Source organism: Agrobacterium sp. CNPSo 2736 (assembly GCF_004005385.1).
In the GTDB taxonomy this organism is placed as follows: Bacteria; Pseudomonadota; Alphaproteobacteria; order Rhizobiales; family Rhizobiaceae; genus Agrobacterium; species Agrobacterium leguminum.
On the sequence record NZ_RZTX01000001.1, the window covers coordinates 631,644 to 689,314 of the forward strand.

48 protein-coding genes and 1 riboswitch (2 of these 49 cut by a window edge) are annotated in these 57,671 nt (G+C 60.8%); of the genes, 43 read left to right on the forward strand and 5 right to left on the reverse strand.

All coding sequences use genetic code 11. The annotated features are described in order from the left end of the window. Positions 1-125: riboswitch (cobalamin riboswitch) on the forward strand; it begins 111 nt to the left of the window's first position. Positions 126-282: 157 nt separating this feature from the next. From EM858_RS02915 to EM858_RS02930, 4 genes are read left to right on the forward strand one after another with little or no spacing between them, the layout of a single operon-like run. Next, entirely contained in the window at positions 283-1,314 is a 1,032-nt protein-coding gene (locus tag EM858_RS02915; protein ID WP_127755753.1) for an ABC transporter substrate-binding protein, read from the forward strand. Further along, positions 1,311-2,339 (forward strand): iron ABC transporter permease, encoded by a 1,029-nt coding sequence (locus EM858_RS02920; protein WP_065657203.1) that lies wholly within the window; start codon positions 1,311-1,313, stop codon positions 2,337-2,339. The genes EM858_RS02915 and EM858_RS02920 overlap by 4 nt, the downstream gene beginning before the upstream one ends. Then, positions 2,336-3,136, forward strand: a complete 801-nt coding sequence (locus EM858_RS02925; RefSeq protein ID WP_127755754.1) for an ABC transporter ATP-binding protein — start codon at positions 2,336-2,338, stop codon at positions 3,134-3,136. The genes EM858_RS02920 and EM858_RS02925 overlap by 4 nt, the downstream gene beginning before the upstream one ends. Further along, positions 3,133-3,612: a pseudoazurin gene (locus EM858_RS02930; RefSeq protein ID WP_127755755.1), complete on the forward strand. Its 480-nt coding sequence runs from the start codon at positions 3,133-3,135 to the stop codon at positions 3,610-3,612. The genes EM858_RS02925 and EM858_RS02930 overlap by 4 nt, the downstream gene beginning before the upstream one ends. A 117-nt stretch (positions 3,613-3,729) precedes the next feature. Here the strand turns inward: EM858_RS02930 and EM858_RS02935 are convergent, their stop codons facing one another. Continuing rightward, positions 3,730-4,560, reverse strand: a complete 831-nt coding sequence (locus EM858_RS02935; RefSeq protein ID WP_080819197.1) for a class I SAM-dependent methyltransferase — start codon at positions 4,558-4,560, stop codon at positions 3,730-3,732. Positions 4,561-4,673: 113 nt separating this feature from the next. On the opposite strand from EM858_RS02935, the gene EM858_RS02940 reads away from it, so the two are divergent. From EM858_RS02940 to EM858_RS02985, 10 genes are all read left to right on the forward strand, one after another. Continuing rightward, on the forward strand, positions 4,674-5,807 hold the full coding sequence (locus EM858_RS02940) for an ABC transporter substrate-binding protein (RefSeq protein WP_127755756.1): 1,134 nt from the start codon (positions 4,674-4,676) through the stop codon (positions 5,805-5,807). A 95-nt stretch (positions 5,808-5,902) separates the two neighbouring features. Then, complete coding sequence (locus EM858_RS02945; protein WP_080854511.1) at positions 5,903-7,042, forward strand: ABC transporter substrate-binding protein; 1,140 nt, start codon at positions 5,903-5,905, stop codon at positions 7,040-7,042. Continuing rightward, positions 7,039-8,106 (forward strand): iron ABC transporter permease, encoded by a 1,068-nt coding sequence (locus tag EM858_RS02950; protein ID WP_020813248.1) that lies wholly within the window; start codon positions 7,039-7,041, stop codon positions 8,104-8,106. Before EM858_RS02945 ends, EM858_RS02950 begins: the two co-directional genes overlap by 4 nt. Then, complete coding sequence (locus EM858_RS02955) at positions 8,100-8,852, forward strand: ABC transporter ATP-binding protein (RefSeq protein WP_003524635.1); 753 nt, start codon at positions 8,100-8,102, stop codon at positions 8,850-8,852. Before EM858_RS02950 ends, EM858_RS02955 begins: the two co-directional genes overlap by 7 nt. A gap of 188 nt (positions 8,853-9,040) precedes the next feature. After that, positions 9,041-9,541, forward strand: coding sequence for an RNA polymerase sigma factor (locus tag EM858_RS02960; RefSeq protein WP_127755757.1), 501 nt, complete (start codon positions 9,041-9,043; stop codon positions 9,539-9,541). A 111-nt stretch (positions 9,542-9,652) separates the two neighbouring features. Further along, on the forward strand, positions 9,653-10,648 hold the full coding sequence (locus tag EM858_RS02965) for a FecR family protein (protein WP_127755758.1): 996 nt from the start codon (positions 9,653-9,655) through the stop codon (positions 10,646-10,648). 149 nt (positions 10,649-10,797) lie between these two features. After that, positions 10,798-13,590, forward strand: coding sequence for a TonB-dependent receptor (locus EM858_RS02970; RefSeq protein WP_127755759.1), 2,793 nt, complete (start codon positions 10,798-10,800; stop codon positions 13,588-13,590). 104 nt (positions 13,591-13,694) lie between these two features. Next, complete coding sequence (locus tag EM858_RS02975; protein WP_006698641.1) at positions 13,695-14,450, forward strand: hypothetical protein; 756 nt, start codon at positions 13,695-13,697, stop codon at positions 14,448-14,450. 14 nt (positions 14,451-14,464) lie between these two features. Then, entirely contained in the window at positions 14,465-16,312 is a 1,848-nt protein-coding gene (locus EM858_RS02980) for a type I secretion system permease/ATPase (protein WP_127755760.1), read from the forward strand. Continuing rightward, positions 16,299-17,612, forward strand: coding sequence for an HlyD family type I secretion periplasmic adaptor subunit (locus EM858_RS02985; RefSeq protein WP_127755761.1), 1,314 nt, complete (start codon positions 16,299-16,301; stop codon positions 17,610-17,612). Before EM858_RS02980 ends, EM858_RS02985 begins: the two co-directional genes overlap by 14 nt. A gap of 24 nt (positions 17,613-17,636) precedes the next feature. Here the strand turns inward: EM858_RS02985 and EM858_RS02990 are convergent, their stop codons facing one another. Next, positions 17,637-18,557: an SMP-30/gluconolactonase/LRE family protein gene (locus EM858_RS02990; RefSeq protein WP_164865281.1), complete on the reverse strand. Its 921-nt coding sequence runs from the start codon at positions 18,555-18,557 to the stop codon at positions 17,637-17,639. A 33-nt stretch (positions 18,558-18,590) separates the two neighbouring features. Beyond that, positions 18,591-19,304: a GntR family transcriptional regulator gene (locus EM858_RS02995; RefSeq protein ID WP_127755762.1), complete on the reverse strand. Its 714-nt coding sequence runs from the start codon at positions 19,302-19,304 to the stop codon at positions 18,591-18,593. A 103-nt stretch (positions 19,305-19,407) separates the two neighbouring features. On the opposite strand from EM858_RS02995, the gene EM858_RS03000 reads away from it, so the two are divergent. Genes EM858_RS03000 through EM858_RS03045 form a run of 10 tightly spaced genes read left to right on the forward strand, consistent with a single transcriptional unit; the run spans position 19,408 to position 30,310 of the window. Then, complete coding sequence (locus tag EM858_RS03000) at positions 19,408-20,460, forward strand: Gfo/Idh/MocA family oxidoreductase (protein WP_127755763.1); 1,053 nt, start codon at positions 19,408-19,410, stop codon at positions 20,458-20,460. Then, positions 20,453-21,469 carry a Gfo/Idh/MocA family oxidoreductase gene (locus EM858_RS03005; RefSeq protein WP_127755764.1) on the forward strand — a complete coding sequence of 339 codons (1,017 nt, stop codon included), beginning with the start codon at positions 20,453-20,455 and terminating at the stop codon, positions 21,467-21,469. The genes EM858_RS03000 and EM858_RS03005 overlap by 8 nt, the downstream gene beginning before the upstream one ends. Continuing rightward, entirely contained in the window at positions 21,466-22,539 is a 1,074-nt protein-coding gene (locus tag EM858_RS03010; protein ID WP_127755765.1) for a Gfo/Idh/MocA family oxidoreductase, read from the forward strand. Before EM858_RS03005 ends, EM858_RS03010 begins: the two co-directional genes overlap by 4 nt. Positions 22,540-22,560: 21 nt before the next feature. After that, positions 22,561-23,832: an ABC transporter substrate-binding protein gene (locus EM858_RS03015; RefSeq protein WP_052818960.1), complete on the forward strand. Its 1,272-nt coding sequence runs from the start codon at positions 22,561-22,563 to the stop codon at positions 23,830-23,832. Positions 23,833-23,889: 57 nt separating this feature from the next. Next, a complete protein-coding gene (locus EM858_RS03020; protein ID WP_127755766.1) occupies positions 23,890-24,858 on the forward strand; it encodes a sugar ABC transporter permease in 969 nt (322 codons plus the stop codon). Then, positions 24,851-25,894 (forward strand): carbohydrate ABC transporter permease, encoded by a 1,044-nt coding sequence (locus EM858_RS03025; protein WP_127755767.1) that lies wholly within the window; start codon positions 24,851-24,853, stop codon positions 25,892-25,894. Before EM858_RS03020 ends, EM858_RS03025 begins: the two co-directional genes overlap by 8 nt. A 22-nt stretch (positions 25,895-25,916) precedes the next feature. Further along, the gene (gene ugpC / locus EM858_RS03030; RefSeq protein ID WP_080819187.1) at positions 25,917-26,996 is read left to right on the forward strand and encodes a sn-glycerol-3-phosphate ABC transporter ATP-binding protein UgpC; all 1,080 of its coding nucleotides are present in this window, start codon (positions 25,917-25,919) and stop codon (positions 26,994-26,996) included. Between the two features lie 37 nt (positions 26,997-27,033). Further along, the gene (gene araD / locus EM858_RS03035) at positions 27,034-28,758 is read left to right on the forward strand and encodes an L-arabinonate dehydratase (RefSeq protein ID WP_127755768.1); all 1,725 of its coding nucleotides are present in this window, start codon (positions 27,034-27,036) and stop codon (positions 28,756-28,758) included. A 10-nt stretch (positions 28,759-28,768) separates the two neighbouring features. Continuing rightward, positions 28,769-29,566 (forward strand): NAD(P)-dependent oxidoreductase, encoded by a 798-nt coding sequence (locus EM858_RS03040; RefSeq protein ID WP_127755769.1) that lies wholly within the window; start codon positions 28,769-28,771, stop codon positions 29,564-29,566. 33 nt (positions 29,567-29,599) lie between these two features. Further along, complete coding sequence (locus EM858_RS03045) at positions 29,600-30,310, forward strand: ribonuclease activity regulator RraA (protein ID WP_127755770.1); 711 nt, start codon at positions 29,600-29,602, stop codon at positions 30,308-30,310. 3 nt (positions 30,311-30,313) lie between these two features. On the opposite strand, the gene EM858_RS03050 is transcribed toward EM858_RS03045, so the two are convergent. After that, on the reverse strand, positions 30,314-32,665 hold the full coding sequence (locus EM858_RS03050) for a LuxR C-terminal-related transcriptional regulator (RefSeq protein ID WP_164865282.1): 2,352 nt from the start codon (positions 32,663-32,665) through the stop codon (positions 30,314-30,316). Positions 32,666-32,801: 136 nt separating this feature from the next. Here EM858_RS03050 and EM858_RS03055 point away from each other — a divergent pair, with 136 nt between their 5' ends. The 19 genes from EM858_RS03055 to EM858_RS03150 all read left to right on the forward strand — a co-directional run bounded on the left by EM858_RS03055 (position 32,802) and on the right by EM858_RS03150 (position 57,395). Beyond that, the gene (locus tag EM858_RS03055) at positions 32,802-33,830 is read left to right on the forward strand and encodes an ABC transporter permease (protein WP_059753288.1); all 1,029 of its coding nucleotides are present in this window, start codon (positions 32,802-32,804) and stop codon (positions 33,828-33,830) included. Further along, positions 33,830-34,711 carry an ABC transporter permease gene (locus EM858_RS03060; protein WP_127755771.1) on the forward strand — a complete coding sequence of 294 codons (882 nt, stop codon included), beginning with the start codon at positions 33,830-33,832 and terminating at the stop codon, positions 34,709-34,711. The genes EM858_RS03055 and EM858_RS03060 overlap by 1 nt, the downstream gene beginning before the upstream one ends. 4 nt (positions 34,712-34,715) lie before the next feature. Next, complete coding sequence (locus tag EM858_RS03065) at positions 34,716-36,362, forward strand: ABC transporter ATP-binding protein (RefSeq protein ID WP_127755772.1); 1,647 nt, start codon at positions 34,716-34,718, stop codon at positions 36,360-36,362. A 17-nt stretch (positions 36,363-36,379) separates the two neighbouring features. Beyond that, the gene (locus EM858_RS03070) at positions 36,380-37,936 is read left to right on the forward strand and encodes a hydantoinase/oxoprolinase family protein (protein WP_127755773.1); all 1,557 of its coding nucleotides are present in this window, start codon (positions 36,380-36,382) and stop codon (positions 37,934-37,936) included. Continuing rightward, a complete protein-coding gene (locus EM858_RS03075; protein ID WP_059753279.1) occupies positions 37,929-39,062 on the forward strand; it encodes a DUF917 domain-containing protein in 1,134 nt (377 codons plus the stop codon). The genes EM858_RS03070 and EM858_RS03075 overlap by 8 nt, the downstream gene beginning before the upstream one ends. A gap of 43 nt (positions 39,063-39,105) precedes the next feature. After that, entirely contained in the window at positions 39,106-40,701 is a 1,596-nt protein-coding gene (locus tag EM858_RS03080) for an ABC transporter substrate-binding protein (RefSeq protein WP_164865283.1), read from the forward strand. 117 nt (positions 40,702-40,818) lie between these two features. Then, the gene (locus tag EM858_RS03085; protein ID WP_127755774.1) at positions 40,819-41,895 is read left to right on the forward strand and encodes a DUF917 domain-containing protein; all 1,077 of its coding nucleotides are present in this window, start codon (positions 40,819-40,821) and stop codon (positions 41,893-41,895) included. Further along, a complete protein-coding gene (locus EM858_RS03090) occupies positions 41,892-43,430 on the forward strand; it encodes a hydantoinase/oxoprolinase family protein (protein WP_127755775.1) in 1,539 nt (512 codons plus the stop codon). Before EM858_RS03085 ends, EM858_RS03090 begins: the two co-directional genes overlap by 4 nt. Positions 43,431-43,474: 44 nt before the next feature. Beyond that, positions 43,475-44,419: an isoaspartyl peptidase/L-asparaginase family protein gene (locus tag EM858_RS03095; protein WP_127755776.1), complete on the forward strand. Its 945-nt coding sequence runs from the start codon at positions 43,475-43,477 to the stop codon at positions 44,417-44,419. Between the two features lie 103 nt (positions 44,420-44,522). Further along, a complete protein-coding gene (locus tag EM858_RS03100) occupies positions 44,523-45,428 on the forward strand; it encodes a LysR family transcriptional regulator (RefSeq protein ID WP_127755777.1) in 906 nt (301 codons plus the stop codon). Positions 45,429-45,608: 180 nt separating this feature from the next. Next, positions 45,609-46,553: an ABC transporter permease gene (locus EM858_RS03105; RefSeq protein WP_127755778.1), complete on the forward strand. Its 945-nt coding sequence runs from the start codon at positions 45,609-45,611 to the stop codon at positions 46,551-46,553. After that, the gene (locus tag EM858_RS03110) at positions 46,550-47,368 is read left to right on the forward strand and encodes an ABC transporter permease (protein WP_003524591.1); all 819 of its coding nucleotides are present in this window, start codon (positions 46,550-46,552) and stop codon (positions 47,366-47,368) included. The genes EM858_RS03105 and EM858_RS03110 overlap by 4 nt, the downstream gene beginning before the upstream one ends. Next, positions 47,365-48,999, forward strand: coding sequence for an ABC transporter ATP-binding protein (locus EM858_RS03115; protein WP_127755779.1), 1,635 nt, complete (start codon positions 47,365-47,367; stop codon positions 48,997-48,999). The genes EM858_RS03110 and EM858_RS03115 overlap by 4 nt, the downstream gene beginning before the upstream one ends. Positions 49,000-49,012: 13 nt before the next feature. After that, positions 49,013-49,849 carry a serine hydrolase gene (locus EM858_RS03120; protein ID WP_035221036.1) on the forward strand — a complete coding sequence of 279 codons (837 nt, stop codon included), beginning with the start codon at positions 49,013-49,015 and terminating at the stop codon, positions 49,847-49,849. A 139-nt stretch (positions 49,850-49,988) separates the two neighbouring features. Next, positions 49,989-51,533 (forward strand): ABC transporter substrate-binding protein, encoded by a 1,545-nt coding sequence (locus EM858_RS03125; RefSeq protein ID WP_127755780.1) that lies wholly within the window; start codon positions 49,989-49,991, stop codon positions 51,531-51,533. A 127-nt stretch (positions 51,534-51,660) separates the two neighbouring features. Next, positions 51,661-53,103, forward strand: a complete 1,443-nt coding sequence (locus tag EM858_RS03130; RefSeq protein WP_127755781.1) for a M20 family metallopeptidase — start codon at positions 51,661-51,663, stop codon at positions 53,101-53,103. 517 nt (positions 53,104-53,620) lie between these two features. Further along, a complete protein-coding gene (locus EM858_RS03140; protein ID WP_127755782.1) occupies positions 53,621-54,550 on the forward strand; it encodes a sugar ABC transporter substrate-binding protein in 930 nt (309 codons plus the stop codon). Positions 54,551-54,789: 239 nt separating this feature from the next. After that, positions 54,790-56,331, forward strand: a complete 1,542-nt coding sequence (locus EM858_RS03145; protein WP_127755783.1) for a sugar ABC transporter ATP-binding protein — start codon at positions 54,790-54,792, stop codon at positions 56,329-56,331. Positions 56,332-56,363: 32 nt separating this feature from the next. After that, the gene (locus EM858_RS03150) at positions 56,364-57,395 is read left to right on the forward strand and encodes an ABC transporter permease (RefSeq protein WP_127755784.1); all 1,032 of its coding nucleotides are present in this window, start codon (positions 56,364-56,366) and stop codon (positions 57,393-57,395) included. Between the two features lie 82 nt (positions 57,396-57,477). On the opposite strand, the gene EM858_RS03155 is transcribed toward EM858_RS03150, so the two are convergent. Next, positions 57,478-57,671 carry the end of a gamma-glutamyl-gamma-aminobutyrate hydrolase family protein gene (locus EM858_RS03155; protein WP_127755785.1) on the reverse strand. It continues 562 nt past the right edge of the window, so 194 of the gene's 756 nt are visible here — the last part of the coding sequence; its start codon lies beyond the right edge, outside the window; it ends in the stop codon at positions 57,478-57,480.

The following is a 57,671-nucleotide window of genomic DNA, read 5'->3' on the forward strand; positions in this document are numbered from 1 at the left end:
CGGATTGTCGTTCATCCCCGTGGCGCTTCAAGGCGTCATGCCACTGTATTCTCCGGAATGCGGGAAGGCAGATGAGTGACGCAAATCCGTGAGCCAGGAGACCTGCCGTCGAAATATAAACCATCGTTACGGGCGGGGAAGCCCGGAAGAGGAGATTGTAATGTTATTTCATAACATTTCGTTTGCGTCCTATTGCCGTTCTCCGTACAAGACGTCCCGCTGTTGCTGCGCGTTCTGACGCCTGCTGCTCTGGAATAAGATTTACTTTCGACTGGAGAACACATGTTTCATTCTAGACGCCTGCCGGTCCATGCCGGTTTTCTGGCCGTTGCGCTTGCGGTTTTGCCTGTCGCCGCCGCCAATGCTGCCGAAACCACCTATCCCCTGACGATCAACAGCTGCGGTCAGGAGATCACCTTCAAGCAGGCACCCGCCCGCACCGTGTCCGTCGGCCAGAGCACGACCGAGGTTCTTTATCTTCTTGGCCTCGCCGACAAAGTGGTTGGCACGGCGCTGTGGATCGGTCCGGTTCTGAAGGGCTACGAGGAGGCCAATGCCAGGGTCGAGCGGCTGGCTGACAATGATCCGAGCTTCGAGGCGGTCATCGGCAAGAAGCCGGACCTCGTGACGACGCAGTTCCAGTGGCAGATCGGCCCGGAAGGCGTTGTCGGAACACCGGCGCAATTCGCCGAGCTTGGCGTTCCCGTTTATACCTCGCCCGCCGATTGCATGGGCAAGGACAATTCCGGCGGCGGCGACGGCGTGCGCAACACCGTCTTCACCATGGATCTGATCTACCAGGAAATCCGCGATCTCGCCAAAATCTTCAACGTGCAGGATCGCGGTGAAGAGGTCGTTGCCGACCTGAAGAAGCGTGAGGAAGCCGCCCGCGCCAAGATCGCCTCGGCAAATGGCAAGCTTTCTGCCGTCTTCTGGTTCTCCAGCGCCGAGCTGGATATCGATCCTTATGTGGCCGGCCGCAATGGCGCCCCCGGCTACATCATGTCCGCGCTGGGCTTAAAGAACGTCATCGAAAGCGATGAAGAATGGCCGACGGTCGGCTGGGAAACCATCGCCAAGGCAAATCCGTCAATCATCGTCGCCGGCAAGATGGATCGCCGCCGTTTCCCGGCTGACGATGTGGCCGTTAAATTGAAGTTCCTCGCCACCGATCCCGTGGCCAGCATCATGCCCGCCGTCAAGGAAGGACATGTGTTCGAGATGGATGCGCAGGCGATGAACCCGACCATTCGCACCATTGAAGGCATCGAAACGCTGGCCGAGGCGATTTCGGCTGCCGGCCTCGCCAAGTGAACGGCCTTTCCATCCATCTTGGCAGGGCAGGGCTGGCTTTTGCCGCGCTCGCCCTGCTGCTCGTCGCGCTGATGGCCGGGGCGGCCATCGGCGAGACCGCCATTCCTTTTGACGTCGTGGCGAAAACAATCGCCAACCGCGTCTTCCATGCGGCCTATCCGCTGGAACCGCTGGATGAGGGCATCGTCTGGAGTTACCGTCTCAGCCGCGCGGTCGTCGCCGCCTGTTGTGGCGCTTCTTTGGCGCTGGCCGGGGCGGTGCTGCAATCGCTTTTGCGCAATCCGCTTGCCGATCCTTATATTCTCGGCATTTCCGCCGGCGCCTCCACCGGTGCCGTCGCTGTCGCGCTGCTTGGCTTCGGAGCGGGGTTCCTGACGATGCCGGCCGGTGCGCTTATCGGTGCTTTCGTCGCGTTTTCGCTGGTCAGCCTTCTGGCGGTGCGGGCGGGACACGGCAACAGCGCCATCATTCTGGCGGGGGTGGCCGGGTCGCAGCTGTTTAATGCCATGACCTCTTTCATCGTCACCAAATCCGCCAATGCGGAACAGGCGCGCGGCATCATGTTCTGGCTGCTGGGCAACCTCTCGGGGGTGCGCTGGCCGGATGTCTGGCTGGCGCTTCCGGTCAGCCTTGCGGGACTTGCGGTGTGTCTCTGGTATGCCCGGGCGCTCGATGCCTTCGCCTTTGGCGGTCAGGCTGCTGCCTCGCTCGGCATTCCGGTGCGCTGGGTCTATGCGGTGCTGATCTCCGTTTCGGCGATCATGACGGCTGCGATGGTGTCGCTGGTCGGCTCCATCGGCTTCGTGGGCCTCGTCATTCCGCATGCCGCGCGCATCTTCGTCGGGGTTCGCCATGGCATATTGCTGCCGGTAACGGCGCTGACCGGCGCGGTTTTCATGATCGTCGCGGATATTCTCTCGCGCATTGTCATTCCCGGGCAGGTGCTGCCCATCGGTGTCATCACCGCGCTCGTCGGCGCGCCCGCCTTTGCTTTCATCCTCGGGCAGAAGAGGGGGCGTTCATGAAATTATCCGCCCACGACCTGCATTTTCACGCCGGCAATATCGACATCGTGCGCGGCGTTTCACTCGATGTCGGTTCCGGTGAGTTTCTTGGCGTCATCGGACCGAACGGTTCCGGCAAAAGCACGCTGCTTTCCATGCTGGCAGGCATTCGCAAACCACGGCGAGGCCACGTTGCGCTCGGGGATGAGCCGCTTGCCTCATTGGGACGGCGAGACCTTGCCCGTCGACTCGCTTTCGTGGAACAGCAGGCCGAAACCACCGAACGCATCACCGCACGACAGGCGGTGGAGCTTGGGCGCACACCCTATCTCGGGCCGCTTTCCGCCTGGTCGCAGCAGGACGACGCCATTGTTGATGCAGCACTTGCCAATGTCGACATGGCCGACAAGTCGGAGCGCAACTGGCACCATCTTTCCGGCGGCGAACGCCAGCGCCTGCATATCGCCCGCGCATTGACGCAGGAGCCGCATATCCTGCTTCTGGACGAACCAACCAATCACCTCGACATCGGCCACCAGATCGGCCTGCTCGATCTGGTGCGCCGGCAGGGCCTAACCGTCGTGGCGGCGCTGCACGATCTCAATCACGCCGCCATGTTCTGCGACCGCGTCGCCATCATGCACCGGGGCGAGATGATCGCGGTCGGTCCGCCACGGGAGGTTCTGACACCGGCGAGAATAGCCGCCGTCTTCGGGGTGGAATGTGTCGTCACCACGGATGAGGGCGGCTTTTCCCATATTCGTTTTCTGCCGGCCCACGGGCGGGCCGAGCATCCAAGGAAAGTACTGGCACGATGATGAAACTGCTGACACTCGCAAACGCCCCTGCAAAGTCCGGACTGTTTTGCGCCGCTGCCGTAATTGCCGTGGCGTTCACGGGCTTTCCGCTTCAGGCTTCAGCCGAGACCTTCGAGGTGAAAATGCTGAACCGGGGCGAAAAAGGCCCGATGGTATTCGACCCGGATTTTCTCGAAATAGCGCCCGGCGACCACGTACGCTTCGTGCCCACCCACAAGAGCCACAATGCCGCGACCATCGATGGCATGATCCCGGAAGGTGTCGAAGGTTTCAAAAGCCGGATCAATGACGAATTCGAGACCGGCTTTGAAAAGCCGGGCTTTTACGGCATCAAATGCTCGCCGCATTACGGCATGGGCATGGTCATGCTGATCAAGGTCGGCGAGGCGACCCTGCCGCAGAGCTACCGGACGGTGGACGTGCCCGGCCGGGCAAAGCCAAGGTTCGAGGACCTCTTCGAGCAGGCGGAAAAATGAAGCTGCACCGAGCTCTCATCCGTCATGCCGGACTTGATCCGGCATCCAGCCACGGCGCGTCTCCGCCGCGGGAAGAGTCTTTTGCGATCAAGGACTTGATCGCACTGGACCCCGGATCTAGTCCGGGGTTACGGAGTTGTCTCCCGGCTTCACCGCGCACACGGCATAACGATGCTGCAGCCCGCGCAGAATACCTTTCAGCAGGCTGAAGTTTTTCGCCTGGGCACGGTGAATGGCCTGAAGCTCCTGATCGATTGCGACAGGTTCGAAGCCGGTCGCACGCAACAGCGCCGCGACATCGCCGGCCCTTGCGCCCTTCGAAAAATAAACGCGGGAAAGAATGCTGTTGAAGGTGTTTTCCGGGTCCGCCGGCTTGTGCGGCTGGTCCGGCTTGACGAGGCCGATGCTTTCGAGGCCGGCCGCCAGTTTCTTCACCAGCTTTTCGCGCCAGCCGGTATTCACGAAATCGCCGTCGACGATCAGAAGCCGTCCGCCGGGTTTCAGAACGCGGAACCATTCGGCAAAGCTTGCCTGCGGGTCCACCAGCGTCCAGACCAGATGACGGGTGATGATGACGTCGGCGCTTTCATCCGGCTCCATCGTGTTTTCGGCATCGCCGACGAAAAAGCGGATGCTGCGGCCACGGCTTTTCGCTTTTTCACGGGCAAGCGCCAGCATGGTTTCCGACCAGTCCATGCCGGTGACCTGAAAACCGAGATCGTCCATCAGGTGCGAGATGACACCGGTGCCGCTGGCAAGATCGAGCGCCTTGCGGCCCTCTCCGTGGCCGAGATGTTTCAGGATAAGCGCGTGCCAGGCCTCGCGCTCGTCTTCGGAGAAAATTTCATGTCCGGGAGAAAGGTCGAAAGTCGCGGCGCGGCCGGACCAATAGGATTTGATTTCGTCTCTCAGACTGTCGTTTTTGCCATATTGGATTGTGTCGATCATCGGTCTTCAACTCATGTACCGGTCAGTTAAGAATGGCTCTAAAACATAAATGTTGACTAGTACAGTCAGAAAATAATACAGCCGCGCCAGTCAACACTGGAGAGCAATATCCGATGCGCATCTCAGCCAAATCTGCGGCACTTGCCCTTGGCCTTCTCGTATCCGCCGCATGGCCGGCATTCGCCGAAAAGGTCACCGTCAAGGATGTGACGGGCCGCGATGTCGAGGTGAATGTGCCGGTATCGCACGTCATCCTCGGTGAAGGTCGCCAGATTTATTTCCTGGCTGCACTCGACAAGGAAAACCCTTTCCAGCACGTGGTTGGCTGGCGCGACGATCTGGCGAAGGCCGACCCGGAAACCTATGCGGCCTATCTCGCCAAGTATCCGGAGATCGCCAAGCTGCCGACTTTCGGTGGCATGAAGGACGGCACTTTCGACATAGAGCAGGCTGTCGCCCTGAAGCCTGACGTGATCCTGATGAATATCGACGCCAAGACGGCGACCGAAGAAGCGGGTTATATCGAAAAGCTCGCCAAGGTCGGCATTCCGCTGGTCTACGTCGATTTCCGTGAAAAGCCGATGGAAAACACCGAGCCGAGCATGCGCCTCATGGGCCAGCTGACGGGCAAGGAAAAGATCGCCGAGGACTTCATCAAGTTCCGCGCCGACTCCATTGCCAAGGTCACCGATACGCTCGAAAAGGCCAATCCGAAGAAGCCTGTCGTGTTCATGGAGCGCGCCGGCGGTTACTCCGACGATTGCTGCATGTCCTTCGGCAACGAGAATTTCGGCAAGATGGTGGAGCTTGCCGGCGGCGTCAACATGGCCAAGGACATCATTCCCGGCACTTTCGGCACCGTCAATCCGGAACAGATCATTGCCTCCAACCCGGAGCAGATCATCATCACCGGCGGCAACTGGAACGGTTATGTTCCGGGCGGTAACTGGGTCGGCGTCGGTTATGGCGCGGATCTGAAGGAAGCCCATCGCAAGCTTGAAAACCTGACCAAGCGCCCGGCTTTCACCGGCGTACAGGCGGTGAAGGACGGTAATGTCCACGCCATCTGGCATCAGTTTTATAACAATCCCTATCAGTTCGTGGCCGTTCAGGAAATCGCCAAGTGGCTGCATCCGGACCTCTTCAAGGACCTCGACCCGGAGGCGACCTTCAAGGAACTGCATGCCCGCTTCCTGCCGCTCGATTACAAGCCCGGCTACTTCGTTTCGCTGAAGGACGCCAGGTAATAAAGGGACGGTGAAGGGAGCGCCGTCCGACCGATGGATAAAGCCGCAGCCATGCGGCTTTATCGCTTTGTTTTGGAACTCAATGAGGACTTCTCATGCGGCTCAACGCTCTCAGGCATCTTGCGGTGCTGGCTTTCTCCCTTCTCGCCGTGCCGGTTCTGGCGGCCGAGATTACCGATGTCACCGGTCGCAAAGTCGAGCTGGACCTCCCGGCCAGACGCGTCATCGTCGGTGAGGCGCGCCAGGTGCATGTCATTGCCGCGCTCAAGGGCGACAAGACCTTCGACACCATCGTCGGCTGGCGTGACGATCTTCTCAAGAAGGATCCCGACAGCTACGCCGCCTATGTCGAGCGTTTTCCGCAGATCGAGAAACTGCCGCGCTTCGGTTATGTGCCGCAGGGCGATTTCAGCCTGGAAACGGCCATCACCCTTTCGCCCGATGTGATCACCCTCAATCTGGAAGCGGAGAAATCCGCCAAGGAGAGCGGTTTCGAAGAAAAGGCCGCCGCCGCCGGCATCAAGATCATCTATCTCGATTTCCGCATCGATCCTGAAAAGAACAGCGAAGCCTCGGTCGAAATTCTCGGCAAACTCTTCGGCGCCGAAGAGCGGGCGAAGGAATTCATCGCCTATCGCCGTGCCGAAATCGCCCGCGTGACCGACCGGCTCGCCAGCGTCAAGGACCTGAAGCGCCCGAACGTCTTCATTGAACGCGCCCCCGGCATTTCCGGCGAAAACAATTGCTGCCGCACTTTCGGACCGGTCAATTTCGGCGCGATGGTCGATCTTGCCGGTGGCCACAACATTGCCGACGGCATCATCAAGACGACCTTCGGCGACCTCAATCCCGAACAGCTCGTCGTTGCCGATCCGGACCACGTCATCGTCACCGGCTCCAACTGGGCCGCCGAATCCGACATCAACCAGTTCGTTCCTGTCGGACGCGGGGCGGATATGGCTCTCTCCCGTGAGCGACTGGCTAACCTGATGAAGCGCACGCCGTTTCCGGAACTGAAGGCCGTGAAGCAAGGCAATGTCCATGCCGTCTGGCACCAGTTCTATGGCGCGCCCTACGAATTCTTCCCGATCCAGCAATTCGCCAAGTGGTTCCATCCCGATCTCTTCGCCGATCTCGATCCGGAAAAGAATTTTGAGGAGTTTCACCGCAAATTCCTGCCCGTCACCTATAAGCCGGGCTATTTCGCCTCGCTCGAAAAAGGTTTGAACCAATGAGTTCGCTGAATGAAAGCGCGGTTGGCATCAGTGGGCGTGATCAATATCGCGCCCTTGCCGCGCGCAGGATAATCATCCTCTTCGGGCTTTTTATCGCGCTGTGTTTCAGCATGGCCGCCGACATGGCGCTCGGTCCGGCACGCTATACGCTCTCCGAGGTTCTGGCGACGATTGCCGATCCGGCCGCCGTCGGAAACCAGCTTCGGGTGGTGATCTGGGATATTCGCATGCCGATCGCGCTGATGGCGGTGACCGTCGGAGCGTCGCTTTCGGTCGCGGGTGCGCAGATGCAGACCATCCTGTCGAACCCGCTCGCCAGCCCCTTTACGCTCGGCATTTCGGCGGCGGCAAGTTTCGGTGCGGCGCTGGCGCTGGTTGGCGGCGTGGCGATCTTTCCGGGCGCCGTGCATTACATGGTGCCGATCAACGCCTTCATCATGGCCATGGTCGCGGCTCTCTTCATCCATTTCGCCTCGACGCTTCGCGGGGTGACGGTCGAAACCATCGTGCTGCTCGGCATCGCGCTGGTGTTCACCTTCAATGCGGCGCTGTCGCTGCTCGAATATCTGGCCTCCGAACAGGCGCTTGCCGCCGTGGTTTTTTGGACCATGGGCAGCCTGACGAAGGCGACCTGGGACAAGGTCTATATCACCGCCGCCATCCTCCTCGTCACCGTGCCGCTGTTCATGCGCAATGCCTGGGCGCTGACGGCGCTGAGGCTCGGCGATGACAAGGCGGCCAGCATGGGCATCAATGTCCGGCGGCTGCGGTTGACGACCATGCTGACGGTCAGCCTGCTGGCGGCCATTCCGGTTTCCTTTGTCGGCACAATCGGTTTCGTCGGGCTGGTCGGTCCGCACATCGCCCGCATGGTGGTGGGTGAGGACCAGCGTTTCTTCCTGCCCGGCTCGGTGATCTGCGGTGCGCTGCTTCTGTCGGCAACCTCGGTCATCAGCAAGATTCTCATTCCCGGCGCTATTCTGCCGATCGGCGTCATCACGGCGCTCGTCGGCGTTCCGTTCTTCTTCGCGCTTATTTTCGGCAACAGGAGGCGCGCATGGTAGCGCTCGCACTGAAAGATGTCGGCGCCGCCTATGGGCGCATCACGGTTCTCTCCAAGGTCGGCATCGATACGCTGGAAAGCGGCAGTGTGACGGCCGTGATCGGCCCGAATGCCGCCGGCAAGTCCACGCTTTTCAAGCGCATCGCCAGCCTGATTTCCGGTCCCGGACTGGTCGAGCTCTCCGATACGGCCCGCGGTAACCGCGCCATCTGCTACATGCCGCAGGATACCGGCGCCAACGCCGTGCTGACCGTCTATGAATCCGTGCTTCTTTCCGCCAAGCAGGGCGGCGGCTGGCGGGTCCATGACGATGAGCTTTTCGAGATCGACGCCATTCTCAAGGCGCTGAAAATCCATGACCTTGCTTTCCGCGGGCTTGGCGAATTGTCTGGCGGTCAGCGGCAGCTTGTTTCGCTGGCGCAGGCGCTGGCGCGCAAGCCGGAAGTGCTGCTGATGGACGAGCCGACGTCTGCGCTCGATCTTCATCGGCAGATCGAGGTTCTGGGTTTCGTCACGGATCTGGCGCAGAAGACCGGCATGATCGTGCTGATCGCCCTGCATGACCTCAACCATGCGCTTCGTTATTGCGCAAATACGATGGTTATCGCGCGTGGTGAAATGGTGGTGAGCGGTAGCACGGAGGCGGTTATAACCCCGGAGATGCTGCGCGATATCTATCGCATCGATGCCCGTATCGAGCCCTGCTCGCAGGGTAGACCCATGGTCATCGTCGACGGGGCCATCTGACAGGTCAAGACCCGGCCGCCTTCGCTGCCGGGTCCGCTCGATGCGGCCCGCACAAATTCTTGATGACAATAGTCATGAAATATCTGTTCGATTCGCGGTTTGGATGCTAGAGCTTTGAGCGGCAGAACTGCGCGGCCATTCGGGGGCGGCAGGTTTCGTCGATCCTTGAAATTTCTCTCGGTTGAGACATGGGCATACGGGAAGATGACAAGCGTTATAACGCTTACGTCGCGCATAGGGTCGACCTGATCAAATACGCCACCCTCATTCTGGGGTCGCGGGCGGATGCGGAGGACGTGGTTCAGGAAGCATTCCTGAAATTCGTTCCCGAAGCCTCCGGCAATCCTTCCAATCTCAAATCCTATCTCTTCCGCATCGTTCGCAATCTTGCGCTAGACAATCGCCGGCGCAGCCGCCAGGACCTTCGGGAACGGCCGGACGATACGCCGTTCTGGGGCATGCCGCAGGACAATGGTACGCCGGAGGAGCATGCCCTTTTCTGTGACGAAGTCCGGCAGATGCGGACTATTTTGGCCGGCCTGCCGGTTCAGGCGCGGGTGGCATTGGAAATGCACAGATTCGGTGGTTACAATATGGAGGAGATTGCGCGTCACCTCGGCGTGTCCGTGGCCAGCGCACATCGTCTGATCAAGGGCAGCATTGCCGCGATTACCAAAGAAATGAAGTAAAATAGTCCCGATTGTCCCGCCCCGTGAAAAAAATCTCTTCCTCAAACGTCTTTATAGCAATGCAGAAGACGACGCTTCTGCTGCGCCCCGCAAAGGAACTGGCCCGGTTCAATGACCATTGATCCAGAGAAAAAAATTGAATTGCCGGCCGGTAAGGCGGAAGAGGCGGCCGACTGGCTGCTGCGTTTGCAGTCTGGCTCGGCGGAACCGCGGCTGAAGGCGGAATTCGAGCAATGGCTGGCGGCAGCGCCGGCAAACCGTCTCGCCTGGGAACGAACATGCAGGACATGGCGGAACCTCGGCCTCGTGGAGCCGGAATTTAAGAACCTCTGGGAAGATGCGCCGCATCTGCCCGGCAAGGCCGTGACAAAGCCGCAACGGCGGCGCTGGTCTGTGCGGCATTATGCCGGCGCGGCCGTGGCGGCGGCGTCCCTCTGTCTTGCGGTGCTGTTCGTTCCGGCATTTTTCGTTCGCCTGGAGGCGGACTATCAGACCACCACCGCCGAAAGCCGCACGATCACCCTCGAAGACGGCAGCAAAGTGCAGCTTGCCGCCGCGAGTGCGCTTTCAACGGATTTCACGAATGACCGTCGCAATGTGACGGTGCTGAAGGGGGAAGCCTTTTTCGACGTCGTGCCGGACAAAACGCGTCCCTTCGTCGTGGAGGCAAAAAACGTGACCGTTCAGGTGCTGGGCACGGCTTTCGACGTGGACCTGACGGATGGCGTAACCCAGGTGGCGCTGGCGCATGGTTCCGTGGAAGCGTCCTTCCGCAATGCGCCGCCAACGCGGCTGGTGCCGGGCGAGATGCTGATTGTCGACGCTTCCGGCGCGATCCGCAAAGAGACTGTTTCCGTCGAGGATATTGGCGGCTGGCGAAACGGCGAACTCTATGTGGTCGATGCGACGATAGGCTCGGTCGTGGAGCAGATCCAGCGCTACCACCCGGCATGGCTGACCATGGCCGACAAGCGGCTTGCGGAGCAGAGGGTGACAGGGTTTTACGATCTGCGCGACCCGGATCGCGCGCTGGAAGCCCTGGTGGAACCCTATAAGGGCAAGGTGCATGCGATTGGCGGCAGCGCCCGCATCATCACCCGCTTCTGAAATATTCCGAAACAAAAAATCATATTTATTTTCAGTAATTTATAAAATTTCTTCCGAAAGCCTGAAAAAAATCGACGAGGCAATCGTCTTTTTGTTGAGTAATCCGGTCAAGATATATCCGGAGCGAAAGACAGGAAGACAAAAGCAATATGCGCCTCCAGACATGCAAGACCGGTTCAGGGGAAAAAGCAGCAAAGCAGGCTCGCAGGGCCGTGCTGCTGGCGACAACGGCGGTCGTCGTTTCATTCGCGACGCCCGTTCTGGCCCAGACCGGAGCAGATACCGCCAATTCCCAGCGTCCCGGCGGCGAGCAGGGGGTGACGCGGCCGTTCAATATTCCCGCCCAGTCGCTGTCATCGGTCGTGGGTGCTTTCGGGCGGCAATCCGGCCTTCAGGTCACGCTGGCCACGCCGGCGGCGGGCAATGTGCGCACCAATGCCGTTACCGGCAGTTTCACGGTGCGGGAGGCGCTGTCACGGTTGCTGGCGGGAACGGGCGTCAATTTCCGTATCGCCGGCAATGGCAGAACCGTCGTCATCGGCACGGGGCAATCGACCGTCGATCTTTCCGCGGCGGAGGGTACGACGGTTCTGGAAACCATTACCCTGACCGGCAAGACCGGGCGCAACTCCATTGCCGGTTCCGGTTATCAGGGGACACCCGACTGGGTTTATGAAACGCCCGCCAGTGTCAGCGTGGTCGGCCGTGAGGCGATCCAGTCGGCCGGCGTGCGCAACACGCGCGATGTTTTCAACCGGGTTTCCGGGGTTTATGCCGGCGAAGGCAACGGCAGCTTCCCAACCGTTTCGCCCAATGTGCGCGGTTTGCAGGAAAGCGGCCGCGTGGTCGTCTCAATCGACGGGGCGCGGCAGAATGCGCAGCGTGGTGCGACTTTTGGCGGCACCGCAAGCTATACTGCGAGTGCCGGGCAGGGCTATGTGGATGTCGCTTTCATCCGTGCCGTCGAGATCGAAAAAATAACCAATGCGCGGTCGGGTAATGCCGGCTCTCTGGGCGGCAAGGTCGAGTTCCGAACCGTCAGCGCCGACGATCTGATTGCCGAGGGTGAAAACAAGGGCGGGGAAGTGAATGTTTCCCGCGGCACCAATGGTTATGATTTTCAGGGCTCTGTTCTGGCTGCTGTTCGCTCTCCAGATACCCCTGTCTCCTTCGTCGCAGGCTACAGCCGCACCATCATGGATGAATACAAGATTGGAACGAAGGGCGAGGCCCGGAGCACAGCGTTGACGATGAAGGACCTGCTTGGCAGGGATGGCTGGTCGACCTTTGTCAAGGGGGAAGGCGACTTTGGCGATGTGCAAACGTCGTTGTCGTGGATGCACCAGCAGAATGATTTCGTCCACGGCTCGTACAACGTTATGGACAGGGAAAGTGTGCGAAACGACAGCGTCGTGGCAAAGCTGGACTGGGATCCGGAAAGCGAACTCATCGACTTCAAGTCGTCGCTTTGGCTGAACGATAATATGACGCATGAACTGCGGGCGGCGCGCGACAAACCTGATGGAAGCCCTGGGTACGCTGCGGAAACCAACCTTGACATGGGCCTGCGCAGTTTCGGCGGGAGCCTGGAAAATACCAGTCGTTTCGACACCAAGGCGGGTGCACTCAGCTTAAATTATGGAGCGGAAGCCTTCCGGGATATTGCTACCTCTGTGGCCACGAGTGCCACAATTGCGCAAAATCCTACTTATGCCAGCAGCTACACGGCTTTCAGCCCCGCAGGAAGGCGTGATGTCGCAAGCCTGTTTTTAAACGGGGAACTGGAGCCCGCGGATTGGATCACGCTCAGCGGCGGTGTGCGTTATGATTGGTCGCGCCTGAAAGGGTCAGCCACTTATTACAGCACCCATAGTTATCTCGTAGACACGTCTGTTCCATGCGATCCCGTTCGCAACCACTATACGGCGCTGGACTATTTCAATCAGGTATTCCTCCCCGCCAACCCGAGTTGGGCTACGCGCTACGCGCTCTATCTGGCGCGTGCTTGGCCTAATGCTTCGGCGGGCTGCATGCCTGGAACCGGTACAACCACACCGCCGATACCGGTCACTGAATACCCTGAGCACAATGTCGATATCGATCGCACCTACAGCGCCTGGCTGCCCTCCGCCACCATCGAACTGAAACCCGTCGACTGGTTCCGCCCCTATGTGAGCTATTCCCAGAGCCTGCGTCCGCCGACAATTCTCGAGGCGTTTTTCGCCGGTGCGCGTCCGGGCGACAGCCCCGGATACGAATATGCTCCGAACCAGGCCCTGCGTGCGGAAAAAGCGACGACCTACGAAGTCGGCGCGAATATGAGCTTCGACGGCGTGCTGCTGGACGACGATTCCATTCGCATCAAAATGGCCGCCTTTCGCCGCGAGGTGAAGGACTATATCGCGCTCGGTTATCTCGTTACGGATCAGGTCCTCGACCGCACCTATACCAGCTTCGTCAATCTGGACGGCACGACCTATATGCGCGGGCTTGAATTCGAGGGCAATTACGATGCCCGCAGTTTCTGGATCGGCGGTTCGGCAACCTTTCTGAAAACAGAATGGCCTGAAAAGACGCAGGTTTTTTCCAACGGCACGACCACCACAACGGGCGAAATCGTTGCCTGGCCGGGCGACGTCGCGCCCAAGGTGAAGCTGACGCTCGATGGCGGCATGCGTTTCTTCGATGAAAAATTCTCGCTGGGCGCAAGGCTCAACCACGTTACGCCGACACAGTCGCGCACGCTGGATACGGAAGGCAATCTGCGCGAGGTGACCGATCCCTACACGACGGTGGATCTCTACGGTTCCTATGCCTTCAACGACAAGGCCACGCTTCGCTTTGCCGTCAACAACCTGACGGACCGCAAATACATCCCGGCAGCCAGCGCTTACACGGCGCCGGGCCGCACCTTTATCGCGACGATGAACGTGAAGTTCTGAACCGTGGAAGAAATTCTCCGGGCTGGGTTGCAGCCCGTCCCGGAGATGAAACGCCTTCGCCACAGGACGAAGGTATCGATATTGGCCAGCAAAGGAGTACACCTATGGCTACCACAATTCAACTGACGCAGTCTTCCTCCGATCTGATCGGCTACCTCAACGGTTGGACGAGCGGTTTCGGTTCGACCTATGGTGCGTTCTACGACGCTCAGACCAGCTCTCTCGCCACCACCACCATCGATCCGAACACGACCTATGAGGCGTGGGGCGATGGCAGCTCCGGCGGCAAGGGCATCGTCATGAGCGGCGCTCTGCAGTACTCCCAGGGCAACCTGACGGGTTCGGTCGACAGCATCGTTCTGGGCACCGGCTACAGCCAGTCCACCAGCGGCATCGCCGTCAGCCAGCAGGAACTGCTGATCGATCCCGACAGCGCCTATTCGCTCGCCGGTGCCCGCGATCTTCTCGATCTCGCCGTCTACCAGCTTGCCCGCTTCGGCTCGCTGGCGGGCTTCTATGATTACTTTGCCGCCACCGGCACGGTGATCGAGGATACGGCTGCCTCCAACACCCTGACCGGTTTTGCCGGCGCAGACACCTTCGTATTCTCCGGCGGCAACGATGTCGTGCAGGCCGGCCCGACCGGAACCTATGGCTATCAGGACGGCACGGATACGCTCGATGTCTCCGCGTGGGGCGCAACTTCGGTGGACGATTTGTTGTGGTATAATGATAACGGAAATGCCGTTATCCTTTCTGCCACAGACACGTCCGTCTCCGTCACACTGAATGGCGTCGATGCAAATGTGCTCGACGCATCGGACTTCATTTTCGCCAGCGCATCGGCGCTTGCCGCGTAAAGGAAAATAAGGCTGTGGGCTTTCAAAACCACCAGCAGACGCCGCCGCAGTCCCTCACTGCGGCGGTTGTTTCGCCCCTTAAAAGCACGTTTCTAGGCGTTGCGCTCGTCAGCGGTGTGGTCAATATACTCGCGCTCACGTCGCCGCTCTTCATGTTGCAGGTTTATGACCGGGTTCTGGCAAGCGGCAGCCTGCCGACGCTGGTCGGGATCGCCATTCTCGCGCTTGGCCTTTACGGCTTCCAGTGCCTGCTCGATATCATCCGCGCTCGCGTTCTGATCCGCATCGGTGAAGATTTCGACATGCGTTATTCCGGCAGGGTGCATGATGCGGTGGTGCGCCTGCCGCTCGTCAACCGCATGCCGGGCGACGGTCTCCAGCCGCTGCGCGATCTCGACAATGTGCGCGGTTTTCTCTCCGGCACGGGGCCGACGGCCTTTTTCGATCTGCCGTGGATGCCGCTTTATCTCGGCATATGTTTTCTGTTTCATTTCTGGATCGGCGTGACGGCGCTTGCCGGCGCTATATTGCTTGTCTCCCTCACGATCCTCACCAATATCTTTTCGCAGAAGCCGATCCGCGACACCATGGTCGAGAATATGGCCCGCAACCGGCAGCTGGAGGCCTCGCGCCGCAATGCCGAAGTCGTGCAGGCCATGGGGCTTGGCGGCCGGCTCGGAAAACGCTGGCAAATTTCCAACGAGGCCTATCTCGCTGCCAATCGCAAGGCCGGAGATGTGGCGGGCGGTCTCGGCAATATCGCGAAGTCTTTGCGGGTCGTGCTGCAATCGGCCATTCTGGCGGTCGGCGCTTGGCTGGTCATCAATCAGGAGGCCTCCGGCGGCGTGATGATCGCCAGTTCGATCATGATGGGCCGGGCGCTGGCGCCCGTTGATCTCGCCATTTCCAACTGGAAGTCCTTCGTGGCTGCCCGGCAGAGCTGGGCGCGGCTGAGGGAGCTTTTTGCACAGATGCCGGCCAATGCCGCCGCCATGGCCCTGCCGAAGCCTGAAAAGGAACTGCGGGTCGAAAACGTCACCATCGTCCCGCCGGGGGAAAGAAAACCGACCGCCACCGGGCTTGGCTTCATCGTGACCGCCGGAAACGCGCTCGGCGTCATCGGCCCCTCCGGCTCGGGCAAATCCACGCTCGCGCGCATTCTCACCGGCGCGTGGATGCCGGCGGCCGGCAAGGTGCGGCTCGACGGTGCAAGTTTCGAGCAGTGGGACCGTGAGGCGCTCGGCCGCCATATCGGCTATCTGCCGCAGGGCGTGGAGCTGTTCGATGGCACGATCGGTGAAAATATCTCCCGTTTCGAGGATAATCCCGATCCTGACGCCATCATCGCGGCGGCCAGGGCTGCGGGTGCGCATGAACTGATCCTGCGTTTCGAAAAGGGTTATGACAGCGATATCGGCGAGGCGGGTTCGGCGCTTTCCGCCGGGCAGCGCCAGCGCATCGGCCTTGCCCGCGCGCTATACCGCAAGCCCTTCATCGTGGTGCTAGATGAACCCAACGCCAATCTCGATGCGGAAGGCGAAGCCGCCGTGGTCAAGGCGATTTCCTCGGTCAAGGCGCGGGGCGGTATTGCCGTCGTCGTCGCCCACCGGCCGAGCGCCATCGGTGCTGTCGATTTCATTTTGATGATGGAAGAGGGGCGGATGAAGGCCTTCGGCCCGCGTGACGAGGTTCTGTCGAAGGTACTGCGCGTTCCGCAGGCGCAGGCGGCCAAGGGATTTACTGCATCCGCCCAGACGATCTCGCCGCTGCGTGTCGTCGCCAATACCCAGCCGCAGGCGTTGGTGCTGGAAGACGTCCGTGAAGAGAACAGCCAGGAAGGAGATGCGGATGTCAAACATTGACCAGCGCAGCCATGTGTCCCGCTCCATCCGCAAACATCTTGTTGCCGGCCTTGCCGCGGGTGTAGCGCTGCTGGCCGGTGTCGGCGGATGGGCTGCGACGACCAATCTTGCCGGCGCGGTTGTCGCCTCCGGCCATCTGGTAGTGGATTCCTATAGCAAGAAGGTGCAGCACCCGAGCGGCGGTGTCGTTGGCGAAATTCTCGTGAATGAGGGCGACAGGGTGAAGGCCGGCGATGTGGTCATGCGCCTTGATGCGACCCAGACCCGCGCCAATCTCGCCATCGTGACCAAGCGTCTGGATGAGCTGAATGCGCGCATGGCAAGACTGGAGGCCGAGCGCGACGATCTGCCGGAGCTCGTTTTTCCGCAGGCGCTGATGGCGCGAAAAGACGATGCCGATGTCGCCTCCGCCATGCGCAGCGAGACCAAGCTGTTCGAATTCCGCAAATCCTATCGCGAAGGGCGCAAAGCACAGCTTTCCGAACGCATCACCCAGTTCGAACATGAGATTGAGGGGCTGAAGGCGCAGGAAGTCGCCTATGATAACGGCCTTGCCGTGCTGGAGGCTGAAATCACCTCGCAGAAATCCCTGCGCGAACAGGGTATCGTTTCGGTGCAGAGGCTGAACAGCCTGCAGACGCAGGCCGCGACATTCGGCGGCGAGCGCGGCGAAAAAATCGCCTATCAGGCGCAGACGGCAGGGCGCATCACCGAAACCAGGCTGCAAATCCTGCAGATCGATCAGGAATTGCGCACCGAGGTCGGGCGGGAACTGCGGGAGATACAGGCGCAGATGGGCGAATTCGTCGAGCGCAAGGTTGCCGCCGAAGACGAGCTGAAGCGCATCGATATCGTCGCGCCGCAATCCGGCATGGTGCATGAAATGGCCGTGCACACCGTGGGCGGCGTGGTGACGCCGGCGGATCCGATCATGCTCATCGTGCCTGACGGAGACGAGCTGGCGCTGGAGGTGCAGATCGTGCCGAAGGATATCGATCAGCTTAAGGTGGGGCAAAAGGCCATGCTGCGCATGACCGCCTTCAACCAGCGCGTCACGCCGGAACTGGAAGGCCATGTCAGCCGCATCGCGGCGGATATCACCACCGATCAGCGCAGCGGTCTCTCCTATTATCTGGCGCGGATTTCCGTGCCGGTTTCTGAGCGGCAGAAGTTGAACAATGCGCCGCTGGTGCCGGGCATGCCGGCCGAGGCGTTCATTCAGACCAGCGAAAGGACGGCGCTGTCCTATATCGCCAAGCCGCTGACCGACCAGATCAGCCGCGCCTTCCGTGAGGAGTAGGAATCTGGGTCCGGTTTCCGGGCTCTATCCACCTTCGCCAAAACGGAAGGCGGCAAAGCCTTTCGTCTGTGTCGGGATCGCCCAGACGCCGCCCGAAAACGGTGCTTTCGCCAGCCGGTCTTCGGACATGTTGTGGCGGTGTGACGTCAGGAAAAGGATGCTGAAATCAGGTCCTCCGAAGCACGGCATGGTGGGGTGCGGGACGGGCGTTGCGAGCACCTCCGCATGCTTGCCATCGTGTGTGAAAACGTTCAACAGGCCGGCGGAAACGCCAGCGCTGTAATAGGTGCCGCTGCTGTCGAGACAGCCGCCATCGGGTCTTCCCGTCTCTTCCGTCATCCGGGCCACCAGCACGCCCTCATCGAATGTGCCGTTCCTGCTGTCGAATTTTCGCCGGCGTATCCATTTCTGGACGGAATCGCTCTGCCACATGATAGAGCCGTCCGGGGAAAAGGCGAGACCGTTCGGGCATGTCAGGCCGGTCTGCATGCGCTCGGCGCTTTTTTCGGTGATCCGCCAGAGTTCACCATGGGGCTCCATGTCCGTGAGTGGCACATTGTGCATGGTTCCCACCCAGAAGGCGCCGTCGGGGCCGACCCGTCCGTCATTCAGCCGGCAGGGAATGCCGTCCGGTGACGGGAGGGAGTGGAGAAGGCGTGTTTCGCCGCTCTCCGGATCGAGGATGACAATATCCATACCGCAGGCGACGATGAGATCGCCGTTCTGACAGAGACCGAGACTCGAGACCGTATGGGGAAACGCCCATTCGCGATAGAGGCCGGGCTCAAGCGCTGCGGACCGCACCGTCCCGCCGAGTATATCGCACCAGAAAAGCACCTGTCGCTGCTCATCCCAAACGGGGGATTCCGCAAGTGTGCTCATCGTGTCGCACAGAAGTTTCGCCTGCGACATGGCAAGCGCTTTTTCAGGATTTGCCGTATTCATGATGCTCGAACCGTTGAAGATGATGGCGCGGAATTATTCGAAATAGTCCTGGTGGTTCTCGAAAACCTGCGAAAGAATGCCGAGGACGCGTCTCAGGTGCCTGCGCAAACCATCGGTCGCGCGGGCTTCGTCCCCGGCCTTGATCGCATCGTAAACCGCCTCATGTTCGGAGAGCAGCCGCGCCATATGCGCCTCGTCGGTGATGGCGAGCGCGCGCAGGCGGTCCAGCCCCGCCTTTTCGCGGATCAACAGCGTCTCCAGCCTCTCAAGCCCTGTCGCGGCGGCAAGCGCGCTGTGGAACTGGTCGTCATGCACACGGAAAGCCTTTCTGTCTCCGCGGTGCATGGCTGCGCGCTGGCCGGTGAGGGCGTGTTCAATCTCCTGCTCGGCCTCCGCCGTTATGCCGATCTGGCACAGCCTGCAAACCGCAGCGACCTCCAGCGCCTCGCGGATGAACTGCGCGCTGCGAATGTGCTTTTCCGATAATCTGGAGACATAGGTGCCACGGCTTGGCAGGGTGACGATCAGGCCGTCATCCCGCAGGCGGCTCAGCGCTTCGCGCACCGGCGTTCGACTGGAATTGAACAACTGTCCGATCTCGTTTTCCGAAACCGCCTGGCCGGGAAAGAGCTCCCGGGAAAGAATGGCCGATTTCAGCGCGGAATATATCTGGTCAACGACCGGACGGTTAAGGTCCAGTCGCTCCATTGTCGGCACGGTGCCACCTGTTACGGGAATTTTCGGCATATACCCTCCAGCGTTTTCATAACCGGTATACCGGAACACAAGTCTGTTGACAACCGGCATACCGGTATGCAAATGATCGCTTATTGGGAAGGAGGCTCCCGAAATGCAAAATATCAAGACCTGCGTCATCGTTGGCGCTGGAATGGTGGCGAAGACGCATGTGCTCGCCTGTGCGGCAAGTCCGGAAAAAATTCGCCTGAAGGGTTTAGTCGATGGCGGCTCCGGCCGCGCCAGTGCGCTGGCCGCCGAAGCGTCGAAACATACCGGATATGAGGTCGTCGTTTATTCCTCGGTCGAGGAAGCCGCACGCGATGCGGATGTCGATTTCGCCATCGTCGCAACGCCGCCGAATGCCCGCATCGATATCGTCGGACAGCTCGCAAAGGCGGGCAAACACATTCTGATGGAAAAGCCCGTCGCCCGTAACACGCAGGAAGCCGGCGGCCTTGTCGCCCTCTGTCGTGACGCGGGCGTCACGCTCGGCATCATCTTCCAGCACCGCATGCGGGCTGCATCGCAAAAAGCCCGTGAGTTGGTCGATGGCGGGACGCTCGGAGCGCTCGGTCTTTGCGAAATTTCCGTGCCGTGGTGGCGCGCGCAATCCTATTATGATGAACCCGGCCGCGGCACGCTGGCGCGCGACGGCGGCGGTGTTCTGATCTCCCAGGCAATCCACACCATCGATCTGGCGCTCAGCCTTGCCGGGCCGGTCTCGCGCGTTCAGGCCATGGCGGCGACGACACGGTTTCATCGCATGGAAACCGAGGACTATGTCGCGGCCGGCCTTCGTTTCAAGAATGGCGCCATCGGTTCGCTGGTGGCAAGCACCGCAAGTTTCCCCGGTGCTCCGGAATCGATTGTCCTGCATTTCTACAATGCCAGCCTGCGGCTCGCCTCGGGCCTCCTGCATGTCGACTGGCGCGATGGCCGGCAGGAGACCTTTGGCGGCGCGGCATCCGGCACGGGCGGCGGCGCCGACCCCATGGCTTTCACGCATGAATGGCATCAGGGCGTCTTCGAAGATTTCGCAGACGCCATCTCCTCAGGGCGCGCCCCGGTCGTCACCGGTGAAGCGGCTCTTTTGTCTCACAGATTGATCGACGCGATCATCAACTCGGCCGACACCGGCAAGGAAGTGGAACTGCAGGATGACTAAAGCAATCAAGTTCGTCGCTCTCGGCATAGAGCACCGGCATATTTTCGGCATGGCCCAGAACATGCTGGATGCCGGCGCAGAATTCGCCGGCTGGTGGACCGAAGGCGAGCCAGACGTGGTGGAAGGCTTCGTCAAGCGCTTCCCGGATGTGCCGCGAGCGGCCTCCAAAGAAGTTCTGCTGGCCGATGGCGGCATCGATCTCGTGCTGATCGCTGACATTCCCTCCAAGCGCGCCGATCTTGCCATCGCCGCCATGGAAGCCGGCAAGGATGTCATGTCCGACAAGCCGGGCTGCACTACCTTCGAACAGCTTGATCGCCTTCGCCAGACCGTGGCGAAGACCAAGCGCATCTGGACCGTCGATTTCTCCGAGCGTTTTGAAGTCCCGAGCGTGACCAAGGCGGCCGAACTCGTTGCGCAGGGTGCGATTGGCCGCGTCATTCAGACCGTCGGCCTCGGCCCGCATCGTCTGAACCGCCAGATCCGCCCGAAATGGTTCTTCGAGCGCGAAGCCTATGGCGGCATTATCACCGATATCGCCAGCCACCAGATCGACCAGTTCATGTTCTTCACCGGCTCGACCGAAGTGGAGATCGTGGCTGCCACCGTTGCCAACTATGCCAACCCGCGCGATCCCGGCTTGCAGGATTTCGGCGAAGTGGTGCTGCGCGGCGACAAGGGCCACGGCTATATCCGCGTCGACTGGTACACGCCGGATGCGCTGCCGACCTGGGGCGACGGCCGCCTGACGATCCTCGGCACCGAGGGCTACATCGAGCTGCGTAAATATGTCGATGTCGGCAACAAGGAAGGCACCGACCGTCTCATTCTCGTGAATGGCGACCGCTGCGAATATATCGATGCCTCCGGTGCTGGTCTGCCCTATTTCGGCCGCCTGTGCGACGACATCCGCAACCGCACCGAAACGGCGATGACGCAGGAGCATGTGTTCAAGGTATGCGATCTGTCGCTGCAGGCGCAGGCCAAGGCCGAGGGAGCAAAGGCATGATTGGCGTTGCAATCGTTGGTGCCGGCATCGGCGCCCTGCATCTGAAGGGTTATCAGGCGTTGCCGGAGCGCTTCTCCGTTAAGGCTATCTGCGACCTCGATCTGGAGCGCGCGCGCTCCGTGGCGGGCGAGGATACGTCCATTCGCCTGACGACCGATCTCGATGAGATTCTGGCGGATGAGAGCATCCAGCTCATCGACGTCTGCCTGCCGCCGCACCTGCATTTCCCCGTGACGCTGAAGGCGCATGCGGCGGGCAAGGATGTCGTCTGCGAAAAGCCGCTGGTCCGCTCGCTTGAAGAGGCAAATGCGCTGATCGACTCCGTCAAGAAGACCGGCCGTGGCGTGTTTCCCGTCTTCCAGTACCGTTTCGGACATGCGATGCGGCAGCTTCGTGCGCTCATCGATGCCGGCCTTGCGGGCAAGGCCTTTGTCGCGAGTTCGGAAGTTCACTGGAACCGTGGCGCCAGCTATTACGACATTCCGTGGCGCGGTACGTGGAAGGGCGAGTGCGGCGGCGCGATCCTCGGCCACGCCATCCACGCCCATGATCTTCTCTGCCATGTTCTCGGCCCGGTCGACGAAGTGTTCGCCATGGCCGATACGCGCGTCAACACGATCGAAACCGAAGACTGCGCGGCGCTCAGCTTTCGCATGAAAAGCGGTGCGCTGGCGACCAGCTCGGTGACGCTCGGTGCCGCCGAAGATACGTCCCGCCTGCGTTTCTGCTTCGAAGGCTTCACCGCCGAGAGCGGCACGCTGCCCTATCGCCCGGCCGAAGACACATGGCGTTTCATCGCCCGTGCACCGACCACACAGGACCAGATCGACGCCGTTCTGGCAACGGTCGCCGATGGCGAAAACGGCTTTGCCGGTTTTGTCGAGGCCATTGCCGACGCGATGGAAGGACGCGGCGGCAAGGAAGTGACTGTGAACGATGGCTTGCAGTCCATCGAACTCGTCACCGCCATCTATCGCTCGGTGCGGGAAGGAAAGCCGGTCCGTCTGTCCGACGCCGCAGAAGGCGATTGGATCAAGGGCTGGGCTCCGCGCGCATCCGCCAACGCATAATCATCTAAGGGAGGAAAAGAGATGATCGGTAAATACAGCATGGCATTGGCGCTCGCCATTGGCGCGGCGTCCTTTGCAGGCGCCGCTCAGGCGGCCCAGGAAGTGCGTTTCACCTGCGCTTATGACGGCAACGGCTGCGAAATTCTGAAAGACATTCTCGCCCGTTACGAAAAGCAGCATCCGGACGTGAAGATTGTCACCGACGTTGTGCCCTACAAGGCGCTGCTGGAAGGCCTGCCCGTGCAGCTTGCCGGCGGCAGCGGCCCGGATTTCGCAACCGTGACCGACCTTGGCGGCCTCAATCGCTATTATCTCGATCTCACACCTTATGTGGATGCGAAATATTGGGAAGATAATTTCTCCAACGTGCTGAAATGGTATCGCAGCGGCCCAGACGACAAGGGCATTTACGGCATGCATACCCAGCTCACCATCACCGGCGCCTTCATCAACCGCACTTTGTTCGATCAGGCCAATGTGGCGGTACCCGGCAAGGATGCGACGCTGGATGACTGGGCGAAGGCTGCCAATGCCGTCGCCAAGGCAACCGGCACGCCATACCCGATGGCCATCGACCGTTCCGGCCACCGTATCGCCGGTCCGGCCATTTCCTACGGCGCGAAAATTTTTGATGCGGACGGCAAGCCCATTCTCGTCGATGAAGGTTTCACGACTTTCGTGAAGAAATTCGTGGAATGGAACAAGGACGGCACCATGGCGCGTGACGTCTGGGCCGGGCAGGGCGGCAATACCTATCGCGATGCCGCGCAGGAATTCATCAACGGGCAGCTGGTCTATTATTATTCCGGCAGCTGGCAGACCGCGCGTTTCGACAGCCAGGTCGGCGATGCGTTCGACTGGGAAGTCGTGCCGCAGCCCTGCGGTGGCGCAGCCTGCACCGGCATGCCTGGTGGTACCGGCATCGTCGGCTTCAAGCAGACCAAGAACCCGAAGATCGTTGCCGATATCCTGAACTTCCTCGCTCAGGACGAGAATTATCTCGACTTCACCGTGCGCACCCGCAACGTTCCGGCCCATAAGGCCGTGGCCGACAAGGGCGTGACCTACACCGGTGCGACGCCTGCGACGCAGAAGGCCATGAACGCCTGGCTGGACCAGATCCCCGGCCTCAGCCCGATTGCCTATACCTATCAGGGTTACAAGAACAATCGCGCCATGTTCAACATCTCCGTCCAGCGCATCACGCAGGCCATCGTCGGTGAAAGCACCGTCGATGAGGCGATGGCCCGCGCGAAGACGGACCTCGAGGAAGCGTTGAAACAGGCGAAGTGATCCATCGCCTTCCGGCGCGGCGCATGCCGCGCCGCGCCGGATCGAAGGAGGACCCTCATGTATAAATTTCTTGCGCCCGTCATGGGCATCGTCGAACTGCCCTTTGCCTTCCTGCAGAAGGTTCTCGGCCACCGGCGGATCGCCTGGGTGTTTCTCACGCCCAACCTGATCCTGTTCGCGGTCTTCGCCTTTCTGCCGATCCTGCTGAACATGGCCTATTCCGTGACCGGCAGCGAACACATATTGCTTTCCGAACGCCCTTCGGTGGGCGGCGAAAACTTTTCGGTCCTTCTTTCCTGTCAGAACTATCTCGACCCCAATTCCTGTCAGCGCGACCTGTTCTGGCGCTCGGTCTGGAACACGGTTTTCTTCGTCGTTCTGCAGGTGGGTTTCATGGTCGGCTTTTCGCTGATCACGGCCATCGTGCTTAACCACGATATCCGGGCGCGCGGGTTCTTCCGCGCGGTGTTCTTCTTCCCGGTTTTGCTCTCGCCCGTCGTCGTCGCGCTGATCTGGAAGTGGATTCTCCAGCGTTTCGGCGTTCTTAACGCAGCGATGGAGGGGCTCGGTCTCGGTTCGGTCGATTGGCTGCTTGAAGCCAATCTTGCCTTCGGCTGGTCCGTGTTCCTGTCGGTCTGGGCGCATATGGGTTTCTACACGCTCATTCTTCTGGCCGGCCTGCAGGCGATCCCGCGCGATGTCTATGAGGCGGCCCAGCTTGACAAGGCAAGCCCGTGGCGCATCTTCCGGCGTATCACGCTGCCGCTGCTTGCGCCCACCATGCTCGTCGTTCTCGTCCTGTCGCTCATCAAGGGCGTGCAGACCTTCGATGAAGTCTTTGCCTTCACGGGTGGCGGCCCCGGTTCGGCGACCACCTTCATCATTCAGTTCATCTATCAGACCGGCTTTGCCGGGACGCCCCGCAATTTCGGCCTTGCGGCTGCCGCTTCGCTGCTGCTCGCCGTGGTGCTGGTGGTGCTGACCGCCCTGCAATTCCGGGCAAACAGGAGCAAGGTCGATGGCTAGGATTGGCGCATTTCTGACCCGTACCCGCGGCCGCAACGGCAAGCTGCACTGGACCGACTGGCTGTCCTACGCCTATCTCGGCGTGGCGGTGCTGATGATGTTCGGTCCCGTTGTCTGGCTCGTGCTCTCCTCGTTCAAGACGGAAGCCGATCTCCAGCGTTTCCCGCCGCGCCTCCTGCCCTATACGCAGGAAACCGTGGTGGTGGATGGGCAGGCAGCGCCGCTGCCGGCCTATGTCGACAAGGATGGCCGCAAGTTCGGCATGGTCCGCCGCATCGGCCTCGTGGCCCAGGTGGTCGATCCGGCCAAGCCAGCCGAAGTCCTGAAGATGCCGTTCAACGAGCTGAAACCGGCTGAAAAGGTGGCGCTGGCGACGGAAAACTATTCCGAGCTTTTCCAGCGCTTCAATTTCCCGCTCTATTTCTGGAACTCGACCTTCATCACGGTGACGTCAACCATCATCATGCTGATCGTCAATTCCATGGCGGCCTTCGCGCTCTCGAAATACCAGTTCAAGGGCAGGGGCGTGGTGCTGGCGCTGGTTGTCGGCACGCTGATGATCCCGCAGACCGTCGTGCTTGTGCCGCTGTTTCTCATCACCAGCCAGCTCGGCATGATCAACAGTCTCTGGGGCGTCATCATTCCCGGCGCGGCAACACCGACAGGCGTCTTCCTGCTGCGGCAATACATGCTGACGATCCCGGATGAAATCCTCGATGCGGCGCGCATGGACAAGGCCAGCGAGTGGAAGATCTACTGGCGCATCATCCTGCCGCTTTCGGCACCGGCGCTCGCCGTTCTGGCGATCCTTGCGATCATGTGGCGCTGGAACGACTTCCTCTGGCCGCTGATCGTGCTGACGCGAAACGACAACTTCACCCTGCAGCTGGCGCTCAACTCCTTCCAGGGGGAGATGACGACGGAATGGAGCAATCTTCTGGCCATGACGGTGCTGACACTCGCCCCCATCGCGCTGGTCTTCATGTTCCTGCAAAAATACATCGCCACCGGCATTGCATCGACGGGCGGCAAATAATCCTCAGGGAGGAAACACGACAATGGCAAGTATTCAGCTTCGTCAGGTCAAAAAGACATATGGCGCCCTCGATGTGATCAAGGGTGTGGATCTCGATATCAAACACGGTGAATTCTGCGTTTTCGTCGGCCCTTCCGGCTGCGGCAAGTCGACCCTGCTGCGCATGATCTCGGGTCTCGAGGAGTTGAGCGGCGGCGATATCGTCATCGGCGGGGACGTGGTCAACACGGTGCCGGCGGCGGATCGCGGCCTTGCCATGGTGTTCCAGTCCTATGCCCTTTATCCGCATATGACGGTGCGCGAAAACCTGTCCTTCGGGCTTGAGAACATCGGCACCTCCAAAAAGGACATCGCCGAAAAGATCTCCCAGGTTTCCAAGATGCTGCAGATCGACCAGCTGCTGGAGCGTCGTCCGAAGGACCTGTCGGGCGGCCAGCGCCAGCGCGTCGCCATCGGCCGCGCCGTCGTGCGCGAGCCGCGCGTGTTCCTTTTCGACGAGCCGCTTTCCAACCTCGATGCGGAACTGCGCGTCGACATGCGCGGCGAGATTTCCAGCCTGCACCGGCGTCTCGGCAATACCATGATCTATGTCACGCATGATCAGGTGGAGGCCATGACCATGGCCGACAAGATCGCCGTTCTGCGCGCCGGCAAGCTGGAGCAATTCGGCGTTCCGCTCGATCTTTATAACCGCCCTGCCAATCTCTTCGTGGCGGGCTTCATCGGTTCGCCGAAGATGAACTTCTTTGCCGGCGAAGTGACCTCGGATGCAACGCCGTCCCTGAAGATCGCAACCGGCGAATTTATCCCGCTACCGCAGACCGGCTTTTCCTATAAGCCCGGCCAGAAAGTGACGCTCGGCATCCGCCCAAACCATGTGCAAGCGGGTGGCGAAGGTGCACTGACGATGTCTGTGCGCACCGCCGAACAACTGGGCGGCGAGTCCTATCTTTACGGTACTCTCGGGGATGGCGCCAGGGTGACGCTGCATCTTTCCGGCCAGACCTCGACATCGGCAGACGAAGTCATCCGTTTGTCGGCACCGCTGGAACATATCCATCTTTTCGATACGACGAGCGGGCTGACGCTCCGGCAGGACTGACAGCCTTAGGCGCAACCCGCAACGCAGGACCATTGACATGACCGATAAAAAACTCCGTTCCGACCGCTGGTTTGCTCCCGACGACCTGCGCAGCTTTGGCCACCGCTCACGCATGATGCAGCTCGGTTATGCGGAAGAGGATTTTGTCGGCAAACCCGTCATCGGTATCCTGAACACCTGGTCGGAGCTGAATACCTGTCATTCGCATTTCCCTGAAAGGGTGAAGGATGTGAAACGCGGTGTGCTGCAGGCCGGTGGCTTCCCCGTCGAAATGCCCTCGCTTTCGGTGGACGAGAGCTTCACCAAGCCGACATCGATGCTTTACCGCAACATGCTGGCGATGGAGACGGAGGAAATGATCCGCTCGCATCCGCTTGACGGTGTGGTGTTGATGGGCGGTTGCGACAAGACGACACCCGGCCTCGTGATGGGGGCGATCTCGGCCGGCGTGCCGATGATCTATCTGCCGGCCGGCCCGATGTTGCGCGGCAATTATGCCGGCAAGGTGCTGGGTTCGGGTTCGGACGCCTGGAAATATTGGGACGAGCGCCGTGCCGGTAACGTAACCGACGATGAGTGGCGCGGCGTGCAGGGCGGCATCGCCCGCTCCGCCGGTGTGTGCATGACCATGGGCACCGCCTCGACCATGACCGCCATCACCGATGCCCTTGGCCTTACCCTGCCGGGAGCTTCCTCCATTCCGGCGGTGGATGCCGAACACCAGCGCATGTCGGCAGGTTGCGGCCGGCGTATCGTGGAAATGGTGGCCGAGGAGCTGACACCGGACCGTATTCTGACCGCGACCGCGTTTCGCAACGCTGCCATCGTCGCCATGGCGACCGGTTGCTCCACCAATGCCGTCGTGCATCTGATCGCCATGGCGCGCCGCGCCGGTGTGCCGATGACGCTGGACGAGCTGGACGAGCTTGGCCGGGTCACGCCGCTCATCGCCAATGTCCGCCCCTCCGGCAAAGACTATCTGATGGAGGACTTCTATTACGCCGGCGGCCTGCGCGCACTGATGAAGCAGCTCGAAAGCCGTCTCGACTGTTCGGCGCTCACCGTGACCGGCCGCAGCATGGGTGAGAACCTCGAAGGCGCGAAGGTCTATAATGACGACGTCATCCGCTCGCTCGATAATCCGGTCTATGCGGAAGGCTCGCTTGCGGTGCTGCGTGGCAATCTTTGCCCGGACGGCGCCGTCATAAAGCCTGCCGCCTGCGATCCGAAATACCATATCCATGAAGGCCCCGCGCTGGTTTTCGACAGCTATCCCGAGATGAAGAAGGCGATTGATGACGAGAACCTCGATGTCACGCCGGATCATGTTCTGGTGCTGCGCAACGCCGGTCCGCTCGGCGGTCCCGGATTTCCGGAATGGGGCATGCTGCCCATCCCCAAGGCGCTGATCAAGAAGGGCCACCGCGACATGGTGCGCATTTCCGATGCCCGCATGTCCGGCACCTCCTATGGCGCCTGCGTACTGCATGTCGCGCCGGAAAGCTTCGTCGGCGGGCCGCTCGCGCTCCTGAAGACCGGCGATATCGTCCGCCTCGATCTGCCGCAGCGTCGCCTCGACATGCTGGTCAGCGAAGAGGAAATCGCCAGCCGCCGCGCCGCCTGGCAGGCTCCCGCACCGCGTTATGAACGCGGTTATGGTTATCTCTTCTCCAAGCATGTCACCCAGGCCGATCAAGGCTGCGATTTCGACTTCCTGCAGACGGATTTCGGCCGCACCGCCGGCGAGCCCGATATTTTCTGAGGACGCCATCATGTTGAAGCGATTGCTCATCACAGGCGCCGGCGGCAAGCTGGGCAGCATGTTGCGCGGACGACTTGGCCATGTCACCGAGACCATCCGCCTTTCGGATGTCGTCGATCTCGGTGAGGCAGCCCCCCATGAGGAGCTTTTTCGCTGCCGGCTCGAAGACGAAGCGGCGGTTCATGAACTGGTGAAGGGCTGCGACGGCATCGTCCATCTCGGCGGTATTTCGGTGGAAAAAACTTTTGATCCCATCGAGGCCGCCAATCTTCGCGGCGTCTACAATCTTTACGAAGCGGCGAGACAAAACGGCCTGCCGCGCATTCTCTTCGCCTCCAGCAACCACACGATCGGTTATTACCCGCAGGGACAACAGCTCGAGCCGGAAACGCCTTTCCTGCCGGATGGCCTTTATGGCGTCTCGAAGATTTTCGGTGAGGCGATGGCAAACCTCTACCATTCCAAATTTGGCCAGGAGACGGCCATCGTCCGTATCGGGTCCTGCGAAGAAAAGCCCTCGAACTGGCGGATGTTGTCGACCTGGCTCAGCTACGGCGACTTCGTCTCGCTGATCGAGGCCACCTTCCGCGTGCAGAAACTCGGCTGCCCGGTTATCTGGGGCGTTTCCGCCAATGACGACAGCTGGTGGGACAATTCCCATGTCGATTTTCTCGGCTGGCAGCGCCGCGACAATGCCGCGCGCTACCGTGCGGAAATCGAACGCGATGTGCCGCGCCCCGATCCCGAGGCTGCGATCGCAAAATATCAGGGTGGCATCTTCACAGACGAACCCATTCACAAGACTTGAAACACATCCATCCGCCATTGCGAGGAGACAAACATGAACAATGAAACGCGCGAAAAACTGCTGACGATTTCCGTCGCTACGCTGGCGACGGCGCTTTACAAGCGGGGTCTGCGCAACCAGGTCATTCAGGGCGTGCGCCCGCTTGGTTACAAGGGCAAGAACATGGTGGGCCCGGCCTTTACCCTGCGCTACATGCCGGCCCGCGAAGACCGCAACCAGCTTGTTGAATTCCGCAATCCCGCCCATCCGCAGCGCGTCGCCATCGAAACATGCCCCCCGGGCCATGTGCTTGTCATGGACAGCCGCAAGGATGCGACCGCCGCCTCGGCCGGCGATATTCTGGTAACCCGCCTGATGGTTCGCGGCGGCGCCGGCATCGTTTCCGATGGCGGTTTTCGTGACGCCGCCACTATCGCCGAGCTGGATATTCCCGCCTACCACACCCGCCCTTCGAGCCCCACTAACCTGACCAAACACGAGGCAATCGAGATCAACGGTCCGATCGGCTGCGGCGATGCGCCGGTCTTTCCGGGCGATATCATTGTTGGTGATGCCGATTGCGTTATCGTCATCCCGGCGGGCATTGCCGACGACGTGGCGACCGAGGCTGTGGAAATGACGGCTTACGAAGATTTCGTGGTGGAGCAGGTCAAGGCCGGCCAGACGATCATCGGGCTTTATCCATGCACCAAGGAAGAGCACCAGACTTCTTTTGCCGAATGGCGCAAGAAGAACAACCGCTGAATTTTACAGCCATCCCAGTGCTTTCGCCGCGCGGATCGCCTCCGCGCGGCGTTTGCAATCCAGCTTGCGGAACAGGTTGCCGAGGTGAAACTTCACCGTCACTTCCGAGATATTGAGCGTCTGGGCGATCTTCTTGTTCGACATGCCGCTGGCCAGCAGTTGCAGCATCTGCGCCTCCCGCTGCGAAAGCCCGCCATGCAGGGCGCGTGCCTGTGGCGAGTTGACCGAGGCGGCGAAAATCGACAGCGCGGCGCGGACATCGGAAGAGGTTTCGATGAAACTGCGGATGCGGCGATTGTTCAGAAGCGGCGACAGGAAGACGCGTTCTTCCGACAGGACGCCATTGCAGCCAAGGCGGGTTGCCGATTCAAGAGCGGTGAGTATATGGGCGCGGGCGGCGGCGTTGTCGCGGCGCTGGTGTGCGGCGTAACTCTGCCAGATTCTCAGCGCGACCTTCTCGCGGTTGGTGACCTTTGAATTGGCGATCATCGCGTCAATCTGCCGGGAGAGATAGGCGCGTGGCGTGAAAAGATGCACCGCATCGCGGAGCCAGGCCATGACATAGGCGATTTCGTCCCGCCGCGTCAGGCGGGAAAGGTCTTCATGGGCGCTCTCCACCCAGTTGCGGCCCATCGGCATGCGGATTGCCGAAAGCGTCGCGGCGGCATCCGCCCAGCGGTTGGCGTTCTGATAGGCGATGGCCGTCCTGATCTCCATCATTGCATGGAATTGCAGCCCTTCCGAAAGATGAATCCACAGGCCATCGAGAAAGCCCGGACGAACGGTCATCGGAAAATGGTCGATCAACACCTGCGAGGCGTAAAACAGGGCAAACTGCATCAGGCTCGGCCAGATTTCGGCAGCGGCGAAGTGATCGAATTCGTGCTCGACGAAATGCAGCAGGTCGCGCGGTTTTCCCGCTTCATAGGCAAGGCAGGCTTCCGCCAGCCGCAACATCCGGAACTCCTGCACGGCATCATGCGGCACCTGTTCCAGCCGTGCACGCGCCTCCTGCGCCGCCCGGCGGGCCAGAAGCACATCGCCGCTCATCAACCGCAGCACGATCTGATGCAGGTGGATGAAAAACTCGAGGAGGGGCTGTTCGCCCATCTTGCGCAGATAGATCAGAGCGCGTGCGGCGGCCGCCTCGGCCTCGCGGAAATTGCGGCGGCGGATTTCGAATTCCAGCAGCGCATTGTAATAGGCCGCCCATTTGCCGTGGTCGTCCATGGGGTAATCGGCCATGAACTCGGCGAGACGGGTTATCACCGCGTCATTGGGCGTCAGGTCCTCGGCAATCATCAGGTTCAGCCGGAAGGTGCGGGCCGCGAAGGAAAACCGCGAGCCACGGGCAAGCACCTTCAGCGGATCGAGGTAATCCGACCCGAGGCTTTTGCCGAGCAGATGGCGCACGCGTTGCAATTCACCCTGTTTCAGCAGCGCGCGAGTGACGGCAAATAGCACGGTCTCATTCGCTGCAATCATATCCTGCGAAAACCGCATGATGATTTCGCGAAAGCGGTCGACGCTGCTCCTGTAGATCAGCTCACGGCCATCGGCGCGCTCGAGAATTTGTGCGGCATGGGTCTCGTAACCGCGGTCCAGCAGCATGGCCATGGCGGCCAGCGAACGTCCTGCCTTTTCGAACGCCGAAGCGACTTCCACTACGGCGCTGCCGGCCTGCAATGTGGCGAGGCGTTCTTTTGCTGCAACCGTCAGAAGCCGTATCAGCGTGTGGTGATTATCTGGTTTTCCCGTCAGAAAGGGCGGCAGAAGCTTGCTCCAGTCCGCATCTGGATCTGCGGAGGGATTTTCGAGCCAGAAGGACAGTTCGACCGTCTGGGCAGGGGAAAGATGCGGCAGATAGCTTTCGCGCAGATAGTCGGCGCATAACGTTTCATCCGGCAGGCGCGCCAGCGACAGGAAGGCCGGCCACCCCGCATAATCCTCGAGTGCCAGATGCTTCTGTTCAGGCGGAAGGCTTTCCGCCTCATCCGGCCTGAAGGCCAGTTCGTCCGATCCTATGGTGAGCGAGCCGCGATGCAGGATGTGCCGCGCCATGCCGCTGATCCGCTGGTCCGGCCGGCAGGCGATGACGACGAAACGCACCGATTCCAGAATGGGGGCGGGCATGCGTACCGCCCGTGCAAAGACTGGAACGTCCCACAGCAGGCAGCCATTTGCCGCGTCGTCGCCTTGCGGCTGGTGCGTGCGGCATATCTGCGTTCCCAGTTCTTCTGCGAGCATCTCCAGCAGCACGCTTTTTCCCGCACCCGCCGGCGCGCGCAGAAATACCACGCCCGCGGTTTCGCTGGCGATGCGGTGGCAGAGGCGGGGACGGGGCAGGAGTGTCATCGGGAAAAGGATAGGATATCCAGATTTAAAAACCTATACTCATTCTTCAAAAAACTATACCTTTCGGCAATTGTTCAAACGGACATGTGGTGAAAACTTGTGCTCACGCAACCGATGCACAAGGAACGTCCCACCGATGCAGCAACATCCGCTGGTCGCGATTTTGAACAGGCTCGGCACCTTCGTGCTGGTCATGATCGCCCTGTCCATCATGATTTTCGTGCTGGCTCGCGTGGTGCCGGGCGACCCCGCCCGCATGGCACTCGGTCCTGCGGCAACGCAGGAGCAGGTGGACGCGCTGCGCGGCGAGATGGGTCTCGATAAGCCGCTTGCCGTCCAATATCTCGATTATATCGGCAATGCCCTGCACGGCGATCTCGGTTTCTCGCTGGTGTCGCAACGCCCGGTGACTACCGATTTGGCGCAGACCGTTCCGGCCACCGTGGAGCTCGTGCTGGTCTCGGTCATCTTCATGTTTGCCGTCGCCATCCCGCTCGGCGTCATCACGGCGCATTATCGCGACCGCCCGCTGGACCATATCGGTCGCATCCTGTCGCTTACCGGCGTCACGATCCCGAGCTTTCTTTTCGCCATCACGCTGCAATTGCTGGCCGCCCGCTTTCTCTCCGGCTGGCCGATCATCGGCAGGCTCGACCATGGGCTTGGCTGGCAGGGTGGCCCGACCGGTTTCATCCTGATCGACGGCACGCTGGCCGGACGTTTCGACGTCGTGCTCGATGCGCTGAAACACCTTGCACTGCCGGCCTTCGCACTTTCCATGGCCGGCATCGGCCAGATCACCCGTATCACCCGCTCCTCGATGATCGAGAACCAGCGCAAGGACCATGTGCTCACCCTGCAAAGCTTCGGCGTGCCGGAGCGGGTCATCATCTTCCGTTATCTGCTGAAGCTCTCTTCCATTGCGCCGCTGACGATCATGGGCCTCGAATTCGCGTCGCTGATCGGCAATGCCTTCGTGATCGAGATGGTCTTCGCCTGGGGCGGGTTCGCTTCTTACGGGCTGAACGCCATCCTGCAGAAAGACCTCAATGCCGTGACCGCCGTGGTGCTGGTGGCCGGCCTGTTCTTCATCGTTGCGAACCTGATCGTGGATGTCCTGATCTCGATCATCGATCCGCGCCTGCGCCGCAAGGAGGCTCGCTGATGGCTGATATGAAAATGCTCGAACCCACTGATCGTGGCCTAAGCGCCGGTTATATGATGTGGTATCGCTTCAGCCGCAATCCGGCGGCGGTCATCGGCTCGCTGATCCTGCTATCGGTGCTGGTGCTGGCGGTCTTCGCGCCATGGCTCACGCCCTATCCCAAACATATCGGCGCGGTCGTCGATTTCCGCGCCCGCCACATGCCGCCGGATCTGGAGCACTGGTTCGGCACCGATAAGGCCGGACGCGATATCTTCTCCCGCACAATCTTCGGGCTCCGGGTCTCGCTGCTTCTCGTCATCGGCGTACTCGGCATTTCGGTGCCTGTCGGCACCGTACTTGGCCTCATCGCCGGTTATTTCGGTGGCTGGACCGAGAAGCTCATCAGCGGCCTGACGAATGTGATGCTGGCCATGCCGCCGCTCGTCATGGCGCTGGCGGTCTCCAACCTGCTGGAACCGACGCTGATGAACGCCATGATCGCGATCACGCTGCTATGGTGGACCTGGCACGCGCGGCTGATCTATTCGGTATCGAAGTCCATCGCTTCCGAAGACTATATCGAGGCGGCGCGTCTTGCCGGCGCCGGTCCGCTGCACATTCTCTTTCGCGAAATCCTGCCCAATTGCGTCTCGGTCATATCGGTCAAGACGACGCTGGATGCCGCCTTCGTCATCCTGTTCGGCGCAACGCTGAGCTTCCTCGGTTTCGGCGTCAAGCCGCCGACCCCCGACCTCGGTTCGATGGTTGCCGACGGGCGCCAGTTCATGCCGGATTTCTGGTGGGAAGTGCTCTGCCCCGGTGCGGCCGTGCTTTACGTGACGCTGGGTTTCAACCTGCTGGGCGACGGCCTGCGCGACATGTTCGACGTGGAAAACTAAGGCCATGACTGAACCGCTTCTCAAGGTCGAAAACCTCAACGTCACCTTCACCAATTACGGCCGCACGCGGCAGGTTCTGCGCGATGTTGCCTTCACGGTTGCCGCCGGCGAACGCGTGGCGCTGATCGGCGAAACCGGATCGGGCAAGTCCGTCACCGCCAAGGCGATCATCGGCACTTTGCCGAAAAATGCCGCGATCACCTCCGGCGCGATCGTCATCGATGGCCGGGATGTGCTGTCCATGCCGCGCAGGGAGCGTGAGGCGCTGAAGGGCACGGCGTTTTCGCTGATCATGCAGGACCCGCTCTCGTCCTTCAATCCGGTCTTCAAGATCGGCACGCATCTCGATGATGTCATGCGTTTTGCCGACAAACGCGATGGCATCAACTCGTCGAAGGCCGAGCGCCGCAACCGCATCGCGGCGGTGCTGCGCCGGGTGCAGCTTGCCGATACCGAGCGGGTGATGAATGCCTATCCGTCCGAACTTTCGGGCGGCATGCGCCAGCGCGTGCTGATCGGACTTGCGCTGCTGCACCAGCCGAAGCTCCTGATTGCGGATGAGCCCGGCACGGCGCTCGACGTGACGACGCAGGATGAAATCCTCAACCTCATCAACCAGCTGGTCGCCGAAGAAAACATGGCGCTGCTGATGATTACCCACAATCTCGGCGTCGTGCGCAAGGTGGCGGACCGGGTCGTGGTCATGCACCATGGCGATATCGTCGAGACCGGTCCTTGCACGCAAATCCTGCATACCCCCGCCGAAGATTACACGCGGTCGCTGCTTGATGCCGTGCCGCCGCTTTATGGCCCGCGCGTCACCGATCTGGCGCAAAGCAAGCGCTCGCCCATCGTGACGATTGAAGGGCTGAACAAGATTTACGGCAGACGCAACGGTTATCACGCCGTGCGGGATGTGAACCTGACACTGAAGGAAGGCGAGGTTTTCGGCCTTGCGGGTGAATCCGGCTCCGGCAAGACCTCGGTTGCGCGCATGATCATGGGTCTTTCGCGCCCAACCTCCGGCAATCTTGTCATTGACGCCCCGGCGCCTGCGCGCGGCAAGCGGCTGACGCAGATCGTCTATCAAAATCCGGGCACCTCGCTCAATCCGAAGCGCACGGTGAAACAGACGCTTGCCCTGCCGCTGAAATCCATCGGCATGGACGGGCCTGCGCGTGAAAGCCGCATGCAGGAACTGATGGGGCTGGTGCGGCTGCCGCAATCTTATCTCGGCAAATATCCGCATGAGCTTTCCGGCGGCCAGAAGCAGCGCGTGGCGATTGCCCGCGCGCTGGCTGCCGAGCCGAAAATCCTCATCCTCGATGAGCCGACGGCAGCACTCGATGTCTCCGTGCAGAAGACGGTGATCGACCTTCTGCTGCAGCTGCGCGAGGAGCTTGGCCTCACCTATCTGATGATCTCGCACGACCTGTCGCTGATGCGCAATTTCTGCTCGCGCATCGCCATCATGCTGCGCGGCGAGATTGTCGAGGAGGGCGTGACGTCGGCGGTCTTCGCCGAGCCGACCCATCCCTATACCCGCGCCCTGATCGCGGCCATCCCCGTCGTCACCGACGAGGAAGAACGTCTCAAACCCACCGTGACCGAGGAAGAGCGCATGCGCTTCCTCGTAAAAACGACCGATTGATGAAAGAGGAGCCTGACGTGTATCGCGTTGGAATTGACGTCGGCGGCACGAATACCGATGCCGTTGTGTTGCAGGATAAAACCGTTCTGGCGGGGGTGAAGGCCTCCACGACAGAGGATGTGACATCCGGTGTCATCGAAGCCCTTGAAAAGGTCATCGAGGCGTCGGGCATCGACAGGGCGCGCATCGGTGCCGTGATGATCGGCACCACGCATTTCACCAATGCGGTGATCGAGCGCCGGCATATGGACGAGGTGGCCGCCATCCGTCTCGGCCTGCCGTCCGGCGCCGGCCTGCCGCCCATGGTGGACTGGCCGGACGATCTCCGGGAAATCGTCGGCAACCACGGGTATCAGGTGCGCGGTGGTTACGAATTCGACGGCCGCGAAATTTCGCCGCTCGATGAGGACGAGATTGTCCGCATCGCCGCCGATATCCGCGCCAAGGGCCTGAAGGCCGCAGCCGTCACCTGCGTTTTCAGCGGCATCAACGAAGCGATGGAGCTGCGGGCGAAGGAAATCCTGCAGGAACGCTGCCCCGGCCTGCCGGTGGTCATGTCCAAGGATATTGGCCGCCACGGTCTGCTTGCGCGTGAAAGTGCTGCAATCATGAATGCCAGCCTGCTGTCGCTGGCGGACCGCACCGTTGCGGCTTTCGGCGAGGCGCTGAAGGCTGCGGGCATCACCTGCCCGTTTTATATTACCCAGAACGACGGCACGCTGATGGCGGCGGATGTGGTGCGCGGCTTCCCCGTGCTCACCTTCGCGTCCGGCCCGACGAATTCCATGCGCGGTGCAGCCTTCCTCACCGGCCTCAAGGATGCGGTTGTGGTCGATGTCGGCGGCACCACCTCCGATGTCGGCTCGCTGTCGCACGGTTTCCCGCGTCAGGCCTCTACCACGGTGGATATTGGCGGGGTGCGCACCAATTTCCGCATGCCTGACGTCTTCTCCATCGGTCTCGGCGGCGGCTCGCTGGTGGTCAATGGTGACCACGGCCTGACCGTCGGGCCGAAATCCGTCGGTTACCGTGTTCGCCGCGAAGCGCTGTGCTTCGGTGGCTCGACCCTGACGGCAACCGATATCGCCGTTGCCTCCGGCAAGGCGGATGTGGGTGAGAAGGCGCTGGTCTCCAGCCTCGACAAAAAGCTCGTGAATGCGGCGGTCGATAAGATCAACGACATGCTCGAGGCCTGCGTGGAGCGCAGCCGCATCTCGTCGTCGCCCGTGCCGGTGATTGCCGTTGGCGGCGGTTCCATCCTGATGCCGGACCGTATCGGTGACCTCGAGGTCATCCGACCTGAGAATTTCGCGGTGGCCAATGCCGTCGGCGCGGCCATTGCGCAGATCAGCGGTGAGACGGACCGGGTCTTCTCGCTGATCGACGGACGCACGCGCGAGAGCGCGCTGGCCGAGGCGGAAGCGGAGGCGCGCGAAAAGGCGATTGCCGCCGGCGCGATTGCCGCGACGCTGGAAGTCATCGAGCGCGAGGACATGCCGCTTGCCTACCTGCCCGGTAACGCCACCCGCATTCATGTGAAAGTTGTTGGAGAAATGGGAGCCAATCATGGCTGAGACACGCAAGCTGAAATATGACGAAGCGGCATTGCGGACGCTGACCCGTGAAGATCTCGACGCGCTGGAAATCGGCGCCGGCATTCTCGGCACGGGCGGCGGCGGCAATCCCTATCTCGGCAAGCTGCTGGCGCTGGAGGCCATGAAGGCCGGTTACGAGATGAAGATCCTCGCAACCGATGCCATCGAGCCGGACGCGCTCTGCATGTCCATCGGCGGTATCGGTGCACCTGTCGTTGGCGTCGAGCGTATTCGCGAAGGCCGTGAGGGCCTGCGTTGCCTGCGGGCGATGGAGGAGTTGATCCGCACGCCGGTCGACGCCATCGTCTGCGAGGAAATCGGCGGTTCCAATTCCATGAACCCGCTGGTGACGGCGGCGCTAGGCGGCCTGCCGATCCTCGATTGCGACGGCATGGGCCGGGCTTTCCCGGAAATGCAGATGACCACCTTCTCCATCTATGGTCATAGTTCCACACCGTCGGTGATGTGCGATCTGCACGGCAATGCCGTTATCTTCAGCCACGCCGTTTCCGAAGTCTGGCACGAGCGCATGGCGCGCGCCTGCGTCGTTTCGCAGGGCGGCGGCGCGATGCTGGCGACCGCGCCGATGCAGGCGCATTACGTGCACCAGTATGGCATTCCGAAAACCTACACCAAGGCGATTGCCATCGGTGAGGCCGTGATCCGCGCCCGCAAGCAGCAGGAAGACCCGATTGCCGCGGTCTGTGCACTGGAAGGCGGAAAACGCATCTTCAACGGCAAGATCACCGATCTGAAGCGCCACCTGCGCGGCGGTTTCGCGGTCGGCGATCTCACGCTCTCCGGCTTCGACGATTGCGCCGGCCAGACGGCGGGCGTCGCCATCCAGAACGAATTCCTGCTGTTTTCCCGCGACGGCAAGGTGGAAGTGACGGTTCCCGACCTGATCGTCCTGCTCGATGTCGACACCGGTTATCCGATCACCACCGAAGTGCTGCGCTACGGCCAGCGTGTGGCCGTCATCGCCATCCCCTGCCACGACCTGCTGCGCAGCGCCCGCGCGCTTGAGGTCGTCGGGCCGGCGGCCTTCGGTTACCCGGACATTCCTTTCTCACCGCTGCCCGTTCCGGTCAGCAAGGCTGCCTAACCATAAGCGGGGCCAATGCTCCGCAATAAAGAGGAGAACGATAATGAAAATGCCTGTACTTTCTTCCCGTCTCGCCGCGCTGGCGCTAGGTACGGCGCTCGTGTTGCCGCTTGTTTCTTCCGCAGCCCTTGCGGAGGACAAGGTATCGGTCGCGGTCAACACCATGCAGATATTCAGCTCGCTCGACCCGGCGAAAGTGACCGATTATACCGGCTACATGGCCATCGTGAACATGTATGACGGCCTGACCACGGTGAACGCCAAGGGCGAAATCGTGCCGCATCTGGCGAAATCCTGGGAGATTTCCGAGGACGGCCTGACCTACACCTTCCATCTGCGCGACGATGCGAAATTCCAGGACGGCACGGCGGTGAAGGCTGCCGATCTTGCCTGGTCGATCCAGCGCCTGCTTGGCATCAACAAGGGGCCTTCGAACCTCATCGTCGGCGTGCTGAAGCCCGAAAACGTTACCGCGCCTGACGATGCTACGCTGGTCATGAAGATCGAGCGCCAGTTCTCGCCCTTCATGGCGGCAACGCCGCTGATGATGGCGATGAACAAGACGCTGATCGAAGCCAATGCCAAGCCCGAAGACAAATGGGGCGAGGCCTATGTCGGCGAACATTCCGCCGGCTCCGGCCCCTACAAACTCGTCAGCTACAACCGTTCGGCCGATATGGTCATTGCCCGCAATGCCGATTATTTCCTCGGCTGGACGAAGGGCAAGCCGATCGACGAGGTGCGCTTCGTGCAGACCAGCGATGATGCCACCGTCAAGGCGCTGGCGGAAAAGGGTGAACTCGGCCTTTCCTCGCATGGGCTTGGCAACGACACCTATGAATCCATCGGCCGGATGAAGGGTTACAAGCTGATCCAGACCCGCACCGCCGGCGGTTTCGTCATCAAGCTCAACACCAAGGTCTATCCGACCGATGACGTGCACGTGCGCCGCGCCATCGCCTATGCGACGGATTACAAGACGATCCAGGAAGTGATCTATCCGGGCTTCGACATGCGCGGACCGCTCTCCGATGCGTTCAAGGATGCGCATAACGGCGATATCCAGCCGGGCGTTTACGATCTGGAGAAAGCCAAGGAAGAACTGGCGAAGTCTAAATATGCCGGCCAGAAGATCACGCTGGTCAACAGCTATGTCGCGTCGCTGGCCTTCGAGGCCGAAGTGGCGCTGCTGTTGCAATCGAGCCTTGAGCAGATCGGCATCACGCTCGATATCAAACCGGAGCCGTGGAACCGCATCGTCGAGCTGTCCTCCAAGCCGGAAACGACGCCGGCATCGACGCAGGTGAACATCTCTCCGACCTATCCGTCGCCGGACGCGATGTTCTACAACCAGTATCATTCCAAGGCTTCCGGCACCTGGATGTCGATGGAATGGTTGCAGAATGCCGAGATCGACGGGCTGATCGACAAGGTCCGCGCCACCACAGATGTCAACGAGCAGAACGCCACCTACAAGGAACTGCAGACGAAGATCGCCGATCTTCAGCCTGACGTATGGGCCGTTGCGCCGAACCGCCGTTATGCGGCGAACAAGTGCCTTCAGGGTTACGAGTTCATTCCCATGCAGAGCTGGGACCTGAACTTCTCCAATTTCCATTGGGACTGCAAGGCGGAGTGATCTCCGCCTCATGAAAACCGGCCCCGCCACAAAGGCGGGGTTGGCCAGACTTGGAACTTCAAAGGGAAGGAGCATCGCTTGCGGCCGGAAAGGCTGCGGCATGCCCGAGGATGACGCATGATCCAGGAATTTTCCGAAGACGATATCGAACCTCTGGCCACCGGCGCCTGGATTCTGGGAACGGGGGGCGGCGGCAATCCCTATATCTCGACGCTCAACCTGCGCCGTCTTTATGCCGAGGGCAGGCGGGTAAAGGTCATGGACCCCATGGCGCTCGCCGATGACGACATGGTTGCCGTCGTCTCCAAGATGGGTGCACCGCTTGTCGGTCAGGAGCGGCTGGGGGATCCTGTGCATCTCGCCCGTGCCGTCGAGGTGATGGAGGATTATCTCGGCAAGCCGTTCCGGGCGATCATGAGCGTTGAAATCGGCGGTTCGAATGCGCTGTCGTCCTTCCTCGCTGCCGCCGTTCTCGACCGGCCGGTCGTGAATGCCGATGCCATGGGACGCGCCTATCCGGAAGCGCAGATGACATCCTTCGCCATCGGCAACCTGCCTATGTTTCCGCTGTCGCTGGTCGATGTGCGCGACAATGAGGTGATCGTGACGCGCGCGGCATCGTGGAAATGGATGGAGCGCATCTCGCGCAAGGTCTGCACCGAAGTCGGCTCCACCGCCGCCACCTGCAAGGCGCCGCGCACTGGCAAGGAAGTGAAGGAATGGGGCATTCATTACACCGTCACAAAGGCGACCGAACTCGGGCGCGCGGTGATGGAGGCGCGTCAACGCCATGACGATCCGGTTCAGGCGGTTCTCGACCATGAGGGCGGCAAGCAGCTGTTCCGTGGTAAGGTGGTGGATGTGGCGCGTGAGACCACCGGTGGTTTCCTGCGCGGCAGCACGACCATTGAAGGCATCGATGCCGACCGGGGTTCGCGCATGGAACTGGCCTTCCAGAACGAATGGGCGGTCGCCTTCCGCGATGGCCAGCCGGTCGCCATGACACCCGACCTGCTTTGCCTTCTCGACACTGTCTCGGGCGGCGCCATCGGTACGGAATCGGTGCGTTACGGCCAGCGCGTCACGGTTGTCGCCCTGCCGGCGCCGGAGCTTTTGACGACACCTGCCGGCATCGCCGCCGTTGGCCCGCGCGCCTTCGGTTATGACATTGACTTCAGATCGGTATTCCCATGAAACGCATCGGTATTGACGTTGGCGGCACCAATACGGATGCCGTTCTGATCGATGGTGACACCATCGTCGCTTCCATCAAGGTTCCGACCACGCAGGATGTGCTGTCCGGCGTGAAGGCGGCGCTCGCTCATGTGGCGGGCCATGTCGGCGCGGCGGACCGGCCGATTGATGCCGTGATGATCGGCACCACGCACTTTACTAATGCGGTGGTGGAACGCGCCCGGCTGGAGCGGGTTGCGGCGATCCGCATCGCGCTGCCGACCGGTTCTTCGCTGCCGCCGATGTGCGATTGGCCGAAGGATCTTCGCGAGGCCGTTGATCCGCTGATCTTTATGGTCCACGGCGGCCATGAATATGACGGCAGTCCGCTGGTGCCTATGGTTCCCGATGAAATTCGCGAAGCGGCGATGAAAATCCGCGATGCGGGTATCACTTCCATCGCCATTTCCGCGACCTTCTCACCGCTGACGATGGAATGCGAGGTGAGAGCGGCGGAAATCGTCCGTTCTGTGATCCCTGATGCACGCATCACGCTCTCCCATACGCTTGGCCGCATCGGGCTGATCGAGCGAGAAAATGTCGCTCTCCTGAATGCAGCGCTGCAAACGCTCGGCAAGACCACGGTTCAGGCATTTTCGGATGCGCTGCGCGAAGCGGGCGTGAAGGCGCCGTTCTATCTGACCCAGAATGACGGCACCGTGGCGCTCGCGGATGTGGCCGCCGCCAACCCCGTGCACAGTTTCGCTTCCGGCCCGACCAATTCGATGCGCGGTGCGGCCTTCCTCACCGGGCTTTCCGATGCGATGGTGGTGGATGTCGGCGGCACCACCTCCGATATCGGCTGCCTTGTCGGTGGTTTTCCGCGCGAGGCGAACAATATTGTCCATATTGGCGGGGTACGCACGCTCTTCCGGATGCCCGACCTTCTGCCGATTGCGCTCGGCGGCGGCACCATCGTCGACCCTGAAACAGGCAAGATCGGTCCGCGCTCGGTCGGGTACCGCATCCTGACGGAAGCCCGGGTTTTCGGCGGCGAGACGCTAACGACATCGGATATCGCCGTTGCCGCCGGCCTGATCGAGATGGGTGATCGCGACCGTGTGAAAGACCTTGATCCGGCTTTCGTGCAGGCCTCGCTTCAACGCATCCGTGACATGGTGGCCGACAGTTTCGACCAGATGAAAACCTCGGCCGAAGACGTGCCGCTGGTTGCGGTCGGCGGCGGGGCGTTCCTGATCCCTGAGACGGTTCCGGGTGCGTCGGAAGTGCTGCGCGTGGAAAATGCAGGCGTTGCCAATGCGCTGGGCGCGGCGATGGCGCAGGTTTCCGGCGAGGTCGATCAGGTCTTTTCCGGACTGAGCCGGGACGAAGCCCTTGTGAAAGCCGAGACCGAGGCGCAGAACGCAGCCGTTGCATCCGGTGCAGAGCGGGCGAGCCTCAAGACGCTTGAGGTGGAGGATATCCCGATCGCCTATCTGCCGGGCGGTGCTCGCAGGGTGCGCGTACGGGTCATCGGCGATATCGCCTTTCATTGATGGTAAGAGGCCCTGCCGGAGTAGGATGACGAGGGAGTGAGCACATGACGAAGATCGCACTGGCCATTCACGGTGGTTGCGGCGTGATGCCGGAAGACAGCATGACGGCCGGGGAGTGGGCTGCTGCGCGCGACGATCTGGCCGCCGCGCTTCGGGCCGGTTATGGCGTGCTGAAGGCCGGCGGAACCGCGCTCGAGGCCGTTGAGGCGGCGGTCGTCGTCATGGAGGATAGCCCGCATTTTAATGCTGGCCATGGGGCGGCGCTGAACGAAAACGGGGTTCACGAGCTCGACGCCTCGATCATGGATGGTGCCACACTTGCGGCGGGCGCGATCAGCGCGTCCCGCGCCATCCGCAACCCTGTGAAGGCGGCGCGTGCGCTGATGGTAGATGAACGTGCCGTCTATCTGACGGGTGAGGCGGCCGACCGCTTCGCCAGGGAAAAGGGGCTAGCCACCGAGCCTCAATCCTACTTCACCACGCAAAAGCGCGTGGAGGCACTGGCGGCGATGAAGCGCCACGCCGCCACAGGCACGGAAGCGACTGAAAACGAAAAGCACGGGACCGTCGGCGCAGTGGCGCTCGATGCGGCGGGGCATCTTGCTGCGGCCACCTCGACCGGCGGTTACACCAACAAGCCGGACGGCCGGGTGGGAGACAGCCCGGTGATCGGCGCCGGCACCTATGCGCGGGATGGCGCCTGTGCGGTCTCCGGCACCGGCAAGGGCGAGTTTTTCATCCGTTATGTCGTCGGCCACGAGATCGCGTCCCGCGTTGCCTATCTTGGGCAGGATCTGGAGACCGCCGCCGGCAATCTCGTGCACAAGGATCTGGCCCCCTACGATATCGGTGCCGGGCTAGTGGCGATCGATGCCGAAGGCGGCATATCCGCGCCCTATAATACATCCGGCATGTTTCGCGGCTGGGTGACGCCATCGGGCGAGGCACGCGTGGCCACCCATGACACGGTCTATGAGGTGAAATTGTAGGTCGCTGTCGCGGGTAGGATAAAAAACCGGTGACAGGAAGCGCTATCGGCGGCAAAAGGTTTGAACCGTTACCGGCTCGTTTTTCATCCATGGTGCTGGCCTCATGAACATCAAGCAACTCGAAGTCCTGCGCACGCTTCTTTCCACCGGCTCGACCATTGCCACGGCCAAGGCGATGGGTCTCAGCCAGTCCGGTGTCAGCCGGCTTCTGGCGCAGCTCGAATCGGATCTGTCGCTGACACTGTTTGCCCGTGACAAAGGGCGGCTCATTCCGACGCCGGAAGCCGCACTTCTTGCCCGTGATGCCGAAAACGTGCTGCTCGCCGTTGATCGCATGTCCGGCCACGCCGAAGATTTGCGCAATGGTGCCGCCGGCCCGGAAATCGTTCGCATTGGCCTGCCGAGCAGCATGTGGGAAAATTTCGCGCCCGCCATGCTGATCGACTATGTCCGGGATTTTCCCGGCGTGCGTATCGAAACCTTCTTCGAGACGACCACCGCCATCAACAAGCTGGTGGGCGAACGGGTAATCGATCTGGGTTTCCTGCGGATGGAAGGCGAGATCGGGCCGGGTATAGATGTCGAACGTGTCGCGACCGGCAAGAGCGTCTGTGTGGTTCGGGAGGATCATCCCTTGGCCAAGCTCGAGGAAATCACCGTCAAGGACCTGCGCAATGTCCCGCTCATCCTGATCGGCCGGCAGCGGCCAAACCGCATGGCGCTTGATCAGGTTTTCAAGAAGGCCGGCGTCAAGCCGATGGTGAAGATCGAGACCCACACCAACAGTTCCGCCTGCGCCTATGTCGCGCACGGGCTGGGGGTAACGATCATCAGCAGTTTTTATGCTAACCTCTACCGGCACCTTCCCGTTGTCGCCCGACCATTCGTTCCGCAGGCCACACAGGAATTCGGTCTTGCGCGCGCTTCCGGTGCACCCTTGTCCATCGCGGCGCAGGCACTGAGCGATGCCCTGAAGCGGGAAATCCAGCTTTCGCAAAAAATCGACTGAAAACGGGATTTTGGGCGGAAAATCTCATTGTCTTCATCAGGAAGAAACGCGCCGCCATTCTGCATAGACATATGACATTTACGCATAATATTGCGTGATATTTCTCAATCCGTCATAGTCACCAGCAACGAAACCGATAGAGGCGGGATACCACTCCCTGCCATCAATCGTGGGGAACCGATGATAAGATTCATACTGAGCCGTCTTTTGATGGCGCTGCCGACGATCGCATTCGTGTCGATCACGGTCTTTGCGCTCATCCGCTTCATTCCGGGTGATCCGGCTGCCCTGATGCTGGGCGACATGGCGCAACCGGAACAGATCGAAGCCATGAGGTCCGAACTCGGCCTCGACAAGTCCATGCCGCAACAATTCGTCATCTGGGCCGGCAATGTGGTGCAGGGCGATTTCGGCCGCTCCATCGTTAATGACGAAGCGGTGTTGCCGCTGGTCGTCTCGCGCTTCCTCGTCAGCGCCGAGATCGTCGTGGTCGCGGTGCTTCTCGCCAGCCTGATTGCGGTTCCGGCCGGCGTGATCGCCGCCTGGAAACAGAACAGCCTGACCGATCTTGCGCTGGTGGGAACGGCAACCCTGCTCCTCTCCATCCCGACATTCTGGCTGGGCCTGCTGCTTCTGCTGTTTTTCGGCCTCAAGCTCGGCTGGCTGCCGGTGCTGGGATATGTGTCGATCAGCGATAATCTTGTCGGCGGCATGCTTTATCTCGTCCTGCCCGTCATGACGCTGGTGATCCACGAAATGGGCGTTCTGATCCGCATGGCGCGCGCCTCGACACTGGAAGTGCTGCGGCTGGATTACATCACCCATGCCCGTGCCAAGGGCCTTTCGGAAAGTGCTGTCCTCTGGCGGCACGCCTTCAAGAACGCCTTCGGCCCGACCTGGACGATGATCGGCCTCATCCTCGGCAATCTCCTCGGCGGCATCGCCGTCATCGAGACGGTGTTCACCATTCCCGGCCTCGGACGGCTGATGGTCGACAGTATTTTTGCCCGTGACTATCCGGTCATACAGGGCTGCCTGTTGTTCGTCTCGCTGTCCTATGTGCTGGTCAACCTGTTCGTCGACCTTCTTTATCCCCTCTTCGATCCGCGTGTGGTTGCCGAATGAAAAAGTTCACACTTAACGGGCTTATCGGCGGCTTTCTCATCGCCCTCCTGCTCATCACTGCCGCAACCGGTCTGTTCTGGACGCCCTATGACCCGATGAAGCTTGGCTTCGCCTCGCGTCTGGCCGGTCCAAGCGCCAGCCATCTCCTCGGCACCGACGAATTCGGTCGCGATGTTTTGAGCCGCCTGATGGTCGGCGCGCGCGCCAGCGTCTGGATCGGCTTCCTGACGGTCAGCTTCGCGACGATCTTCGGCACGCTGATCGGCCTTGTCAGCGGTTATGCGCGGGGCTGGGTGGATGGCGTCATCATGGCCATCAACAATGCGCTCTTGGCCTTCCCGGGCATTCTACTCGCGCTCGGCCTGCTCGCGGTTTTCGGCGCAAACCAGTATGGCATCATCTTCGCGCTCGGCATCGCCTATACGCCATCCATGGCCCGCGTGGTGCGCGGTGCCGTGCTTTCTCTGCGCGAGCGGGAATTCATCGAGGCGTCGCTGGTGATGGGCAATGGCGAGATCTACACCATGTTCCGCCACATCCTGCCCAATTGCATCGCGCCGATCACGGTTCTTGCCACCTCCATGTTCGGCTGGGCCATCCTGTCGGAAAGCGCGCTCTCCTTCCTCGGCCTTGGCGTGCCGCCGCCGGCGCCCACCTGGGGCAACATGCTGGCCGCCGGCCGTCCCTTCATCCAGCAGGCCGTTTGGCTCGGGCTTTTCCCCGGTCTCTGCATCGCGCTGACGCTGCTTGGCATCAATCTTCTGGGCGATGCCCTTCGCGACAGGCTTGACCCGCGCATGAGAGGTCTCAAATGACAGACAATACACTTCTCACCGTTCGCGGCCTTTCGCTCGAAGTCGCCAGAACCGGCCATCGGGTGGTCAAGGATGTCTCCTTCGATATTGCCGCGGGCGAAATCTTCGGCATCGTCGGCGAAAGCGGCTCGGGCAAGACGCTAGCAACCCGCGCGCTCATCTCGCTTCTGCCACCGGCCATCGCCGTCACCGGCGGGTCGATCATCTACAAGGGGCAGGATGTCATGTCCCTGCCGGTGAAGGATCTTCGGCGTCTGCGCGGCGCGGAGATCGGCGTGGTGTTTCAGGAGCCGATGACCTCCCTCAACCCATCGATGACGATTGGCCGGCAGCTGGAAGAGGGGCTGATCCTTCACACGAAGTTGTCGCCTGAAGAGCGCCGCGAGAAAATTCTCGACATGCTGCGCCGGGTCGGCATCCGCGATCCCGAAGGTGCGCTGACGGCCTATCCGCACGAGTTTTCCGGCGGCATGCGCCAGCGCATCATGCTGGCCTCGGTCATGCTGCTGAAACCCGCTTTGCTGATTGCCGATGAGCCGACGACGGCGCTCGACGCGGTCATCCAGCGCGATGTCATGGAACTGATGGTGGAGCTGACGCGGGCGGAAGGCACTGCCGTTCTCCTCATCAGCCACGATCTGCCGATGGTGGCACGTTATACCAGCCGCATCGTGGTGATGGAAAAAGGCACGATCGTCGAACAGGGCCGCACCGAGGACCTGCTGGACGCGCCGCAGCACCCCTATACGAAAAAGCTGCTTTCCTCCCTGCCATTCCGTGGCGAGCCGCGCAGCATCGACACGTCAAAGGCGCCAATGGTTTCTGCCCGCGATATCGTTGTGGATTATGCCGGCCGCAAATCCCTGCTGAAAAAAGCCAAACCGAAGCGGGCGCTGCATGGCGTCAGCATCGATATTCATGAGGGCGAAGTAGTGGCGCTCGTCGGCGGTTCCGGTTCCGGCAAAACGACGCTTGGCCGCACCATTGCCGGGCTCGTCAAGGAAAGCGAAGGGCATATCCGCTTTCAGGGCCGCGAGCGCAACGAGGACTGGAAGGATTATCGCCTGAATTGCCAGATGGTGTTTCAGGATCCCTATTCCTCGCTTGATCCGCGCATGACCATTCAGGCGCTGGTGGAAGAGGCATTGCGCCTCGTGCCTGACCTCGATCAGGCCGCCAAGCGCAAGCGGGCGCTGGAAACGCTGGAGGAAGTGGGGCTCGGCGCCGATTTTGCCGCCCGTTATCCGCATGAGCTTTCCGGTGGCCAGCGCCAGCGCGTGGCGATTGCCCGCGCCATTGCCCGCCGTCCGCGGTTCCTGATCGCCGACGAACCGGTCTCGGCACTCGACGTGACGGTGCGGGCGCAGGTGCTCGATCTCTTTTCCGATCTGCAGAAACGTTACGGCTTTTCCTGCCTGTTCATCAGCCACGATCTCGGTGTGGTGGAGCAGGTGGCCGACCGTGTCGTCGTCATGCAGGACGGCCGCATCATCGAAGAGGGTGACCGCGATACGATTTTCGACAGTCCGAAAGAGGCCTATACGCGCCGGCTGCTCTCGGCCATTCCCGCTCTCGACCAGAATGAAAAAGGCGGCGTGACACTGAAATGGCGTCTGGAAGATGAAGTTTAACAGGAAGATGACAATGACTGTGGCTGCCCAATTAAATGCGATCTGTGATGCACAGCCTTTCGTGACGCGCTTCATGGTGCGCAATCTCCTGACCGGTGAAGAGATCGGCCGGGGAGAAAACGAGGAGACGCCATCGGGCAGCACCCGCAAGACGTCGATCATGATGGCCGTTCTCAAGGCCGCCAGCGAAGGGCGGATCGATCTCGACCAGCCCGTTACCTATGAAAAACGGCTGGCGGAAGAGGTCGCGAGCGGCATGTTCCGTTATATGACGCCGGGTATCGTCATTTCGCTACGCGATGCCGTCGCCGGCATGATGGTGCTAAGCGACAATGTCTGCACCAAGATGGTGCTGGAACGGCTGACGCTGGAAGAGGTCGACGGCTATTGCAAGTCGCTCGGCATGGCCAATACCCACCACCGTTTCCTCATCCCGCCGCTGGCGCTGGCGGCCGACCATCCGTTGAAGACAGTTACGACCACCTCGGCGGCGGATCAGGTGCTTCTGCTTCAGACCATTCTCGATGCCCAGTCCTCGCCCGAAGCGCAGGCAAAGCTCGGTTGCAGCCCGCAATTGTGCGAGTGGGCGATGCAGACGCTGAAGAACCAGATTTTGCGGTATGGAATTCGCTCCCGCCTGCCTTTCGAGGCCGTGGTGGCCAGCAAGAGTGGCCGCGGCAAGCGTGGGCGCATGGATGCCGGCATCGTCTACAGAAACGGCGCACCGTCCTTCATCATCACCACCTATACCGATGAGGTGCCGCAAACCATGCCTGATGGCACGCCGGGCTATACCATCGCGCTCGAAACGATCGGCCGGCTGGCACAGGCCTGCTGGGACGGGTTTTAACCGAGCATTTCCAGTAAAAGTGCGTAGCGGTTTTACGTCCGGAAAATGCGTAAAAACAAAGAGATAGAGCACGTCTAAAACTTCCATTCAAACCGGACGTGCTCTAGTCACAATCAACGACAACAAAGAGGGTAGAACAGTGAAAAAACTTCTTCTCGCAGGCGTTGCCCTGCTGGTAACGGCCAACATCGCGGCGGCCCGCGACATCACCATTGCGCAAAGCTCGGATCTGCGCAGCAACAATCCCGGCGTGAACCGCGACGGCAATACGGACGGGGTTATCCTGCACATCGTCGAAGGCCTCGTCGGTTATAACAATGCCGGCGAGGTGAAGCCGCTTCTGGCCGAAAGCGTCGATGTTTCGGCTGACGGCCTGACCTATACGTTCAAGCTGCGCAAGGACGTGAAATTCCACAATGGTAAGCCGCTCACCGCAGAGGATGTTGCCTGGAACTGGACACGTTATCTGAAGCCGGAAACCAAATGGACCTGCCTCAACGATTTCGCGGAAGGCGGGGCAGCGCACGTCACCGGCGTCAAGGCCACGGATGCATTCACGGTCGAGATCACGCTTGAAAAACCTTCCGCCGTTTTCCTCGGCCTGATGTCGCGGCCGGAATGCGGTTATACCGGCATGATCTCGCCGGAATCGGTTGCTGCCGATGGCAGCTTCGTCAAGCCGATCGGCACCGGTCCGTTCCAGTGGGACGAGTGGAAGAAAGGCGAATATATCCGCCTCGCGAAATTTGCCGATTATGTTTCGCCGGCAAATGACGGCAAGCCTGATGGCATGGTCGGCTCCAAGCGTCCGCTTGCCGATGGCATCAAGTTCATGGTCATTCCAGATGCTTCGACGGTGAAAGCGGGCCTTGAATCCGGCGTGCTCGACACCGCCGAGATTTCTCCCGATCTCATCCCGGAATTCAAGACCAATGACAAGATGCAGCTCATCGTTGCCCGCAACAACGGCAAGAACCTGTTCTACATCCAGACCCGCGACAAGGTGCTGAGCAACCCCGGGGTGCGTCGGGCCATGGCGATGGCGCTCGATCTCGATGAACTGGTTGCCGCCGCATCGAACGGCACGGGTGAAGCCAACGGCTCGATGGTCTCGCAGGACTCGGTCTATTTCGACGAGACCCAGAAAAAGCGTCCGGCCTATGACATCGAGGCCGCGAAGAAAGAACTCGAGGCCGCCGGTTACAAGGGCGAGCCGATCTCCATCATCGCCAACAAGCGTGGCAACGTGCCGAGCTTCCCGGCCGCCGTCATGGCGCAGGCCATGATGCAGCAGGCGGGTCTCAACGTGCAGATCGAGGTGCTGGATTATGCAACGCAGGTGGATCGCCGCCGCTCCGGCAATTATCAGGTGATCTCGCAGTCGGTCGCCCCGCGCCTCGACCCGGCGCTGATGTATGCCTTCTATGTCGGCAACAAGGACAAGAACGCCTCGCTGATGTGGGACGATCCGAAGGCGATCGAGCTGATGAAGGCGGCCTATGTCGAGGCCGACCAGACGAAGCGCCAGAAGATTTTCGACGAGTTCCATGAGCTGATGCTGAAGGAAATGCCGGGCATCTTCCTCTACGACATGGTCGATGTCTGGGGTGCCACGAAGAAGCTCAAGGGCCAGCCGGTCTGGCAGTCGAACGCCCGCCTCTGGGAAGTCTCGGTCGACAACTGATCCACTGTTGCCCGCGCCGGAGGCGGACCCCGGCGCGGTCTTTCCATCATAGGGTGCAAGGATTTGGCGGAGCATCCGCCGAAGCGCTTGCGCGTGCCCGTAAAGGGCGGAAATGCGAGGACAAGCCATGAACCGTGATGCCGTGATGTCGATTGCCGCCGAAGTCGAGGCCATGAAGCCCGACTTCACCACCTTGAGCGACAGCATCTGGGATTTTGCCGAGCTTAAATTTGAAGAACGGCAATCCGCTGGCGTTCTCGCCGCCGCCCTTGAGGAAAACGGCTTTGCGGTTCGCCGCGGCGTGGCAGGCATGGAAACGGCGTTCATCGGCGAATTCGGCAGCGGCAAGCCGGTCATTGCCTTCCTCGGCGAATTCGATGCGCTGGCCGGCATGAGCCAGGTGGCCGATGTGGCGCAGGTGCAGCCGCGCGAGGCGAACGCCACCGGCCATGGCTGCGGCCATAACCTCCTCGGCGTCGGCTCGCTGATGGGGGCCATCGCGCTCGCCCGGCATCTGAAAGCCAATAATCTGCCCGGCACCGTGCGTTATTACGGTTGCCCCGGTGAGGAGGGCGGTTCCGGCAAGACCTTCATGGTGCGCGCCGGCCTGTTTGATGATGTCGACGCGGCGCTGACCTGGCATCCGGCCCCGTTCAACGGCGTGCGTTCCACCAATAATCTTGCCGTGCTGGAATATTTCTACCGTTTCAAGGGCGTTGCAGCCCACGCCTCCAACGCCGCCCATCTCGGCCGCTCGGCGCTTGATGCCGTCGAACTCATGAATGTCGGCGTCAATTTCCTGCGCGAACACATGCCGCAGGATTGCCGGGTGCATTATGCGATCACCGATACCGGCGGCAAGGCGGCGAATGTCGTGCAGGCCAAGGCCGAAGTGCTTTACCTGATCCGCGCCCCGGAAATGCGCCAGGCGCTCGATCTTGCTGCACGGGTGGACAAGGTGGCGCGCGGCGCGGCGATGATGACCGAGACCGATGTTGAGATCGTCTTCGATACCGCCTCCACCAACCTTCTGCCTAACATCACGCTGGAAACGGCGATGCATGAAAACATGGTGACGCTCGGCCCCATCGCCTTCGACGAAGCGGATATTGCCTTCGCAAAGAGCATTCAGGATACTTTCACCGACGAGGCGATCAAAAGCAGCATCAGGCTCTACCAGATAAAGGGTGATGTTTTTTCCAACCGGAAGATTGATGGTTCGACGCCCCTGCATCTCGGCCTGCGCGCTTTCGAGGGCGAGTCGCATTTCCGGGCGGGTTCCACCGATGTCGGCGACGTCAGCTGGATCACGCCGACGGCGCAGTGCTGGACGCCGGCCTGGGCGATCGGGACCAATCCGCATACCTGGCAGGTGGTAGCGCAGGGCAAAAGCCCCGCCGCTCACAAGGCCATGGCGCATGCCGCCAAGACGCTTGCATCGACCGGGCTTGCGCTGATGACCTCGCCGGAACTGCTCGCCAATGCCAAAAGGGAATGGCAGGAAAAGACCGAGGGCAGCAAATATGTCTGCCCGATTCCCGCCGATGTCATGCCCGGTTCCCATCGATAGAACGTGGCGCACCAACACGCCCATTCTGCTGAACCCGTTCCCTATTGCGTATTTTCGCCGGTGGAATGGTTCCTCACATGGGCGCGGTAAGCGAAAAGATGTGGCCCGCCGGTGGCCTTGCCAATGGCAGGGTCTGCGGGTCCGGCATTGGAAACGGACCTTCCGCCATATTCTTCGTGACCCTCGGTTTCGACCCCGAGGATCCATGATTTCAACGGCTTATCGATCTTCGCCGGATGGGTGGGGGCAACGTTGAAAAAGCTTCGGCGCGGTTCCCGGCAATCCGTCCCGGAACTCCTTCCTCCTGAAATCCTCCCTAATCACCGCCTTGTGTGCGGCTTCACCGCCCTGCCGCGAAGAAAGCATTGACGTTCGGGCCAAAAATGGAATAAATATATCGAACAGTCGGAAAATCGGTTTCATTATTCCGTTTTCTGGTTGTGAGGAGGTAGCGGCGGGCTTTCGGGTTCGCCTCCGGCTGGGAGAGGTGGCGCCGGACACCGAGGAGGAGAAAACAATGAAGAAATTTATCATCGGCGCAGCCATGTCTGTGCTTCTGAGCACGGCGGCGCATGCGGAAACTGTAGGCGTCTCGATGGCGCTGTTCGACGACAACTTCCTGACCGTGCTGCGCAACGGCATGCAGGATTATTCCAAGGAACTGAAGGGCGTGACCCTGCAGGTCGAGGACGCCCAGAACGACGTTGCCAAGCAGCAGAGCCAGATTCAGAATTTCATCGCGTCCAAGGTCGACGCGATCATCGTCAACCCGGTTGATACGGATGCGACGGCGGCCATGTCGAAGCTCGCTGCAGACGCCAAGATTCCGCTGGTTTACGTCAACCGCCAGCCGGTGAACGTCGATAGCCTGCCGGACGGCCAGGCATTCGTCGCCTCCGACGAGACGGTGGCCGGCACGCTTGAAGCGAAAGAAGTTTGCCGCCTTCTCGGTGGCAAGGGCAATGCGGTCATCATGATGGGTGAGCTTTCCAACCAGGCGGCACGCATGCGCACGCAGTCTGCCAAGGACGTTCTGAAGACCGACGAATGCAAGGGTATTTCGGTTGTTGAAGAGCAGACCGCGAACTGGCAGCGCACGCAGGGTTCCGACCTCGTCACCAACTGGCTCTCCAGCGGCATCGAATTCAATGCCGTCATCGCCAACAACGATGAAATGGCGATTGGCGCGATCCAGGCCCTGAAGGCCGCAGGCAAGGACATGAAGAGCTATGTCGTCGCCGGCGTTGACGCCACGCAGGACGCCCTTGCCGCGATGCAGGCGGGCGATCTGGATGTAACCGTGTTCCAGGATGCGGCAGGGCAGGGCAAGGGCGCTCTCGATGCCGCGCTGAAGCTCGTCAAGGGCGACAAGGTGGAGAAGAAGGTCTACATTCCTTTCCAGCTCGTCACGCCTGAAAACGTCAAGGACTACGTGGCCAAGAACTAACGGCCGCCTTCCGGCATCTGCGCCCGTTCAGATCGATATTGGAGGCAGATGCCGGTTTCCGACGGCGCCGAAGACAAGCTTCGGTGCGCGAGCGGAGTGCGATTGAATTTCAGTGAATTCAAAGTGTTGCAGCGCCTTTCATGTCGTGATCGACCTGGCGCTGCAAGCCTCCCCGGAGGCAAGGTGCGCCGTTTGGCGAAGCCTGTTTCCGGTCATTTTTGTCTATTGTGGAGGATGAGATGGTCGTCAGTCCATCGACAATGGCCGCCGTGCGCGCCAGCGGAGCCGTGCCGAATGCGGAGTATCTTCTCGCGGCGGAAGGCATACGCAAGGAATTTCCCGGCGTCGTGGCGCTTGATGATGTGCAGTTCAAGCTGAAGCGCGGCACCGTGCATGCGCTGATGGGCGAGAATGGCGCCGGAAAATCGACGCTGATGAAGATACTGGCCGGCATCTACCAGCCGGACAGTGGCGAAATTCGCCTCAAAGGCGCCGACATACGTCTCGATTCCCCGCTCGATGCGCTGGAAAACGGCATTGCCATGATCCATCAGGAACTGAACCTGATGGCCTATATGACGGTGGCGGAAAACATCTGGATACGACGCGAGCCGAAGAACCGGCTGGGCCTCATCGACCATGGCGAAATGTATCTCCGCACCGAAACGCTGCTGGAAAGGCTCGGTATCGATCTCGACCCGGAAACCCGCGTCGGCGAGCTTTCGGTGGCAAGTCGCCAGATGGTCGAGATCGCCAAGGCGGTTTCCTATGATTCCGACGTTCTCATCATGGACGAGCCGACATCCGCGTTGACGGAGCGCGAGGTCGAGCATCTCTTCCGCATCATCCGCGATCTCCGGGAACGCGGTATCGGTATCGTCTACATCACCCACAAGATGAACGAGCTGTTCGAGATCGCCGATGAATTTTCGGTTTTCCGCGACGGCAAATATATCGGCACCCACGCCTCGACCGATGTAACGCGTGACGACATCATCCGTATGATGGTGGGCCGTGAAATCACCCAGATGTTCCCGAAGGAAGAGGTTCCGATCGGCGATGTGGTGCTTTCGGTCAAGAATCTCACGCTCGACGGCGTTTTCCATGACATTTCCTTCGAGGTGCGCGCCGGTGAAATTCTCGGCGTTGCCGGCCTTGTCGGATCGGGCCGTTCCAATGTGGCGGAAACGGTGTTCGGTGTAACGCCCGCATCCTCGGGCACGATTGCAATCGACGGCAAACAGGTTTCGATCGACAGCCCGACGAAGGCCATCAGTCACCGCATGGCGTTCCTCACGGAGGATCGCAAGGACACGGGATGCCTGCTGATCCTGAATATTCTGGAGAACATGCAGATCGCCGTCCTGCAGGACAAATATGTAGCCAATGGCTTCGTGCAGGAAAATGCGCTGTCGGATGCCTGCGAGGAGATGTGCCGCAAGCTCCGGGTCAAGACGCCGCATCTTTACGAGCGCATCGAGAACCTGTCTGGCGGCAACCAGCAAAAGGTGCTGATCGGCCGCTGGATGCTGACCAAGCCGCGTATTCTCATTCTGGATGAGCCGACACGCGGCATCGATGTCGGGGCCAAGGCGGAAATTCACAAGCTGGTTTGCGAGATGGCGCGCCAGGGCGTCGCCGTCATCATGATTTCCTCCGAAATGCCGGAGGTTCTGGGTATGAGCGACCGTGTCATGGTCATGCATGAAGGTCGGGTGACGGGCTTCCTCGATAGAAGTGAAGCCACGCAGGTTAAAGTGATGGATCTCGCATCGCGGTGAGGCGCGCCGGGATTTCTCGAGGAGGAATGACTATGAATACGAACGCCGCCGCCAACACAGAGTTGGACGCAAAATCCGGACGCAAGCCGCAGCGGCGCATCCCGCCGGAGGCCAATATCTTTTTCGTGCTGATCGGCATCGCGCTGGTTTATGAAATTCTCGGCTGGATTTTCATCGGCCAGAGCTTCCTGATGAACCAGCAGCGCCTGACGATCATGATCCTGCAGGTTTCCGTCATCGGCATCATCGCTGTCGGCGTGACGCAGGTCATCATCACCGGCGGTATCGATCTCTCTTCCGGTTCCGTCGTCGGCCTGACGGCGATGCTGTCCGCCAGCGTGGCGCAATCGTCCACATGGCCGCGGGCGCTTTATCCGGGGTTGACCGATCTGCCCTTCTTCATCCCGCTGGCCGTCGGCATATTGGCTGGCGCCCTTGCGGGCTTCATCAACGGGCAACTCATCGCCCGCACCAAAATTCCGCCCTTCATCGCAACGCTTGGCATGATGGTGACGGCGCGTGGTCTTTCCAAGTGGTATACGAAGGGTCAGCCGATCTCCGGCCTGACGGACGGTTTCAACTTCATCGGCACGGGCATCTGGCCGGTCGTGGTGTTCCTCGTCGTTGCCGTCATCTTCCACGTGGCGCTGCGTTATACCCGCTACGGCAAGTTCACCTACGCCATCGGCGCCAACCAGCAGGCGGCACGCGTGTCCGGTATCAATATCGAGGCGCATCTGATCAAGGTCTATGCCATCGCTGGCCTGCTCGCCGGTCTGGCCGGTGTTGTCACCGCCGCCCGCGCCCAGACGGCCCAGGCCGGCATGGGTGTGATGTATGAACTCGACGCCATTGCCGCAGCCGTCATCGGCGGCACGTCGCTTGCCGGCGGTGCCGGCCGCATCACTGGAACGGTGATCGGCACCATCATCCTCGGCGTGATGACGTCGGGCTTCACCTTCCTCCGGGTGGACGCCTATTACCAGGAAATCGTCAAGGGCCTGATCATCGTGGCCGCGGTCGTTGCCGACGTCTACCGACAGAAGAAACGCGCAAAGCGCTAAATCCTCCTCCCAGACTTGGGGCAGGCCTTCAGGCTTGCCCCTTTTTTGTGTTCCTGTGAGCCGAGGGGGGATCAGCTAAGGTTCATGCCTTGCTGTTCCGATAGTCGTGGACGGCCTTGCCGAAGGCCTCGAACAGTGCCCGGGAGGGCGCGTCCGTCTCAGCCCAATATTCCGGATGCCATTGCACACCGACGGCAAATCCCTTGGCGTCGATGACAGAAACGGCCTCGATAGTGTCGTCCGCCGCCGTCGCCTCCACCTGCAGGCGTGGAGCGG

Bases quoted from the DNA above. Each gene is read 5' to 3' on its own strand.
- EM858_RS02915 (WP_127755753.1), top strand. From the start codon at position 283: ATGTTTCATTCTAGACGCCTGCCGGTCCATGCCGGTTTTCTGGCCGTT.
- EM858_RS02925 (WP_127755754.1), top strand. From the start codon at position 2,336: ATGAAATTATCCGCCCACGACCTGCATTTTCACGCCGGCAATATCGAC.
- EM858_RS02930 (WP_127755755.1), top strand. From the start codon at position 3,133: ATGATGAAACTGCTGACACTCGCAAACGCCCCTGCAAAGTCCGGACTG.
- EM858_RS02935 (WP_080819197.1), bottom strand. From the start codon at position 4,560: ATGATCGACACAATCCAATATGGCAAAAACGACAGTCTGAGAGACGAA.
- EM858_RS02940 (WP_127755756.1), top strand. From the start codon at position 4,674: ATGCGCATCTCAGCCAAATCTGCGGCACTTGCCCTTGGCCTTCTCGTA.
- EM858_RS02945 (WP_080854511.1), top strand. From the start codon at position 5,903: ATGCGGCTCAACGCTCTCAGGCATCTTGCGGTGCTGGCTTTCTCCCTT.
- EM858_RS02950 (WP_020813248.1), top strand. From the start codon at position 7,039: ATGAGTTCGCTGAATGAAAGCGCGGTTGGCATCAGTGGGCGTGATCAA.
- EM858_RS02955 (WP_003524635.1), top strand. From the start codon at position 8,100: ATGGTAGCGCTCGCACTGAAAGATGTCGGCGCCGCCTATGGGCGCATC.
- EM858_RS02960 (WP_127755757.1), top strand. From the start codon at position 9,041: ATGGGCATACGGGAAGATGACAAGCGTTATAACGCTTACGTCGCGCAT.
- EM858_RS02965 (WP_127755758.1), top strand. From the start codon at position 9,653: ATGACCATTGATCCAGAGAAAAAAATTGAATTGCCGGCCGGTAAGGCG.
- EM858_RS02970 (WP_127755759.1), top strand. From the start codon at position 10,798: ATGCGCCTCCAGACATGCAAGACCGGTTCAGGGGAAAAAGCAGCAAAG.
- EM858_RS02975 (WP_006698641.1), top strand. From the start codon at position 13,695: ATGGCTACCACAATTCAACTGACGCAGTCTTCCTCCGATCTGATCGGC.
- EM858_RS02985 (WP_127755761.1), top strand. From the start codon at position 16,299: ATGTCAAACATTGACCAGCGCAGCCATGTGTCCCGCTCCATCCGCAAA.
- EM858_RS02990 (WP_164865281.1), bottom strand. From the start codon at position 18,557: ATGAATACGGCAAATCCTGAAAAAGCGCTTGCCATGTCGCAGGCGAAA.
- EM858_RS02995 (WP_127755762.1), bottom strand. From the start codon at position 19,304: ATGCCGAAAATTCCCGTAACAGGTGGCACCGTGCCGACAATGGAGCGA.
- EM858_RS03000 (WP_127755763.1), top strand. From the start codon at position 19,408: ATGCAAAATATCAAGACCTGCGTCATCGTTGGCGCTGGAATGGTGGCG.
- EM858_RS03005 (WP_127755764.1), top strand. From the start codon at position 20,453: ATGACTAAAGCAATCAAGTTCGTCGCTCTCGGCATAGAGCACCGGCAT.
- EM858_RS03010 (WP_127755765.1), top strand. From the start codon at position 21,466: ATGATTGGCGTTGCAATCGTTGGTGCCGGCATCGGCGCCCTGCATCTG.
- EM858_RS03015 (WP_052818960.1), top strand. From the start codon at position 22,561: ATGATCGGTAAATACAGCATGGCATTGGCGCTCGCCATTGGCGCGGCG.
- EM858_RS03020 (WP_127755766.1), top strand. From the start codon at position 23,890: ATGTATAAATTTCTTGCGCCCGTCATGGGCATCGTCGAACTGCCCTTT.
- EM858_RS03025 (WP_127755767.1), top strand. From the start codon at position 24,851: ATGGCTAGGATTGGCGCATTTCTGACCCGTACCCGCGGCCGCAACGGC.
- ugpC (WP_080819187.1), top strand. From the start codon at position 25,917: ATGGCAAGTATTCAGCTTCGTCAGGTCAAAAAGACATATGGCGCCCTC.
- araD (WP_127755768.1), top strand. From the start codon at position 27,034: ATGACCGATAAAAAACTCCGTTCCGACCGCTGGTTTGCTCCCGACGAC.
- EM858_RS03040 (WP_127755769.1), top strand. From the start codon at position 28,769: ATGTTGAAGCGATTGCTCATCACAGGCGCCGGCGGCAAGCTGGGCAGC.
- EM858_RS03045 (WP_127755770.1), top strand. From the start codon at position 29,600: ATGAACAATGAAACGCGCGAAAAACTGCTGACGATTTCCGTCGCTACG.
- EM858_RS03050 (WP_164865282.1), bottom strand. From the start codon at position 32,665: ATGACACTCCTGCCCCGTCCCCGCCTCTGCCACCGCATCGCCAGCGAA.
- EM858_RS03055 (WP_059753288.1), top strand. From the start codon at position 32,802: ATGCAGCAACATCCGCTGGTCGCGATTTTGAACAGGCTCGGCACCTTC.
- EM858_RS03060 (WP_127755771.1), top strand. From the start codon at position 33,830: ATGGCTGATATGAAAATGCTCGAACCCACTGATCGTGGCCTAAGCGCC.
- EM858_RS03065 (WP_127755772.1), top strand. From the start codon at position 34,716: ATGACTGAACCGCTTCTCAAGGTCGAAAACCTCAACGTCACCTTCACC.
- EM858_RS03075 (WP_059753279.1), top strand. From the start codon at position 37,929: ATGGCTGAGACACGCAAGCTGAAATATGACGAAGCGGCATTGCGGACG.
- EM858_RS03080 (WP_164865283.1), top strand. From the start codon at position 39,106: ATGAAAATGCCTGTACTTTCTTCCCGTCTCGCCGCGCTGGCGCTAGGT.
- EM858_RS03085 (WP_127755774.1), top strand. From the start codon at position 40,819: ATGATCCAGGAATTTTCCGAAGACGATATCGAACCTCTGGCCACCGGC.
- EM858_RS03090 (WP_127755775.1), top strand. From the start codon at position 41,892: ATGAAACGCATCGGTATTGACGTTGGCGGCACCAATACGGATGCCGTT.
- EM858_RS03095 (WP_127755776.1), top strand. From the start codon at position 43,475: ATGACGAAGATCGCACTGGCCATTCACGGTGGTTGCGGCGTGATGCCG.
- EM858_RS03100 (WP_127755777.1), top strand. From the start codon at position 44,523: ATGAACATCAAGCAACTCGAAGTCCTGCGCACGCTTCTTTCCACCGGC.
- EM858_RS03105 (WP_127755778.1), top strand. From the start codon at position 45,609: ATGATAAGATTCATACTGAGCCGTCTTTTGATGGCGCTGCCGACGATC.
- EM858_RS03110 (WP_003524591.1), top strand. From the start codon at position 46,550: ATGAAAAAGTTCACACTTAACGGGCTTATCGGCGGCTTTCTCATCGCC.
- EM858_RS03115 (WP_127755779.1), top strand. From the start codon at position 47,365: ATGACAGACAATACACTTCTCACCGTTCGCGGCCTTTCGCTCGAAGTC.
- EM858_RS03120 (WP_035221036.1), top strand. From the start codon at position 49,013: ATGACTGTGGCTGCCCAATTAAATGCGATCTGTGATGCACAGCCTTTC.
- EM858_RS03130 (WP_127755781.1), top strand. From the start codon at position 51,661: ATGAACCGTGATGCCGTGATGTCGATTGCCGCCGAAGTCGAGGCCATG.
- EM858_RS03140 (WP_127755782.1), top strand. From the start codon at position 53,621: ATGAAGAAATTTATCATCGGCGCAGCCATGTCTGTGCTTCTGAGCACG.
- EM858_RS03145 (WP_127755783.1), top strand. From the start codon at position 54,790: ATGGTCGTCAGTCCATCGACAATGGCCGCCGTGCGCGCCAGCGGAGCC.
- EM858_RS03150 (WP_127755784.1), top strand. From the start codon at position 56,364: ATGAATACGAACGCCGCCGCCAACACAGAGTTGGACGCAAAATCCGGA.